Here is a 50,161-nt window from a genome sequence, read left to right as displayed (position 1 = left end):
AGCGGGAACGGCTGCCGCTGCACCGGCGGCGCCGGCCGTGATCGTGCTGCGGCCGATGCGCCCGCGTGAGGAACTGCTCGTGCTGCGGTCGGCCTGCGGCGCCGACGTCCGCACCATTTGCGGCGGCGTGCCCGCTGGCGGTGGACGGATCGTGCAGTGTCTTGCGACCAACGCCGCCCAGCTTTCGCCGGCATGCAAGGACGTTCTGTCCCAGTTCGCAGCGCGATAGGTCGCACGGCGATGGCTGTCCGCGATTGATCGGCCCCAGGCGAGCATCCAAGCCTTTCGATGCTCGGCTATTGCTGGCAGAGAACGCGCGACCCAGCAACAGGTGCAGCTGAGCCCACGTCGCCTCCATCGAAGGTCCGGTCAAGCCGGAGCTGTCGCGGAGCGCACAACCGTTCGCGGATAGAACCGGCGGGGCTGAACAGGGGCTATTGGCGCCAGGTCCTGGTGCAGTCGGAACCGGGCCCAAGCCCGGGCTCTAGTGATTTTTCTGTAGCGCAAATTTCCGGCGCGGATTAGTCTCCGGCCCAAATTAATCAGTATACTGTCGATTGGGAGGAAGACGTGCGTATCGCCGTCATCGGCGGAGGCCCCGGCGGCCTCTACTTCGCCTATCTGTGGAAGCGGCGTCATCCGGACGCGCATATCGACCTGTTCGAACAGAACCCGGAAGGCGCGACCTGGGGGTTCGGCGTGGTGTTTTCCGAACAGGCGCTGGAATTTCTGCGCGCCGACGATCCCGAAACGGTCGACGCCATCACGCCGCGAATGGAGAGCTGGAAGAACATCACGCTCAATCTGCATGACCAAAGCGTCGAGATCGACGGCATCGGCTTCTCCTCGATCGGCCGGCTCGAACTGCTGACCATCCTGCAGCAACGCGTGCGCGCGGCAGGTGTCACGGCGCGGTATGACACCACGATCCAGTCGATCGACGAACTCAGGGGATATGACCTCATCGTCGCCGCCGACGGGCTGAACTCGCTGGTGCGCCGCGACTTCGAGAAGGAATTCGGCGCCACGGTTTCGCACTCGACCAACAAGTTCGCCTGGTATGGCACCAGCAAACGTTTTGCCACCCTGTCGCAGACTTTCGTGAAGACCGCTCTGGGGTCGTTCAACGCGCACCACTACCGCTACTCGCCCTCGATGAGCACGTTCCTGGTCGAATGCGATGCGGCGACCTGGCAGGCCTACGGCTTCGAGCACAAGTCGATCGAGCAGTCGCAGGCGATCTGCGAGGAGATATTCGCAAGCACGCTCGACGGCCATTCGCTGCTGTCGAACAAATCGGTGTGGCGCAATTTTCCCTGGATCTGGAACGAGAACTGGTCGCACGGCAACATGGTACTGATCGGCGACGCCCTGCATACCGCGCATTTCTCGATCGGCTCGGGAACACGGCTCGCCATCGAAGACGCGATCGCGTTGACCAAGGCGCTGGAGGCGGAGACGGAGATTCCGGCAGGCCTTGCCCGCTACCAGGCCGAACGCAAGCCGATTGTGCAGAAGCTGGTGACGGCGGCGCGCACCAGCGCCGACTGGTACGAACACTTCCCCGAGCACATGAAGCTCGACCTGATGGACTTTGCCTACAGCTATATCACCCGCTCGGGGCGGATCGCTGACGCCCGGCTGCGCGCGATGTCGCCGGAATTCATGGCACGCTACGAGGCGACGAAGAAAATCGGGAGCCAGGCATGACTTCAGAAATTTCTGATTTAGTTCCCCGCGACAATCCGGGTGCGCGCGAGATCGGTTTTTCGATTCCGGAAAGCTATAATGCCAGCCGAATCCTGTTCGACAATCTCGCGGAGGGTCGCGGCGACCGGTTGGCGCTGACCGGCCCTGGCGGCACGCGGACTTACGCAGAGCTTTGCGCCGAGGCCGCGCAATGGGGACACGGCTTTCAGTCGCTGGGCTTGAAGCGTGGCGACCGCATCCTGATGTTCCTCGACGACACGCCGGCCTATCCTGCGGCGTTTTTCGGCGCGGTGCGGTCCGGCTTCGTGCCGCTATTGATCAACACGCTGACGCCGCCGGACCTGTTGCAGTTCTACCTCTCGGACGCCGGCGCGGCGGTGGCCGTGGCGGAAACCGAGTTTGCCTCGCGGTTCAACGCAGAGGCCTGCAAGGACACGCCGCTTAAAACCCTGGTCGTGGTCAATGGCGCAGCGGGCGAACACGCCGTGCCGAAAACCTTCGTTGCGCAACAATGGCTGCAGGGATTCCCGACCGATCTGCCGGAAGCCGACACCAGGCGCGACGACATGGCGTTCTGGATGTATTCATCCGGCTCGACCGGACGTCCCAAGGGCATCGTGCATCTGCAACACGACATGGCCTATAGCGAGCAGGCGTTCGCACGCAACGTGCTCAAGCTTACGCCCGATGATATCTGCTTCTCGGTGCCGAAGATTTTCTTCGCCTACGGCTTTGGCAACGCCATCACCTTTCCCTTCTCGGTCGGTGCGGCGACGCTGCTGCTGCCCGGCCAGCCGAAACCGGCCGCGATCTTCGAGGCGATCGAAAAATATCGGCCGTCGGTATTCTACGGATTGCCGACGCTCTACACCTCGCTGACCAAGGCCGAGGGTGCGGCCGCAACCGACTTCTCGTCGCTGCGGATGGCGCTGTCGGCCGCCGAGGTGCTGTCGGCGGAAGTCTTCAACGGCTGGAAGGCGCTGACGGGCCTTGAGATCATCGAGGGCCTCGGCTCGACCGAAGTGCTGCATATCTATCTCTCCAACCGCCCCGAGAAGAAAAAGCTCGGCGCCGCGGGCCTGCGCGTTCCCGGCTACGAAATCCTGCTCAGGGACAAGGACGGCCGCGAGGTCGGCGACAATGAGGAAGGCATTTTGTGGGTGCGCGGCGACTCCAACACGCCGCTGTACTGGAATCGGCCCGACAAATCGGCGGAAACCATTCGCGAGGAGGGGTGGATCTACACCGGCGACCGTTTCCTGCGCGACAGCGATGGATTCCATTTCTTCCGCGGCCGCGCCGATGACCTGATCAAGATTTCGGGGCAATGGGTCTACCCGCTCGAAGTCGAACTGTGCCTGGCCGAGCATCCCGACATCAGGGAATGCGCGGTGTTCGCGGCCGAGCTGCCCGATAGACGCATGACGCTGAAGGCGGTGGTGGTGATGAACGAGGGCGAGTTCGAACCCACGGACGCTACGAAAAAACTACAGGACTACGTCAAGGCAAGGCTGCTGCCTTACAAGTATCCGCGCGAGATCAGGTTCATCGCGGAATTGCCGAAGACCGGCACCGGCAAGATCGACCGCCAGGCGTTGATGAAGATGTAGCGGAGCTACAAACTCGATGTCGTCCCTGCGAACGCAGGGACCCATAACCACAGGGAGCTGTTGTTTCGCAAAGTCATCGAAGAGCATTTACCAAAACGATAGGCCGCGGCGTATGGGTCCCTGCGTTCGCAGGGACGACGGGCGGAGTTCTTGGCGTTAATTCCCCGCCCCAGCCCCCTCACCCCGCCTTTCCCAGATGCTCCAACGCGTCCTCAGCGCGCAGCGGCACCCGCGAGGCTTCGTTGTTGAGATCGACGAGCTGAGTCAATAGGCCCAACAGCGTCTTGCGATCGGCCGGCTTCAGCGGCTGCAGCATCCGCAACTGCGCGCGCTCCACCGAGGGCATGATGTCGCGCAGCACCGTCGCGCCCGATTTGCTGAGATAGAGCAGCTTGACGCGCTTGTCCTCCCGCGAGGGCTTGCGCTCGATCAGCGCCTTGCTCTCCAGCCGCTCGATCACGTTGCCGAGCGTGGAACGGTCGAAGGCGATCACCGCCGACAGCCGGGTGGCGTCAATGCCGGGATGGGTATGGATCGCCACCAGCGCCGCATATTGCACCGGCGTCAGGTCGAACGCGCTGCATTCCTCGACGAAGATCGAGACCGCGATCTGTTGCATCCGGCGAAACAAGTAGCCGGGCGCGGTGTAGACCGCGTCCATCGTGATGGGCGATGGCTTACTCGGCATCGGGCTGCCTGTCCGGTGCGGCATCGGTGAACGCCCTCATTTGCTTTGCCGCGGCTTCTGCCTCGAGCAGGCGGGGAAAGGCTGCGACGTCGACGCCGAACCGCCGCGCGTTCGCAAGCTGCGGCACCAGGCAGAGGTCGGCGATCGTAGGCTTGTCGCCAAAACAGAACGGCCCCTGCTCGCCCCTGACCAGGGCTTCGCAGGCCGACAGGCCCTCGCGATTGGCCCAGGCCGCCCATTCCGTCACTTTTTCCTCAGCCACGCCGAGCTGACGCAGCCGGGCCAAAACCTTCAAATTCTGCACCGGATGAATGTCGCAGGCGATCGCGAGCGCGAAGGCGCGCACCTTGGCGCGGCGCAGCGGATCCTTTGGCAGCAGCGGCGGGTTGGGGTGGGTCTCGTCCAGCCATTCGATGATGGCGAGCGACTGGGTCAGCGCCGCGCCGTTGTCATCCTCCAGCGTCGGCACCAGCCCCTGCGGGTTGATCGCGAGATAGGTGGGCGCGCACTGTTCGCCCTTGCGAAGGTGGTGCGGCAGGTGCTGGACCGTAAGCCCCTTGAGGTTGAGCCCGATCCTGACCCGGTATGCCGCGCTGCTGCGGAAATAGCCATGCAGCTTCATCGGAACCTCCCTGATTCTTCTGCTTTGTTCGGGTGTACCACATTGACGGTACCCATATTGTAAGTATACTGTCAATCTAGACAAAAAATGACGGGAGGCTTGCCATGGAAGCCGTGCAGAAGACCCCGGAACGCGAAGCGTTCTACAAGAAGATCGACGGCGAGAATCTCTCCGCGCTGTGGAACGTGCTGGGCGATCTCGTCACGCCGGAGCCGCGAAGCGCCTGCCGGCCTCATCTGTGGAAATTCGATTCCATCCGCGACTACATGACCGAGGCCGGCAAGCTGATCACCGCCAAGGAAGCCGAGCGGCGGGTGCTGGTGCTGGAAAATCCAGGCCTGCGCGGCCAGTCCAAGGTCACGACATCGCTGTTTGCCGGTGTGCAGATGGTGGTCCCGGGCGACGTCGCCCCGGCGCATCGCCACAGCCAGTCGGCGCTGCGCTTCGTGCTCGAAGGCAAGGGCGCCCATACCACCGTCGACGGCGAGCGCACCGCGATGGAGCCGGGCGATTTCGTCATCACGCCCTCGATGACCTGGCACGATCATTCCAACGAAACCTCGGAGCCGATGTTCTGGCTCGACGGGCTCGACATTCCGATGGTGCAGTTCTTCGACGCTTCCTTTGCCGAAGGGTCGAACGAAGACCAGCAGAAGATCTCTAAGCCGGCCGGCGACAGCTTTGCGCGCTACGGGCACAATCTGCTGCCGGTCGACGAGAAGCGCAAATCCAAGACCTCGCCGATCTTCAACTATCCCTACAGCTACACCCGCGAGGCGCTGGAGCGGGCCAAGACGCGTAACGAATGGGACGCCTGTCACGGGCTCAAGCTGAAATTCTCCAATCCCGAGACTGGCGACTTCGCGATGCCGACGATCGGCACCTTCATCCAGCTATTGCCGAAGGGTTTCAAGACCGCGCGCTACCGCTCGACCGACGCCACCGTGTTCGCCGCGATCGAGGGCAAGGGCCGCACGCGGATCGGCGACCAGACGTTCGAGTGGGGCGCGCGCGACCTGTTCGTGGTGCCGAGCTGGCACTGGGTCACGCACGAGGCCGATACCGACTCGGTGCTGTTCTCGTTCTCCGACCGCCCGGTGCAGCAGAAGCTGGACTTGTTCCGCGAAAATCGCGGGAATGCGTGAAGTGTTTCGTCGTCCCTGCGAAAGCAGGGACCCATAACCACCGTCGCCCGTTATTGCGACGGGCGTCGACCAGAATGCCTTATCGATAGATCACGCGGTTGGGTCCCGGCGCAAGGCCGGGACGACGGGGCTACCGCCAGTGCAGAAGCTTTGCTTCCAGCACGTTGATCGCCTTGCCCACCGCCAGCCCGAACAGCGACAGGATCACGACACCGGCCAAAAGCTGATCAGTCTGCATGAGATTGCCGGCCTGCAGCACGAAGGCGCCGATGCCGAACTGGGCTCCAATCATTTCCGCGCTGACGACGAGCAGCAGCGCCACCGAAGCGGTGATGCGGAAACCGGCGAGGATCGAAGGCAGCGCGCCCGGCCAGATCACACGGCGGACGATGGCATGGAACGGCACATTAAAACTCTGCGCCATCCGGATCAGGTTGCGCGGCACCGCGTCGACGCCGCTATAGACCGAGATGGCGGTGGAGAAGAACACGCCGAGCGCAATGGTCGCGATCTTCGGCTCCTCGCCGATCCCGAGCCAGAGAATCAACAGCGGCAATAGCGCGATCTTCGGGATCGGAAACAGCGCGGAAATGAAGGTGATGCCGACGCCGCGCGCCAGCGTCGACAGCCCGATCGCAAATCCGACGATCACGCCGGCCACGGTGCCGAGCAGCCAGCCTGAGCCGATGCGAACAACCGAAGCCGAAACGTGCTGCCAGAGCGCGCCTGACATGGCGAGCTTGTAGATCGCGACCGCAATCGCTGACGGCGCAGGCAGGAACAGCGGGTTAACCCAGCCCGCGCTACCGGCGAATTGCCACAGCGCAATCACCAGCACCAGCGCGATCCAGCCGGACAAGCGCCCACCGCTCGGCATAAAGCCCGCGCCGCGGAAGGTGACCGGCCGCGGCCTGCTCCCATCTCCCAGCGTTTGCTGCGGTGCGCGCTCAAGCATGCTGCACCTCGCGCTCGGCGTCGATCGCCTCCTCGCGGATCAGCGACCACAGGTCGTTCTGCAGCGCCAGCAACTTGCCACGCGCATCGATCGCACCGCGCTCGGCGCGCGTCACCGGGATTTCGACGATCTCCCTGACGCGACCGGGGCGGCGCGACAGCACCACGATACGATCGGCGAGCCGCACTGCCTCCTCCAGATTATGCGTGACATAAACCACGCCCATCGCGCCGGCGGCGAGCAGGCGGATGAAATCCTCCATCAGCAGTTCGCGGGTCTGCGAATCCAGCGCCGACAATGGCTCATCCATCAGGAGAATCGCCGGCCGCACTGCGAGCGCCCGCGCAATGCCGACGCGCTGGCGCATGCCGCCGGAGAGTTGTTTTGGATAAGCGCTCCGAAAATCCGACAGGCCGGTGCGGCGCAGCGCGTCATCGACGACAGCTTTGCGCGCGGCAGCATCGAGCGCGGTGTGAGCCAGCGGAAATTCGACGTTCGCTTCCACCGTGCACCACGGCAGCAGCGCAAAATCCTGAAACACGAAAGTCAGCGGATTGAGGCTGCCGGCCGGCGGTGCACCGCGCAATTGTGCCTGGCCTTCGCTTGGCTGAAGCAAGCCACCCAGGATCGACAGCAGCGTGCTCTTGCCGCAGCCGGAAGGCCCGACGATTGCGACTACCTCGCCAGAGGCGACAGCGAACGATACGTTATCGAGCACGTCTAACCCGCCGAAGCGGTGGCTGATATGGTCGGCGATCAGGTCCATATAGTCTCTTTGCTCCGAAGTCGCGGCATCACGCGGGCCGCATGGTTCGAGACGCGCGGCGGGCCGCGCTCCTCACCATGAGGGGAGAGGTCAGTCCCCGCGGCCCCAAGCTATCCCCTCATCCTGAGGAGCGGCCTCTTGGCCGCGTCTCGAAGGATGAGGCCCCGCTCTTTCAATCCGCCTTCACATATTCCTTCGCGATGATCGCATCCGCTGCAAACCCCTTGTCGACAAAGCCCTGCTCCTGCAGCCAGCTAATCTGGTTACCGACATTCTTGACGTCGAGCTTGCCGTCGGGATCGATATAGGCGCAATTGCCGATCACCTGTTCGACCGGCAGGTTGGTGTATTTGGCGATGATCTCGAGCAGCGGCTTGGTCTTGTCGTTGATCTCGGCCTTGCCGTCCTTCACCGAGGCCAGGATCACATCGTGATATTCGCGATCGGCGCGCGCCAGCGCGGCCAACAGCTTGGTCACCAGCGCCTTGTTCGTCAGCGTCTTCGGCGAGGCGAACACGGCGCCGAGTTGCCAGGGCGTCTCGTCACCGACCCAGCCGAGGAGTTTGGCGCCACCGGAATCCACCAGCGACCGCGCGGTCGAGATCGGCAGCAAAGCGGCATCGACGGTTTCGCCCTTGAGCGCTGCGGCGGCATTCGACAGCGACTGCAGCGGCAGCACCTTTACGTCCGCCAGCTTGAAGCCGTATTTGTCGGCGAGCAGGCCGAGCGAATAATGGAAGCTGGAGCCGACTTGAGTGACCGCGATGCGCTTGCCGGCAAGATCCTTCGGCGTCTTCAGTCCAGCCGCATAGGCGTTGTTGCTGGCGAAATAGCCGATCAGCGGGTAGCCCGCCTTCTCGCGGCTCATGCCGCCGATCACCTTCAGCGTGCCCTTGCCGGCGAGATTGTAGAGCCCGGCGGTAAACGCCGTGATGCCGAAATCGACATCGCCAGACGTGGTCGCCACCGCAATCGGCTGCGCCGCGTCGAAGAATTTCAGTTCGATATCGAGGCCGGCCTCGCGAAAATAGCCCTTGTCCTGCGCGATGAACACCGGCGCCGAGGAGGACAGCCGGAGCACGCCGACTTTGGCTTTCTGCGCATCGTCGGCGCGCGCGATCCCGCCCGCGGCCATCGCCAACAGACCCGCCAGCGCGAGCCGTGCAAATTTCGTCATCCGGTCTCCTCCGCCTTTTCTTGTCGTAGCCGGTCTACATGGTCGTCCCTGCGAACGCAGGGACCCATAACCACAGGACCTTGTAATAGCCAAAGCCGTCTACCCAAATGCCACAAGAAAGGCCGCGGCGTATGGGTCCCTGCGTTCGCAGGGACGACGTTACATACTTCATCCTCGCGAACACACAGTTCTATAGCCCCTCGGGCACGCTCTGGTCCCGCCCGATGAACGCGCCCTGTTGTTTCAGGCTTTGTTGCAACTTTTCAACCGCAATGTCGCGCGGAATCGTATTCCCCGACAGCGCCAATGCCGCGGCGGAGCCTGCCGCCTCCCCCATCGCAAAACAGGCGCCGGAGACCCGCGCCGCCGACTGGCCGTCATGCGTCATCGAAGCGCAGCGGCCGGCCATCAGGAGGTTGTCGATACCCTCGGGCACCAGCATGCGATAGGGCAATTCGTTGAAGCCGCGCGATTCCGGGATCGGGGGGAACTCGAAAACGACGTCGCCGGCGACATGCTGCTCCATCGGCCAGCCGTTGACGCCGATGGAATCCTCGAACGAGGCGCAGCCCAGCACATCCTCGCCTGACAGCATGTAGCCGCCGATCACGCGGCGCGTCTCGCGGATGCCGAGCTGCGGCGGCAGGTCGACGATGTAGGATTTTTCGAAGCCGGGCACCGTGCGCAGGAATTCGAATGCCTGGACGGCCTGCCGCCGCCCCTCGATTTCGCCGCGCGTCATCTGGTCGGGATCGATCCCGCTGACCGCGGTGCCGTCCTCGCGCGCGAGCTGGGTAAAATTCACCCGCCATTCGATGCCGGAGCGCTGCGGCCGAACGATCGCAGTCTTGCGGGGAAAGCGATGCGTGCCCGCGGCTTCCGCCTTTTCCATCAGCGCCGGAATGGTCCGCCAGGCGTCGCCGGCCGTCTCGGGATCGATACCGTTGAGGCGGAACATCATCGAGGGGTAGAGCATGCTGCCGGCGTTGTCGCCGACCTCGAAGGGCGCGCCCGCCCAGGCCGCGAGATCGCCGTCGCCCGAGCAATCGATGAAGATGCCGGCGCGCACCGCCTGACGACCCGCCTTGGTCTCCACCATCAGCGCACGGATGCGTTTCTCGTCATCCATCACCACGCCGGCACCCAGCGCATGAAAGAGGATGTCGACCTTGTGCGCCGCCAGCAGGTCATCCGCCGCGATCTTGTAGGCGGCGGTGTCGTAAGCCTGCGCAAAAATCTTGCCGAGGATCAGATGCGGCGCGTTGAGTCCGTCGAGCCGGTCGATCCGCGCAAGCAGCTCCGTGGCGATGCCCTGCACCACCCGATGCATCTCGCCATGGACGTTGGCATGCAGCCCGCAGAAATTCGTCACGCCGGCGGCCGTGCCCATGCCGCCAAGAAAGCCGTAACGCTCGATCAGCAGCGTACGGCGGCCGGTGCGCGCCGCGGCAACGGCCGCCGCGATGCCGGCAGGACCGCCGCCCAACACGGCGACCTCATATTCGCCGTAGATCGGGATCTGGCGCGCGGGTTCTTCGATTGTCCTGGCCGTCACTGGTCGCTTCCGTTCCCTCTTGAGCTCGTTTGGGACACTATGAATTGACGCGCAATGCACTACAATCCACCAAATTGCGCGATCAGCTTTCTCGAATCGTAAAAAGTGGATGGATACGCTCACGAACCTTCAGGCCTTTTTGGCCTCCGCCGACGCTGGCGGATTTTCCGCCGCTGCTCGCAAGCTGAATGTCTCGACATCGGTGGTATCTAAGCGGGTCACGCAACTCGAAGCCCAGATTGGTATCGCGCTGTTCCGTCGCTCGACCCGCCAGTTGCGATTGACCGAGGCAGGCCAGCAATATCTGCATCGCGCCCGCGGCGTGGTGGCCGATGTCGGCGACCTTCTCGCACGCATGGGCGAGAAAGACCGCGATCTCGTCGATCACCTCCGCATCAAGGCGCCCACCTCGCTCACCATCGCCCGGCTTGCCGACGCGTTCAGCGCCTTCCAGACGCAAAACCCGCGGCTGAAACTTGAGATCGTGCTGATTGATCGGCCGGTGGATCCGGTGACGGAAGGATTCGACATCGCTATCGGCGCCTTTCCGCATTCATTCGGTGGCGTGGTTGACGAACCGCTGTGCTCGCTCAAGCTCAAGCGGCTACTGTGCGCTTCGCCCGCTTACCTTGCAGCGTATGGCGTGCCGCAGCATCCGCGCGATCTGGTTGAGCATCGTTGCTTGAGTTTTCTTCCCACTGGATCGGAATGGGTGTTCGACGGGCCACGTGGCCGAACCAGCATTCAGGTGCGCCCGCTCCTGAGCTCGAACGAAGGCCATGTGCTCGTGAAGAGTGCGATCGCAGGCAACGGCATTGCCTTCATCTCGCACTATCTCGCGGCCGATGCGCTGAGCAGCGGCACGCTGCAGGCGGTACTGCCGGATTTCCAGATCCCCGAACTATGGGTGAAGGCCACCATTCCGGAGCGACGGGTCAACGCCGCTGCGGTGCAGGCGCTGCTGCAGCAATTGAGACGTTCGCTCTCTCCGGCACTGTAAAACGCAGGATCTACGTTCCGACCTGCAGCGGCGAGGTGAGCTTGCGCAGCGCCGCGATCACCGAGAGCGCGGTGATGCGGCCCGTCTTCGGATTCTCCGACGGGACGTTCTCGATCGACATCGCAAACGAGGCCGAGTCGGATTCGACCCTGATCTGGTGACAGTTCCGCATCACGGCCGGATCGGCCCAGATTTCGATCGTCGTTCGATCGGGCCCGATGCCAGCGAGCGAAAGCGCCGCAACGACATTGACGTTGGCGGGAAAGGCCGCGGCCGCATCCCGCGCCGAGCCCTTGAAAACGCATAGCGCAGACTTCAGACCTTCCATGGAAATGCCGTTCTCCACGAGATAGGGCGCGCCGGCGAGGCCTCCGGGCGGCTTGCGCGTGACCATCTGCACGGAATGAATCGTGCCTTCGGCAGCAGCCGAAACCGCGTCGAAGCCTATCAGCGCACCGGTCGGCACGATGATCTGACCACCATGCGCCCGGGCAAGGTCGACGAGATCGGGACGCGGCAGCAGGGCGCTGGCGCTCAGCACCATGACCTGCTTGCCGGCGCTCAGCATCGGCCGACAGATCTGGTCGAGGATATCAGCCGGTGCGCACTCGACGGCAAGGTCGGCGTGATCAGGCAGTTCATCGAGCGAAACCAGCGGGCAGGAAATGCTTTGGCGATCGAGCCATGCTTTCGCCTTTGCCTGGTCCCTTGCCGTAATCGCCGCTAGCGAGAGGCCCGGCAACCCCAGCGCCAGCTTGCGCGCCACGGTTCGGCCGATCTCGCCCAGCCCGGCAATGGCGATGCGTTTGGATGGCAAGTTCGATACTCCTGCAACGGACATCATGTGGCGCAGCAGAGCCTGACGCTTATGCCTTGTGATCCCAATTCGCCGCCCGCTTTTCCGCAAACGACGCCAATCCTTCGGACGCCTCCCTGGTCTGCCGCCGCGCCGAGTGCATTTTCACCAGTCGCGCGTAAGCCTCGTCGTCGACACTCATGCCACCGAACGAGCTTTCCATCGCCAGCCGCTTGGTCTCGGCCAGGGCTTCCGGACCGTTGGCAAGCAGTTGCTCGACCACCTTCGAGCCTGCCGCCTCCAGCTCGGCCAGCGGCACCACCTCATGCACCAGCCCAATACGCCGCGCCTCCTCCGCGCCGAACCGTTCGCCGGTCAGCGCGTAGCGGCGGACCTGACGGACGCCGACGGCGTCGCAGAGCTGCGGGATGATGATCGCAGCCGTCAGGCCCCAGCGCACTTCGGTGATTGAGAACAGCGCGTTGTCGGCGGCGATCACGACGTCGCACGCCGAGATCACGCCGGTGCCGCCGCCGAAGCAGCCGCCCTGCACCAGCGCGACCGTGGGGATCGGCAGCGTATTGAGCCGCTGCACGGCCTCGAACGTCGCGCGCGACACGGCCTCGTTCTCGTCAGCCGATTTCGGCCGCACGCCGTTGATCCACCTCAGGTCGGCGCCGGCCTGGAAATGCTTGCCATTGCCCTTGAGCACGACGACGCGAAGGCTCGGCTTCTTGCCGAGTTCGTCCATCGCCGCGAGCACGCCGTTGATGAGCCCGGCGTCATAGGCGTTGTTCACCTCGGGACGGTTCAACGTGACCGTGGCGACGCCGCGCCCGTCGAGATTCCACAAAACCGGATTGGCATTCATTCGGCGGCCCCTTTTTGTTCGGCATCTTGTTATGCCGGACAATAGGCCGGGATCGCAGCTCTTGTCACCGCCGCCGACCTATCGGCGGCCGCGGCGCTGCATCATATCTGACCTGTCGGCAAAGGAGGTCCGCCTTGGGCCGATCGCCTCGAATTGAGCCTTCTGCTCGTCGCTCAACATCACATAGAAATCATCGAGCGCCGTACGCACGAGTTTGACCGACGCCAGCATGACGTCGAGCCGCTTGCCGACGGCAGCGAGCCGCGCCGGCGGCGTGGCCGCTTCGTCGATCCGGCACGATGTGGCCAGCATGTCGGCCGCCTTTGCGCTGGCGTTCTGCAGGGCGGTAAGGCCGGTGCGCTGCGTATCGGTCGGATGCAGCCTTGCCTCGATCTCCTCGGCCGGCCATTGCAAGCTCGATGATTGCGTGATGTCACAGGGCCGCGCAACCGACCTCGACCTGCTACGGCGCCGCTCGGTCTTTCTCTCCTGATCTTCCGCGATCGCGTTCAGCCGCGCTTTCTGCTCGTCGTTCAGGAGGCCGTAGAACTTGTCCAGCGGCGGCTGCACGGTCGCGACGCCTGATATCATCGCCTCGATGCGCTGCTGCATCGATGCAAGCCGGCCGGACGCCGTCAACGCGATCGAGGTCGGGCACGCCGCCTTGATCTTCTGCGCCGCAGTCACCGACGCATTGGCGAGATCGTCAAGGGCCGCGCGCTGTACCTCGGTCGGTTCGATCGTCTGCGCGATCAGGTCGATCGGTAGCCCGGCGATTTCGCGGCTGTCCTCACCGCACAATAGCGCAAGCCGGTCTGGGCCGGTGCTGGAGGAACCGCGCGGCGGCAGGTAGCCCGTAAGACCCTGATAGTCGTAGGGCCCGAACAGGCCGGCATAAATGTCGTCGTAGCCATAGTACCAGAACGGCGCGCCGACATTGGGTCCCCACAGCGTGTAGTCGTAGACGTCGTGATAAGCGAACGGCCAGAACAGCGGGCCGACCCAGCCGTACCCGCCGTTGCCGTGTCGCCACCAGCCGCCGCCTCTGGACCGTCCGTATTGCCATCCCGCAAGCGCGGCGCCAGCGGTGACGCTGGCCCGCATCGCCGGACTACGCAGCGCAGCGGTGTGGCGATAGCTGCGGGCGAGCGCGCGCGAGTTCAGCGCGCGGCCGCTTCCGGCAAAATTCATGCGGTGCGCGGAGTATGAACGATGGGCGGATCTGGCATGAAAACGGTGTGCGGATCTGGCATGAAAATGGCCGCCGCCATGATGCCGGCCGCCGAAATGATGGCCGTGACCATGTCCGCCGCCACGATGGCCGCCACCATGATGACCGCCACCTCGACCGCCGCCGTGGCCGCCTCCATGACCGCCTTTCGCGATCGCAAAGTCCGCCACGGATAACGCCATGGAGAAAACAATAGCGGCAATTCCCAGTGCGATTTTTGACATGGTACGTCCCCTCATCGTCGCACGTCCCATTGTCGCTATGCCGCAAGCCTGACGGCACGCGGATGAACGCCGACTGAACGGCACCGGTTCCCACGCCACCAAGGCCGCGCGCTCCGCAACCCGCCCTGTGCGGCGGGCCGGTTGCGTCCGATCAAGGCTTGTGAAAACTAGCAAGCGACCCATCCCTTCCCGGCAGGATTTCCACCCATGCGGATTTGTGTTTTCGGTGCAGGCGCCGTCGGCAGTCATTTTGCCGTGCGGCTCGCGCTGGCAGGCCATGATGTCTCCTGCGTGATGCGTGGCCCCCATCTGGATGCAGTAAAATCAAACGGGCTGACGCTGCGTGTCGGAAATGGCGAGTTCAAGGCGAAGGTAAGAGCATCGAGCGATCCCGCCGCGCTGGGCCGGCAGGACGCCGTGATCTGCACGCTGAAAGCAACGGGCCTCGCCAACCTCGCCGGCGCTCTGCAGCCGCTGCTCAGCGACGATACCGCCGTGGTGTTCGCGCAGAACGGCATTCCCTGGTGGTACGATATCGGGCTCTCGCCAACGCATCCGCCGGTGCCGAACCTGGCCTTCCTCGATCCCGGCGGCCGCCTGCGTGCGGCCATCCCGAAAGAGCTTATCGTCGGCGGTGTGGTGTTTTCGTCCAACGAAGTCGTCGCCCCCGGCGTGGTCGCGAACCTTTCGCCCGAGCGCAACCGGCTCCTGATCGGCGAATGCGACGACCGCCAAAGCGAGCGAGCGGCGAAGCTGCGTGCAGCGCTGAACGAAGCTTCGATCGATTCGCCCGAGGTCGCGCAGATCAGGGAAACGATCTGGTCAAAACTCCTGACCAACATGTCGATGTCAGTGCTGTGCCTGTTGACCGGGCAGACCGCGCGCGCCGTGCGCGACGATGCTGATCTCGCCGATATCGTGCCGCGCCTGCTCGATGAAGCCAACGCCGTCGCGCAGAGCTGCTTCCCCGAGGTCAAGCGCGTGACGCGCTCCGGCCCCGCGCCGGACCACAAGCCTTCGATCCTGCAGGATTATGAACTCGGCCGCGCCATGGAGATCGACGTGCTGGTCCGCGCGCCCGCTGCGTTCGCGCACGCTGCCGGACTTTCGACGCCGATGCTCGACATGATGGCAGCGCTCGCCATCCGTCAGGCGCGCGACAAGGGACTGTATCCGGGCTAACCGACCCGCTTGATGCGGAGCCGATCAGATGGCCTGCAATCCCAGCCGCTGGAACAGCTTCCGGTCGGCCTCGTCCTCCGGATTGCCAGCCGTCAGCAAGGTGTCGCCGACGAAGATCGAATTCGCTCCTGCAAAAAAGCAAAGCGCCTGCATTTCATCGGTCATGGCTGAGCGGCCCGCCGACAGGCGGACGTATGATTTCGGCATCATGATGCGCGCGAGTGCAACGATCCGGACAAACTCGATTGGCGCGATCGGCGCCGCCTCGGCGAGCGGCGTACCGGCGATCGGAATCAGCATGTTGATCGGAACGCTTTCCGGCGGCTCGGCCAGGTTCGCAAGCGTGACCAGCATTTCGACGCGGTCGGTTTCTTCCTCGCCCATGCCGAGGATGCCGCCGCAACATACTTTCATGCCGGATTGCCGGACATTCTCCAGCGTGTCGAGACGATCGGCAAAATTGCGCGTCGAGGTCACCTGCGGGTAATAGCGCGCCGACGTATCGATATTGTGGTTGTAGTAGTCGAGCCCCGCGGCGCTGAGGCGGTCCGACTGATCGCGATCCAGCATTCCCAGCGTCATGCAGGTTTCGAGCTCGAGCGCTTTCACCGCGCCGACCATTTCAACGATGGCATCCATGTCTCTCGGCTTCGGATTGCGCCACGCCGCGCCCATGCAGTAGCGCGTTGCGCCGCCGGCTTTGGCTTTGCGCGCCTCGGCGACGACCTTTTCGACGTCCATCAGCTTCGAGGCGGCAAGACCCGTCGAATGATGCGAGGACTGGCTGCAATAGCCGCAATCTTCCGGGCAGCCGCCGGTCTTGATGTTGAGCAGCTTGCTGAGCTGCACGCGGTTGGGATCGAAATGCCGTCGGTGAATGGATTGCGCCTTGAACAAGAGATCGTTGAACGGCAGCCGGTAGAGCGACCAGGCGGTCTCGCTCGTCCACTCCACAGCGTCCGCAAGCGGCGCCGTCACAGCCAATTCATCCCGCACTTCGAGCATCCTTCGATTCTCCCGATCCTGATTGCCGTCTGGCCGTCATCGCACGCTGGCGAAGCTGACACCAGCGGCGCGCGCCGTGCTTGTAAAAAATTGATCGCCGGCGCAAACCGGCATTGACCGCGCAGCAGAGGTCGTATCACTCTCGAGCGCATTCAAGAAAAAGAAGCAAGCGGGAACCGAACATGGACGTCAAGGGCAAGGTCTGTGTCGTCACGGGAGCCGCGAGCGGTATCGGCGAAGCGGTCGCGCGTGCCTATGCAACGGCCGGTGCGCGCGGTGTCGTCATCGCCGACCTCAAGACATCGCGCGACAGACTGGCGAAGGTGGCGGGCGACATCGACGGCTTGCCGATCACGGCCGACGTTGGACTGGAGGAAGACATCAAGGCGCTGATCGCTGCGGCCGAAGACAAGTATGGGCCCGTCGACGTGTTCTTTTCCAACGCCGGCCTCTCGCGCAAGGGACAGGAGACCGCCTCCGATGCCGATTGGGACGTGAGCTGGCGCGTGCATGTCATGAGCCATGTGTTCGCAGCGCGAGCGCTGGTGCCCGGCATGCTCGCGCGCGGATCCGGCTATCTCCTCAACACCGCTTCCGCGGCAGGCCTGTTGGCTTCGCTGAACTCGATGCCTTATGGCGTCACCAAGAACGCAGCAGTAGCGCTCGCCGAGCATCTCGCCATCCAATATGGCGACCGCGGCATCCGCGTCTCCGTGCTGTGCCCGCAATCGGTGCAAACCGGCATGACGACGCCGGGTCCGAGCGCAGCAAGAGTCGACGGCGTGCTGCAGCCGCCGGAAGTGGCGCGCATGGTGATCGAGGCGATGGAGGAAGAGCGCTTCCTCATTTTATCGCACCCGCAGGTCGCCGAATACATGCTGCGCAAGGCTTCGAATCGCGACCGCTGGCTCGCCGGCATGCGTCGGCTGCGTTACAAGATCTACGGCGCTCCGGCGTCGGTGTGACCACCGTCATTGCCTGCGACAAACGCGAAGCGTTTGCGCAAGGGAGCGCAGCGAAGCGAAGCAATCCATTCTTCCTTGCGGCACTATGGATTGCTTCGGCGGAGCCTGTCATCGGGCGGGCATTCGCCCGACCCGGTGGCTCGCAATGACGGGTCGAGCGGCGCGAATTGTTCCAAGAGCCCCGTGTACCGCTTCACGCCAGGCGAGGCATACGAACCGCGCCTGGACGTCGTGAGCTTCAGGCCGGCCAGCGCCTCGGCCTGCTTTACCGCGGCCGCCACGCCATCGACGACGGGCACGCCGAATTTATGCGAAAGCTTCTGCACAAGGTCGGCCATGCCGGCACAGCCCAGCACGATCGCTTCCGCGCCCTTGTCGAGCGCGCGGGAAATCTCGGCTTCAAGCTTCGCTTCCGCGCCTGAGCCGGGCTTGTCGAGATCGAGCACCGCGACGTCGCAGGCGGTGACCTGCACCCTCTCGGCGAAACCATAGCGGCGCACCAGTTCTTCGAGCGGCACGATCGAGCGCGGCAGCGTGGTGACCACGGCGATGCGCTTTGCGATCTGGCCGGCCGTCACCAGCGCCGCCTCGCAGATGCCTACCACCGGAAAACGCGCGGCGGTGCGGGCGGCGTCGAGCCCGGTGTCGTCGAAACATGCGACAATCGCCGCATCGGCGTCCGGCGCATTCATGAGCGCCTGGATCAGGCCGGGCACGGCGAACGCCTCGTCGTAATATCCCTCGATCGAGACCGGCCCCATCGACGACGTGACCGCGGATATTTCGGTGCCGGGGCTAGCGACGGCGCGCGCGGCGGCGCCGATCGTTTCGGTCATCGAGGCGGTCGTGTTCGGATTGACGATCAGGATTTTTGTCATGGGCGTATCGTAATGGGTATGACGCGCAGCGCAACTCAATCATCCGTCGTCCCTGCAAACGCAGGGACCCATACGCCGCGGCCCATCAACAGGACGATGGGGCCAATTGCCTTTGCTGCCACACGCAGCGGTGGTTATGGGTCCCTGCGTTCGCAGGGACGACAGCGGAATGCTTAGCCTACGATCCCATCCACCCACGCTGCAAACGCATCCAGCGCCTCGTCCATCACCTCGCGATCATTTCGTCCCGAACTTTTCAGCACATGGAACGAATGATCGGCGCCATCCAGCAAATGCAGCGTCGCCCGCGATCCCAGGCCATTCATGACTGGCTCGAGCAGGCGTAGCTCCGCCAGCGTATCGCGCGTGCCCTGCAGGAACAGCATCGGGATTTTGACATCGGCGAGATGCTTGGCACGATCGCTGGAAGGCTTTCCGGCCGGATGCAGGGGAAAGCCGAGAAACGCCAGGCCTCGCACGCCGGGCAAGGGTGAAAGCGCCTGCGCCTGCGAGGTCATTCGCCCGCCGAACGATCGGCCGCCCGCGATCAGCGGCAGCGAGGCAAAGCTTCGCCCGGCTTCCGCCACCGCAGCACGAACGGCGGCATGCGCAACCGTGGGCGGATCGGGCCGCTTGCTGCCCTTTTCCATATAGGGAAATTGATAGCGCAGCGTCGCAATGCCGCGCTTGGCGAGATCAGCCGCAACCGTTTCCATCGAGGCATGGGTCATACCCGCGCCTGCCCCGTGCGCGAACACGTAACACGCGCGGGGCTGCAGCGGCTGCATTACCAGCCCGGAGACCGCCTCATTGGGCCCGATTTCAATTCGGAGCGATTGCGCCTCGGCTGCCTTCATGTGATCTGACTGACATTCAACTGCACGATCGAGACTTTATACTGGAAAAACCCTGCGAGAGATGGACCGGTCAAAATCATACCCTATCCTGAGGAATCGGATTTATGGACAGACCTTTAGCGCCACTATAGGATGGCATCATATTCAACCGCACGCCGAGGGTGATTCGCCTTGCGGCGTTTTTTGATAACAGACGGATATTGCGCGCCACTGGCGCGGTTTTGGGGAAGGGGCAGGCCATGCGTGGCAAGAGAATTGCGACAATTGTGATCGTGCTGGCGATCGTCGGCATCGGTTATGTCGCCGTCAAGGACGATATCGCCAAGCTCTGGCAAGATTTGCATGTGAAGATCGTGGAGCGTCCCGCGCCGAAGAAAACCGTCTGGCTCGACCAGGGCATCGCTAAGGACAAACTGAGCTGGTTCTATCACGCCGACCAGGGAACGCGGACTTTCGGCTTCCCCTATGAGTGGTTCATGGCGCTAGAGCAGCCGACGATTTCGTGGCTGCCGTTCACCAAGGTCGGTCTCTTCAGCGACACCGCCTATCTCGACCGCTATGGCTTCATCCCGGATACCATCATTCCCGGCAAGGAGGAGCTTCCGATCGGATTCGCGAGGGGCACCCCGATGCTCGACCCGACGGGCGCGGTATGGCGCAACCCGCGCACCAAGAAGGAGATGATCGGTGTCGGCCTGACCTGCGCGGCCTGCCACACCGGCAGCTTCACCTACAAGGACACTGCCGTCGTCATCGACGGCGGACCGGCGCTCACCAATCTTTTGGCCATGAAGCAGGGCATGGGCATCTCGCTCTTGCTGACGCGCTACTGGCCCGGCCGGTTCGACCGCTTCGCCGAGCGCATCCTGGGGCCGGACTCCACCATCGACGACCGCGAAACGCTGAAGAACCAGCTCGACCAGGTTCTCAATCAGTACAAGCAGGTCAAGAACCTGGAAGGGCGCGTCGCCTCGCAGAGCATCCTGGAAGGTTACGGACGGCTCGACGCGCTCAACCGGATCGGCAACCAGGTGTTTTCAATCGACCTGAAGAAGCCGGAAAACTACGCCGGCTCCTCCGCGCCGGTGCACTACCCGCGGATCTGGAACACGCCATGGTTCGACTGGGTTCAGTATAACGGCTCCATCATGCAGCCGATGGTGCGCAACGCCGGCGAGTCGCTCGGCGTATCGGCGGAGCTCAATCTGACCGAGCCGTCGAAGGGACTGTATAAATCGAGCGTGGACGTGGATAAGCTGTTCGAGATGGAGCAGATGATCAAGGGCGATACGCAGCCGAACGCCAAGACGGGTTTTCCGGGCTTGAGATCTCCGCGATGGCCGGCCGATATTCTCTCACCGATCGACCAGAAATTGGCCGACAAGGGCGCCGAACTCTACAAGACCCATTGCCAGGAATGCCACCGCCCGCCGGTGACGAGCGAGGCGTTCTGGGATTTCAACAACAAGGACTGGTGGACCAGGAACCAGGCCGGCGAGCCGATCCTCAAGGTCGAGAATGTTCCGATCTCGCACATCGGAACCGATCCCGCGCAGGCGGCAGACATGCGGGCCCGAACGGTCGCGGTGCCGGAAAATCTCGGGATCAAGAGCAGCAGTTTTGCGTTCGCGCTGGGCGAAGTGGTCGAGAAGACCGTCAACACCATCTTCGACCAGAAGAAGCCGCCCGTCAGCCCCGCGGAGCGGAAGCGGATAGATGGATATATGCCGAACGAACTCCGGGGTGAGCTTGCCTACAAGGTGGGTCCGCTGAACGGCGTCTGGGCGACGCCGCCCTATCTGCACAACGGTTCGGTCCCGACGATCGACGATCTGCTCGGGGACCCCGACAAAAGGCCGCCGACATTCTATCTCGGCAGCCGCGAGTACGACCCCGTGAAGCTTGGTTACAAGACCGACCCGATCACAAACGGGTTCAAATTCGACACCTCCATTCGCGGAAACTCGAACCGGGGCCACGAATTCAGGAAGGATTACAACAAGGACAAGGAAATCCCAGGCGTGATCGGGCCGGAGCTATCGACCGACGATCGGAAGGCGCTGATCGAATATCTCAAGACGCTTTAATATCTCAAGACGCTTTGAAGTCAGTCACACGCACGCCGCTACGACCGGGCTTGGCCCGGTCGTAGTTTTTTCCGACGCGGCTAGCGCAGAGGCGGATCAGGCGGCGCGCCTTACCGGCTGGCAACCAGCCGCAAATGCGGCTTGATCGTCTCTTCGAGTTCGACCTTGAGCTGGTGCACGCGCGGGTCGCCCGACCGCGCCGCGCACACCGAATATTGGTTGACCGAGCACGCCAGCGCGCGCCGCTCTTCGGCGGTCCGCGTCACGTCCGGGCTGGACAGCCGCAGCACCATCCCGCCGAGCTGCACCAGCATTTCGTCGAGCGCCCGATCCACTCCGGCAAGTTGATCCATCGCACCACTCCCTCTGAAAGGAGTAATGAGCAGCCTGCCCGCACGTTCCCGGCACGCGCTTGGTTACGGATAATGAGAAGTTAACGAGGCGCTACTCTGTCAGCGCGCCGCGCGTCCAACTGAGGGAATCCTTAATCAATCAAAGTAAATCGGCTGGTCTGCGCCGGCCCCATGCAGCGATTGCGGCAGCCGCGCCCGTTACCTATGCTGCCGCCTTGTTCCACGCGAGACCCGGCATGACTATCCCGCTCGATCCCGTCGTCGCCCAGATCATTCCGCTACTGCCGCTGCGCGATCCCACGACGATGACACCGCAGAGCGCACGCGATGCGCTGCGCGCACTGGCGGCCTCGCGCGCGGCGGTTCCGCCGCCACCGGTGATGAGCGCGGAAGACATCAAGATGAAGGGTGCGGCCGGATTCCTGAGCGCCCGGGCCTATCGGAACTCGAACGACAAATCGCCGACGGTGGTGTTCTTCCATGGCGGCGGCTGGGTGGCCGGCGATCTCGACACCCATGACCGGCAGGCGCGCTGGCTCGCGATCGAGACCGGCGCGGTCGTCATCTCCATCGACTATCGCCGCCCGCCCGAGGTGCGGTTTCCCGGCGCGTTCGAAGATGCCTTCGCGGCCACCGAGGATGTCATCGCGCGCATTGCCGAGTTCGGTGGCGGTGCGGCACGCGTCGGCGTCGCCGGAGACAGCGCCGGCGGCAATCTGGCGGCCACGACCGCGATCGCCTGCCGCGATGCCGGCATCAAACTATCGGCGCAACTGCTGGTCTATCCCGTCACCGACGTCGCCGGAAATTTCGCCGATGCAACGGAGAACGCGCGCTTTCCCTCGCGCAGCGAAAACGCGGAGGGCTATTTCCTCACCCGCGCCACCATGGAATGGTTTTGCGGCCACTACCTCGAAGACAGCGCCCACGGCACCGACTGGCGCGTGTCGCCGCTACGCGCCAAAAACCTCGCCGGCGTGCCGACCCAATATTATGATGGCTTGGGCCTGATCCACGGCTATTTCGGCCTCGGCGAGGCGTCGGAAACTGCCAAGCGCGAGGCGCAGCGCGCGCGGGCGGATTTCAGGGCGTTGCTCGAAGCCGGCGCGTAACAAGCCGCCATCCGGCCCACCGACAGGCCACATAGTGGACCCAACGTGCTGGCGATCCCGGGAAGACTCGAACTTCCGACCTACGGTTTAGGAAACCGTCGCTCTATCCGGCTGAGCTACGGGACCGCGAACCCGCGTGGCAAGGCGGGCGCTTGGGACGCTTCATAGCAAAGCGAGACCGGTATCGCCAGCCCTCTGGAACAGCCCCTTTGGAAGCATCCTGCTTCGGGGGTCCTAAGATGATGACGGGGAACAGCGGCGTCACGGTGCCGGATACCCAGGCGTACTCCGAAACTTCTCCGAGACGTCGAGGAACATTGGCTCGCGCGCCCTGTTTTAGAAAAACCGATCAGCCTTCCGAGGAGGATATGATGCAGAAACTTTTAGCTGCGGCTCTCTTGAGCGCCGCCGTCTTCAGTGCTCCCGCCTATGCGCAGACCGCGCAGACGGCTCAACCCGCAGATCAGGCCGCCCCTGCTGCCGGCTCGCAGGAAAAGATGATGCTCAAGGGCAACTGGCGTGCGTCCAAGCTCATGGGCCTCGACGTCTATAACGACGCCAATGAGAAACTCGGCGAAGTCAATGAACTGATCCTGGACAAGAACGGCAAGGTCAGTGCCGTGGTCATCGGTGTCGGCGGCTTCCTGGGCATGGGCGAACACGACATCGCCGTTTCCATGGACAAGCTCAAATTCATGGAAGAGCCAATCCGCACCAGCTCGACGGCGACGACAACGCGCGAGACAACGACCGGCGCGGCCACGAGCACGACCGGACGTAGCGCCGATGCGAATGACTGGATGCCCGACCACGCCGTGATGAGCGGCACCAAGGAGCAGCTCAAGGCGATGCCGCAGTTCAAGTACTCAGATTACAACTGAGGTGTCTGATATTTCGGCTGAAAAAGGCCCCACTCTCGTGGGGCCTTTTTCATGAGCCCGACGTAAGCCTGAGCGCGAGGCGCAACCAAGCGTGTCGCGCAGCGCTACGCCTTGATATTGTTCTCGCGCACGACCTGGCCCCAGATGCTGACCTGCTTGGCGAAGAACGTCGAGAACTCCTTGCCGTCGGCAAGCAGGAGGGTCATTTGCTGCGTCTCGCGCAATTGGGCGGCCACGGCCGGCTCGCTCAGAATCTCCTTCACCGATTTCGCCATGTCGGCGATGACATCGGGCGGCGTGCCCTTGGGCGCGAAAATACCCCACCAGGCTAGCGTCTCGAAATCGGGGAAGCCTGCCTCGATCGCGGTCTGCGTGTCCTTCAGCGCGGTCATCCGCTCGCGGCCCAATTGCAGGATGGGCCGCAGCCTGTTGGTCCCAAGTTGCGCCGTGATCAGCGCGGCCGAGCCGATGATCATATCGACATGACCGCCGAGCACGTCGTTCATGGCCGGGCCGCCGCCGCGATAAGGCACATGCGTGATCTCGACGCCGGCCTTCTTGGCGAGCACCGTCATCGCGAGATGGCCAAGCGTGCCGATGCCGACGGAGGCGTATTTCACCGCGCCGGGATTTGCCTTGCAGGCCGCGATCACGTCGGCAAAGGTCTTGTACGGCCGCTCGGCGTTCGCGGCGACGACGTAAGGCGCGGTGCCGACCAGGAACACCGGTACCAGATCCTTCTCGACATCCAGTCCCGGCTTTTCGAGGATCGAGGGAATGACCGCGTGCGAGTCGAAGGTCACGAGAAACGTCGCGCCGTCAGGAGCGCTCTTGGCGACCTGTATGGCGCCAAGCGAGCCGGCCGCACCCGACTTGTTTTCCACCAGCACGGTCCGGCCGAGCTTGGTCTGCAAATGAGACTGCAGCAACCGCGCCAGCGCGTCGGTGGAGCCACCCGGCGGAAACGGCACCACCAGCGTCATATTCTTGGTAGACTGCGCCAGCGCCGGTGTCACCGCGAACGCGGCTGATGCCGCAAGCAAGTTGCGTCTTGTAATCTTCACCAGAACTCTCCTCCCATTAATGTCTGCGATTTCTTTTGTTTTTGTTCGCAGACTTGAGTTACGTGCCGAAGCCGGACCCGGCTTTCTTGTATTCGGGCCGCGGCGGGCTGAAGATGTCAAGCACGCGCGCGCCCTCTGGTCCAGCCCGCATCGTGTGCGGCACGTTACCTGGCGTGCGCCAGAAATCGCCCTTCTTGACTGGAATTTCCTCATTCCCCTGGATGCGGATGGCCGAGCCATCGAGCAGCACACCCCATTGCTCCTCGGGATGATGATGCAGGGTGCCTTGCGCGTGCGGCGCCAGCGTCACCACCGACAGCATCGCCTGCTCGCCAGAGAAGATTCGCGTCGTGACCCCGGACGCGAGTTCGCGAAACAGCCCGTCATGCGGATTGTCCAGATTGTGAAATTCGTCCTTCTGACTCATCGTTCCTCCCTCAAGCGCCTGTGACGTATCGATCAAGAGTTACCCGTCAAGACTCACCATCAAGGCTTGCCGTAGCTGCCCTGGTAGCGGCCTTCCCGGATCGCGAGGAGCGTATCCTCCTCGCGCGCGACCTGGGCGCGGACCGCCTCCAGCAATGAGGCAGCCGTTGCGGCGGGAAACGACACCACGCCGTCCTCGTCGCCGACCACGATGTCGCCGGGCGCAATCACCGAGCCGCCAATCGAAACCGGTACGTTGATCTCACCGGGTCCGCTCTTGTAGGGCCCACGGTGGATCGCCGTACGGGCAAAGCATGGAAAGTCCGATGCGGCAAACGCCGCGACGTCGCGGATGGCGCCGTCGATCACATAACCCGCAGCGCCCCTGTACTCAGCAATGTTCTTCATGATCTCGCCGACCAGAGCCCTCGTCTCGTCGCCGCCGCCATCGACCACGATGACGTCGCCCGGCCCGACCAGCTCCAGCGCCCGGTGGATCGCAAGATTATCGCCGGGCCGCGTGCGCACCGTGAAGGCGGTCCCGACCAGCCGGCCGGCGCGGTGAAACGGCCGCAGGCCGACGGCGCCCGGCAGCCGAGCGAGATTGTCGCTAATGATGGAGGTCGGCGCATGCCTGAACGCCTCGATCAGGTCAGGCGCGGGCTTCGGCACGCTCGTCATGGCCGTAGTGATGCTCATGTAGACTGTTTCCCCTTGCGGTTAGGCCGTTTTCTTCTGCCATTTCGCCTGCCAGCGCAACGTGGGCAGTCAGCGCCGCAGTGAGCGAAACTGCGCGCTGAACCGACGGGCCCCGGTTCACCGCATCGCACGGCAGCATGAAGTCTCCGGTTGCGGCAAAACAATTAGCATTCCACATGACCAGCTATAATGGATTTGCAACACGTCGCGCAGGATCTAGGGCCGGCGGCCCGATCGTCAGCCTCGCCGCCGGCTAGGCTCTTCGAATCCCTTCGGCAGTTTTGCGGCAAGAGAGTTTACTGAGTCAGCTCGGGAAGTGCGTTCCCTCCCCCCTTGCGGGGCAGGGCTAGGGAGAGGGGTGGCGGCAATGGCGGTGCCTGTTGTTCAACCGGAAGCATGCCGGTCTAGAGTGTCGGCAATCTGTCGGGTCCGTGCCCGCGGCTTACCCCTCTCCCCAGCCCACGAGCGAGCTTCGCTCGTCTCGGACCCCGCAAGGGGGGAGGGAGCGCACCGTTCGTGCGGCGAGAGCCCGCAGCGCAATGCAGGTGACATGAAATCGCACTTGCGCGGCCACACTTGTTAACATCAGTTTAACCAAACCCGTTCGACGTTAAGATCCGAATCCGAAGATTCGCGCCAGTTGGCTCACATGCTGTTTCAGAACCTTTCGCCTTCGCCGGCACTTTCGATCGTCCAGTTTTCCGACATCGACGCCTTCCGGCCGGTCGAGTTTGTCGCCGACGCGCGCAGCGTCCCGCTGAACCTCGCGAATTTCCACACCGCGCGCGCGACGGTGCAGTTGCCGGGCTGCCAGATCAACCTGCTCACCTCGTTTCCCCGCATTCTCGATGTCAGCTACCGCGCAGCGCACGGCGTCGTCATATTCCAGATCGAGGACGCCTACGAAGTCTCCGTCAACGGCCTGTCCGTGAACCGGCCGGCCTTTGTCGGCATGCGCGGCAATGTGGATCTGCAGTTCGTCGAGCCCCGCGGATCGCTGCACGTGATCATCACCCTTGGAGCCGGCCTGCGGGATCGAGAATGGTTCGATACGCCGGACGAGCTATGCCCGTTCACGCCGGACGCGGATGCTCTAGCGACGGTCAGATCGGTCACGTCTGGTATTCTGCAGACGGCTTCCGCCAGATCGGATCTGTTGCAGGAGCCGCGCTCGGCGCTTGCCATCCAGGAAGACCTGCTGCTCGCCATCGACGAGATGTTCCGCCGCAGCAGGGCGCCGGAATTGGCGGGCAGGCTTGCAAGCAGGAGCTATTGCCGCCTCGTTCGCGTGATCGACGAATATGTCGCCTTTCATCCCGCCTCGGCGATCTACAGCGCCGACCTCGCCGAACAATGCGGCGTGTCGGTCAGAACGCTGGGTACGGCGGTGGCGAGCGTTCGCGGCATGAGCCTGCATCGCTATTTGCGTCTCAAGCAGCTCTGGTCGGCCCGCGCACAACTCGTGAAAGGGTCCGACGCAATAACCGTGACGTCGTGCGCCCGGGCCAACGGGTTCCATCACATGGGCGAATTTGCCAAGCTTTATCGCGCAACGTTCCAGGAAACGGCGTCGCGCACATTGGCCCGCGCGCGAGGCGCTGACTGATTCTCGCCACAATGTGGCGTGCTTATCCGTTCGCTCTCAGATGGCGCATTTAGAATCGCTGCAATATCATGCGCGCACGCGAGCTTTGATGTTGAATTTCTTCAATAATTTCGACGACATAGCACTGTGTTCCATCGGTCACATCCATCGGATAAGCTCACAACGCCAGCGGGAACATCGAGCAGTTTCGGCGTGACAGCGCTGCCAAAATGATGACAATCGACTCAATCAAAGTTCCCAAGAATTCGACTGGAGAGTAACGTCCGTGATCGCCTCACGTGCATCTTCGTTTGTTGTTGCCGCGATCGGGAGCCTCGTCGTGCTGGCGCCCGTGCGCTGCGACGCGCAGTGGTGGCGTAGCGCGCCTGTCGATTTCGAATCCTGCGCCGATGTCGCCGAGAAGGCGAGCACCAAGGAAGAAAAGACGGCGAAACTCGCTGAGTGCAACGCGAAATTCGCCGGCCGACGCAAGCCCGGTGGCGGCTACACCTACTATGATTTCATGCAGGACCGGACCTTCGACATCGCAGGCCCCAACCCGACGCCGGAAGAGCAGAGGAAAATCGACGAGCAATACACCGCCTATCTCGAGCGCGAGCGGCGCAATCACCTCGCCGCGGCACAGGCGGCCAAGCAGCAACAGCAGGAACAGGCGCAGGGAATACAGCAGGTCTCGCTCCGCACCGAACAGCCCCCTCCTCCGCCAGTAGAAACAGAAAAGGTGCCGATACCGGTGGCAAGCCCGGTCAAGCAGGCGGCGCGCATCAAGGCTGCCCAATGCGCCAAGAACCAATTCTCATGTGAATGGCCGCGGCTTTCAGAGAGCATCAACGGACTGAAAAGGCTGCTCAACCCACAACAGCAGCAGGCGCAAACTAAGCAGAAGAAAAGCTGACGCTCTGTCGTCCCTGCGAAAGCAGGGACCCATAGCCACCGAATGCAGTTGTCCTGAGATAACGCCTGCCGTTCGCCTTATGGATGGATCACGCGGTATGGGTCCCTGCGTTCGCAGGGACGACGTAGGCCGGCGACACGGGCCTCAATGCGCCCGCGTCCGCTTGACGCGACGCGGCTTGACGGCAGGCGGGAGAGGCGTGCGCTGCGCCGCCCGCTGCTCCTGCAGCCGCGCTTCATAGCCCGGCGACGGCGTCGCCGTCGGCGGCACGGCGTGGGCAGGGGTAGGCGACGCCCACCCGGCAAGGCCCACCGCAATCAGCGCCAGACAGGTCCACTTCATTCGCATCTCCCTCGCCTCCATTCTAGTGGATTGAATCGGACGCTTGGTACCCGCCCGTCCTCCCAGATCGGGGAAGAGCGGGGCGGCCTGCCCGTTTGCAGACGTTCGGAAGGCCGCGGGAGGGTGGCGAGCCGATGTTTAACACGAACGCCCGGAACATCCGCTTTGTCGACATTTGCGACGTTGGCCCAACTGACACCTACGACCCTTTGCGGACCTTAGACGCGGCGTCGGCTCGGTGGTGATGACTGCATCTAAGCTTGTTCCTGAGTGGCATTCAGCCAGCCAATCTTCTGAAGAATGAGCCCTGCAAGTTCCGCCGGCCCTTTGCCGTCCGTCGGTAGAACGACCATGCCTTCGGCGTCTTCGCTCGCCATGCGCCTTGCTTGCCGAAGCGAGCGCTGCATCTGCTCGTCCGCACCGGAACCTATCTCGCGCTGCGCAAGACGAGCCAACAGTGTGGGCTCACTAGCCAACATGCGAACCGCCGTGATCCGCGCCTCGGGTATGGCAGCAAGTATCCACCGCTTATCGAAATCCAAGTGCATCATGACTCCCGACATGATCAGACGTGTGTGCCCCAAGGCCCTGTATGTTGACCAGATCGCAGCCAAGTTGATGCTGCTAACGTCAGTCGTGCCGGGCTGAATTCTATCGAGCTCTTCAACACTGGGACGCGGAAATACCCTGTCGAGCTCATCGGTCTCGATAACCGCGTGAGTAACTTGAGCAGCGGCGAGTTGCGCGCTCACTTCCCAACTCAGCGTGGATTTGCCTATGCCGGCTGGCCCGGTAATCAGCAACAGTTGCATGCTATCGTCATCTTCCAATTCGGTGCCGAGACGGCTCGGTGCACTAGCCGGATTTGCAAGTCCAGCACTTTCTGAAGGTCCGCTTCCCAACCCTGCGGTTGCCCGGACAGATGGGATGGACGACTGCTTCGTGCTCAATCGAGCCGTTCGTCATGCTTGTCGTAGACGGCCGCAACGGGTCGAAATTCCCCGTTGGCTGCTTTCCGGAGAGTGGACATTCGGCGCGGACCGCCTTGGCGGCGAACTTCGGATCGTTGGAAAGCTTGAAGGCGCGGATGCGGTGCGGCGCCAGGCCATGAGCCTTCCAGATGCGCTGAACCGAGGTCAGGCCAACGCCCGCCACCTTGGCCATCAGCCGCCCGGTCCAGTGCGTCCTCTCGCCGGGAGGATCGCAGAGCGTCAGGGCCACGACCCGCTCGGCCACATCCAGCGGCAGGCGGGGCGTACCGGGCGGCCGGGTCTTGTCGCGCAGCAAGCCCTCGACGCCTTCGGCCATGAACCGCGCCTGCCAGCGCCAGACAGCGGTCTTGCTGACCCCCGCCGTCTGCATGATCTCCTCTGTGCCCACGCCATCGACCGTGGCCAGCACGATCCGGGCGCGCCAAACATGCTTCCGCAGGCTGTTGCGGTCGTCAACGATCGACCGCAGTCGCTTACGATCTGTTGGGCTCAGATGGACGCCAGTACGCATCCCGCAGACTCGCACGACGCCGCGCCGCGCGGAATCCCAATCCGGACTCTTTTGTCCCGATCAATCCACTAGGGTCCCGCCGGACCGGCGGCAATTCAAGGCAAGCACATCCGCTCAGCCCGCGCGAATCTGCTCGGGAGTCAGGCCGGGGGAGCCCTTGGCATCACGCTCGGCCTGCCGAATCAATTCCACGATCCGGCGCGACAGCGGCACCTGCAGCCCGCGACGCTCGGCGATTTCGGTGATGACGCCCTGCAGATAATCGATCTCGGTGCGGCGGCCGCGCTGCAGATCTTCCCACATCGACGAGCGCGCCTCGGGATCGATCTTCATGGTCCGCCCCAGCAACGCTTCGAAGATCGGGTCCGGCAGGCGCAACAGCGACGGCATCCAGGCGGGCGGAATCGGCGTCGGCGAGACGGGCTTGATGCCCTCGGCCCGGATCGCCGCCAGACCCTCGGCGACCTGGTCGGCAAACAATCGCCGCCATGGCCGTGAGCTGAGTTGCCGGCGCAGCGGCAGATCGGCCAGCGCATTGAGCGCGTTGTTGAGATTGAGCAGCAGCTTGCCCCATTGCACGCCGTCGATGTTGCCGGTCGGCCGCATTTTCAGGCCCGGCACCGACAGCTTCTCCGCCGTGCGCGCCTCGTCCTGCTCGATGACGATGTCGCCGGAAGTGGCGCGATGAAACCGCCCCGCGCCGAGCGCAATCACGTTGAACGGCACCATGCCGCCAAGCACGCGCCGTCCCGGCAGGCGCTGGCGAAGGACCGCCGTATTACCGACGCCGTTTTGCAGGCTGACGATGACGGCATCCGATGGTGCGTGCCGCGCGATGACGTCCGCCATGGCGGCCGTATCCGCACTCTTGACCGTGACCAGCACAACGCCGGCGTCCTCAAAAACAGAAGGATTTTCCGACAATGCGAACTGATCGCGCGTGATGGTCTGGTCAAAACCTTCAAAACTCGTCGGCCGCAGCCCGCCTGCGTCGATTTCAGCAATCACGCGCGGACGCGCCAGCAGCGCAATGCGGCGGCCGCCGGCCGCCAGCATGCCGCCGACGAAGCAGCCGATGCTGCCCGCCCCTGCAATCCCGATCGTCTGGCCCGAAACCATTTCGCACTCACCGCGTTGCACCCGGCTTCGAATAGCAGAGCGCGCGGACTGTGCCTACCAGAGGTAGTGGCCGGGGGCCGCGCCTTGTAACCGTCATGGGCCACCGCTATCTTTTGCGCGGGGCGACGCGGAGGAAACGATCATGGGCTTACTCGACGTACTCAACGGCATGATGAACGGCCCGCGCGGTCCCAGCGGCCGCGGCGAGCAGCGCGACAGCGGCGGCGGAATGTCGCCGCTGACCATGGCGATTCTGGCGCTGCTGGCCTGGAAAGGCATCAAGCATTTCGGCGGCAGTCAGACCGGCTCTGCCCCGCAACCGGCGCCCGCGCCCGGCAATGTCAATGCCGGTCTGCCCGGCGGCGGCATGGCCGGTGGCGGACTGAGCGACATGCTGAAGGGCGGATTGGGCGGACTGCTCGCAGGTGGCGCAGCCGGCACTATCCTGAGCGGCGGCCTTGGCGACCTCCTGACTCAGTTGCAGCAGAAAGGCCTTGGCGATCAGGCCGACTCGTGGGTCAGCAACGGGCCCAACAAGCAGGTCTCGCCCGGCGATCTCGCCAACGCGCTCGGCGCCGACGAGATCGATCAGCTAACGTCGCAAACCGGAATGTCGCGTGACGATTTGCTGCAAGGCCTCAGCCAGTATCTGCCTGACGTCGTCAATCATCTGACGCCAGACGGACGACTGCCGAACGATAACGAATTGTCGGAACGGATTTGATGCCGTTTAAGCGGCGCGGTCCGCGCCGCTCTGCTTCATCATCCACGCATCGGAGAGGGACAGCCATGAGCGGCATTATCTGGATCATCGTCGTCGGCTTTGTCGCCGGCATTATCGCGCGGATCCTTTCGCCGGGACAGAACAACCCGACCGGCTTCATCCTGACCACGGTGCTCGGCATCGCCGGCGCGTTTCTGGCAACCTTCATCGGCCAGGCGATCGGCCATTACGGCCCCGAACAGGGCGCCGGCTTCATCACCGCCACCATCGGCGCACTGGTGGTGCTGTTCATCTGGAACAGGCTGGTGGCGCGCGGCGTGATATCGGATCTTGGGAATAGGTGAGGCGGCGCTCTCTCTCCGCCGTCATTGCGAGCGAAGCGAAGCAATCCATAGCGCCGCAAGTGGCGAGGTGGATTGCTTCGTCGCTTGCGCTCCTCGCAATGACGAGATCACAACACCAGATGCATCCCGGCATCCATCCGCACGAACTCGCCGGTCATGTTGCTCGACGCGGGCGACGCCAGGAAGCACACGAGCTGCGCGATATCCTCCGCCGTCGAAGCGACCTTCAGCGGCACTTTCGCCATCACGGCGTCGCGCACCGCCTTGGCGCCGGCCTCGCCGCGGCCCTTGGTGAACCAGGGCGTATCGATATAGCCGGGGCACACCGTATTGACGCGGATCAGCGGCGCCAGCGCGCGCGCCAGTGATTGCGTCATGGTGTTGAGCGCGCCCTTGCTCGCGGCATAGGCGACGGAAGAACCGCCGCCGGAAATGCCGGCGACCGACGACACGTTGACCACGGCGGACGGCAGGCCGGAGGCTTTCGCGCCGGCCTCGAGCAGCGCGCGCGCCGCGCGGATCATCTGGAACGGGCCGATCGTGTTGACGGCGTAGATGCGCTGGAAGTCTTCGGCCGAAAGCCCGTCGAGATCATGATGCGGCACATGCTTGGTGGTGCCGGCATTGTTGACCAGCACATCGATACGGCCCCAGGGCGCTGCGGCAGCGGCGATCTTCCTGCAGTCTTCATCGCGCGACACATCGCCCTGCACGACTATGATTTCGGCGCCGGCGCTGCGGCAGAGATCGGCCGTGGCTTCAGCTTCTGCCTTGCTGTTGGAATAATTGACGACGATGCGCGCGCCGCCCTTTGCCAGCATGCCGGCGGTTGCGGCCCCAAGACCCGAGGCAGACCCGGTGACAATCGCGCACAAACCATCCTTCGACATCCGCATTTCCTTCTGTATCTTTTGGCTGGGTTTCGAACCGCCCGTTCGTAGGTCGAGGCCTACCATATCGCGCGGCAAATGGCGTGCAAACTCGGGAAGTCCGCTCAGCGGAATTTATTCTTTGCCGCGCGATCATCATGCCGCCGTCGCAGGCCGCCCTGCGGACAGCGCTTGTCACGGCTATGGCTTTTGCCCATCATAAAGCGCAAGAAAAAGACCGCAGCCGACCCCGGCATAACCGTTGGGATTGGCATGCCAATCTCAAATCGGGGAACGCTGTGGCGGAGAGTGAGAACATCGTTGCCGAGACCGCGGAAAAAATCTTCGCCGATCTTGCCGACGCCCAAACCATCAATCGCGACAAGAATGGCGAGTGGAAAGCGCCGCTCTGGCAGGCGCTGACGGACGCCGGCCTGCCGCTGGCCTGGGTGCCGGAAGATTGCGGCGGCTCTGGCGCTTCGCTCGCTGAAGGTTTCAGCGTGCTCAGCGCCGCCGGACGCTTTGCGGTCGCGGTGCCGCTCACTGAGACCATGCTGGCAGGCTGGCTGCTGGCGCAGGCCAGGATCGCTTCACCCGGCGGCGAGATGACGGTGGTACCCGCGAGCCCGAAGGACCGGATTACCGTCAACGCCGACGGCAGCCTGTCGGGCAGGGCCCGCGGCGTGCCGTTTGCCAAAGCCGCAAAGCACTTCGCGGTGCTCGCAAGCGATGCGAAGGGTGGCCTCTCGATCGCGCTGGTCGATGCAGCCAAGTGCCGGATCGAGACCGGCCTCAATCTCGGCGGCGACCCGTCGGATGTCGTGACGCTGGACAAGGTGCAGCCGGTCGCGATCAAGCCCGCGCCCAAAGGCTTCGACCAGATCCGGCTGATGCTGATGGGCGGCGTCGCGCGATCCCTGCAGATCGCGGGCGCGCTGGAATCGATGCTGGAAATTTCCGTGCGCTATTCCAACGAGCGCGTCGCCTTCGAAAAGAAGATTTCGAAATTCCAGGCGGTGCAGCACAATCTGGCGCGGCTCGCCGGCGAGTCGGCGGCGGCGCTTGCCGCGGCGACCTCGGCCGCAGACGCCATCGCCAATGCAACCTCCTTCAACGACGAAGTGTTTCTCGAGGCGGTGGCGGCAAAGATCCGCTGCGCGGAAGCGGCGGAAAAAGGCGGCGGCATCGCCCATCAGGTGCATGGCGCGATCGGCTTCACCATCGAGCACATCCTGCATCGCTATTCGCTGCGCGCGCTGGCTTGGCGCGACGATTTCGGTTCCGAAAGCTATTGGGCGGTCGAACTCGGCAAGCTCGTAGCCGCCCGCGGCGCCGATGAATTGTGGCCGCTGGTCGCCTCGCGCTGACATCAACACCGATTTGCCTGGCTTTAGAAGTCGAGACCAACAATGACCGCAGCCCTCCGTTTCGATCCGATCCGCCTGCCGTCCGAATGCGAGCAGTTGCGCAAGGAAGTGCGCGCCTTCCTCGCCGAGGAAATCGCCGCCGGCACCTTCGATCCGCACCAGCCGAACCGCGAAGACACCGACGTGCCGGAGTTCTCCCGCAAGGTCGGCGCGCGCGGCTGGCTCGGCATGACCTGGCCGAAGAAATATGGCGGCCACGAGCGCTCGTTCCTCGAGCGCTATGTGGTGACCGAGGAAATGCGCGTCGCGAACGCGCCGACGCGACGCTTCTTCGTCGCCGACCGGCAGAGCGGCCCGGTGCTGCTGAAATACGCGCCGGAAAATATCAAGATGGACATCCTGCCGCGCATCTGTCGCGGCGAGATCTGCTTTGCGATCGGCATGAGCGAGCCGAACTCCGGCTCCGACCTGTTCGCGGCGAAGACGCGCGCGACCAAGACCGACGGCGGCTATCTGATCAATGGCACCAAGATATGGACCTCCTCGGCCCATATCGCCGACTACATGATCGCGATCTTCCGCACCTCCCCGCCGACGAAAGAGAACCGCCGCCACGGCCTGACGCAATTTCTCGTCAAGATGAAGCAGCCGGGCATTCAGGTGAACCCGATCGGCCAGATCACCGGGCAGTATGAATTCAACGAGGTTGTTTTCACCGACCATTTCATTCCCGACGATCACGTACTCGGCGAAGTCGACGGCGCCTGGAAGCAGGCGACCTCGGAGCTCGCCTATGAACGTTCCGGCCCCGAGCGCTTCCTTGAAACCTATTACGTGCTGACCGAACTGGTCCGCGCCGTCGGCAACAAGCCGGACACCCGCAGCGCCGAGGGCATCGGCCGCCTGGTAGCGCAGGTCCACACCATGCGGCGCATGTCGGTGTCAGTGGCGGGCATGCTGCAGGCCGGCAAGGAGCCGGTGGTCGAGGCGTCGATCGTGAAAGACATCGGCACCATCTGGGAGCAGCAATTGCCCCATCGCGTGCGCGAGCTTGCCGCCTTTGTCGAGGAAACTGCCACCAACCGCGAGACGCTGGAAAAGCAGCTCGACTTCGCCATCAAGACCGCGCCCAAGCTGACGATCCAGGGCGGCACCACCGAAGTGCTGCGCGGCATCATCGCCCGCGGGCTTGGTTTGCGCTAATTCAACGAGGAAACGTGATGAGCAAATACACTGATATCGGCGTCGAGAAGCATGGCCATGTCGGCCTGATCGAGATCCGCAAGCCACCCCTGAACTTCTTCGACGTCTCGCTGATCAACCAGATCGCGGACGCGCTGGAAGAGTTCGACAACGACATCGAAATCCGCGCCTCGGTGCTGGCAGCCCAAGGCAAGGCGTTCTGCGCCGGCGCCGACTTCTCCGATCCGAAGCGGCAGGAGCAGGAAGCGAGTGCGCAGAACGATCCGGCGGCCAATCTGCCGATCAACCATCTCTATGTTCAGGCGGTGCGCATCTTCCGCAACAAGAAGCCGGTCGTCGCGGCCGTCCACGGCGCCGCCATCGGCGGTGGGCTGGGGCTAGCGGTATCGGCCGATTTCCGCGTCACCTGCCCCGAAGCACGCTTCGCCGCCAACTTCACCAAGCTCGGTTTTCATCCGGGTTTTGGCCTGACCACGACGCTTCCCGAACTGGTCGGCAAGAACAATGCGGAACTGATCTTCTACACCAGCCGCCGCGTCACCGGCGAGGAAGCCACAAGGATGGGCCTCGCCAATCTCTGCGTGCCGCAGGATCAGGTGCGTACAGAAGCCATGAAGCTCGCCGCAGAGATCGCCGAATGCTCGCCGCTCGGCCTGATCTCGACCCGCGCCACCATGCGCGCTGGCCTCGCCGACCGCGTGATGGCCGCCACCAACCACGAACTCGCCGAACAGACCAAGCTGCGCGCGACGGAGGATTTCAAGGAAGGCGTGAAGGCCACGGCAGAGCGCCGCGCCGCGAATTTCAAGGGGCGGTGATTTAGCACGAGCCTCTCAACACGTCGTCCCTGCGAACGCAGGGACCCATACGCCGCGGCCTTAGGAAAAGGCAGGCTGGCAGACACCTTGCTACACTGCGAGCACCTGTGGTTATGGGTCCCTGCGTTCGCAGGGACGACCCGTTGATGGATCTCACTACGCCACAAGCCTAAACGTTACCCCGCAAAGATCGAACGCATCGCCGGACGCCTTGCAGCCTCTTGCCTTCGCGGCATCGCGCACTTTCGCGATATTGGCCACCCTGAACGTCAGCCCGCTCATCAGATCGCTGTCTTCCTTAATGAAGCGGAAGCTGGCGTTGGGCAATTTCAGCTCCGGCTCACCTACCGCCCCTGTGCTGACGGCAGTGCCCAAAATCTTCCCCCAATGCTCCGCGAGCCCTTGCGGATCCGGGCTCTGCATCTCGACTTCCTTCAGCGCCAGCGTCACATCCTTGCGGATCGCCTTCTGCCAGTCCGGCCCCGCCGGCGGATAGGGCCCCAGCATATCATCGCTGCCGTCGGTGTGATTGAACTCGATGAACGCAGCGCGGCAATCGCGCGGGTGCAGTTGCACGCCGTGGTAGGGCGCGTGCGTGATCACGTTGGCGGTGCGCACGCCGATCTCGTTGGCGCGCTTGCCGCGCGCGTCGGGATCGTCGCAGCAGAAGATCGCCATGTAGCCGCCGCGGCCGCCGGTCTTGTCGAGAAAGCGCCCCGCCGCGGTGCCCGGCTGGGTCGGCGCCACCACCTCCAGCAAAATGGTGTCGACCGGCAGCAGCGCATTCTCCAGCCCGTATTTCGTGACGTTGCCGTCGCGGTAGCAGACGTTGAGGCCCATGATCCCTGATATATCCGAGATCACCGGCTCCAGATGCGGCGCCACCAGGCAGATCTGCCGCAGCCTGAGATATTCGGCCATATCAATGTCCCTGAAAGATGGGCTTGCGCTTCTCGACAAAGGCTTTTGCCGCTTCCTTGTGGTCGGCCGTGTCGCCGGAGCGCGAGTGGTGGATGGCTTCGGCGTCGAAGCAGGCTTCCAGCGACATCGTCTCGGCGTTGTTGATGTTGCGCTTGATGTAGCCCAGCGTCACCGACGGTCCTTGCGCCAGCGACATCGCAAGATCGTGCGCCTCGGCGTCGATGTCGGCGTCGGGCACTACCTTGGTCACCATGCCGAGGTTGTAGGCCTCCTGCGCCGACAGCACCGGCGACATCAGATAAAGCTCGCGCGCCTTGGCGCCGCCGAGCATCTGGGTCAGGAAATAGGTGCCGCCGTAATCGCCTGACAATCCGACCTTGGCGAAAGCTGTGGTGATCTTGCAGGAGGCGCTGGCGATGCGCATGTCGCAGGACAGCGCGATCGAGAGCCCGGCGCCAGCGGCGGCGCCATCGAGCTGCGCCACCACCGGCTTCGGCATCTGGTGCAGGATGCGGGAAACTTCCATGCCGCGGCGCAGATTGGCCATCTTGGCCTCGAAGCCGAGCGGCGCCCTGCCCTCCGCCATAGATTTGACGTCGCCGCCGACACAGAACGTGCCGCCCGCGCCCTTGATCAGCACCGCCCGCACCTCGTGATCCTCAGCCGCGCGCCGCGCCGCCTCCACCAGTCCGCGCGTCATGTCCGGGTTGAGCGCATTGCGGCGGTCGGGGCGGTTCATGGTGATGGTGAGCAAGCCCTGTTCGAGCTTCTGGAGGACCATTTCGTTTGCGCTCATGTGTCGTGCTTTCGTTGTTGTTGGTTGGTTACTCCGTCATTCCGGGGCGATGCGAAGCATCGAACCCGGAATCTCGAGATTCCGGGTCTGGTCCTTCGGACCATCCCGGAATGACGGTGTTTATTTCTTCACCAGCGGACAGCGCGAGGCTTCCAGCGGCTGGAACGACTCGCTGCCGGGGATGGTGGCCAGGAGCTTGTAATAGTCCCAGCGCGCCTTCGATTCAGACGGCTTCTTGACCTCGAACAGATACATGTCGTGCACCATGCGGCCGTCCTCGCGGATCTTGCCGTTTTTGGCGAACATGTCGTTGACCGGCGTCTCCTTCATGACCTTCATGACCACGGCCGCATCCGTGGTGCCCGCGGCCTTGACAGCTTTCAGGTAATGCAGGACCGACGAATAGACACTGGCCTGCGCCGCGGTCGGCGGCCGCTTGACGCGCTCCATGAAGCGTTTTGAGAACGCGCGGGTGTCGTCGTTAAGGTCCCAATAGAAGGCTTCGGCAAGCAGGAGACCCTGCGCCGTCTCCAACCCGACGCTGTCGATATCGGTAACGAAGGCGAGCAGCGGCGAGAGCTTTTGGCCGCCGCTCCTGGTCAGACCAAATTCCGCCGCCTGCTTGATCGCGTTAATGGTGTCGCCGCCGGCATTGGCAAGGCCGACGACCTTCGCCTTCGAACTCTGCGCCTGCAGCAGGAACGAGGAGAAGTCCGAGGTGTTGAGCGGATGCTTGACGCTGCCGAGCACCTTGCCGCCGGCCTTTGCCACCACGTTGGTGGTATCCTTTTCAAGGTCCTGGCCGAAGGCATAATCGGCGGTGAGGAAGAACCAGGTCTCAAAACCTGATTTGACGGTGGCGAGCCCGGTGACGTTGGCCTGCGCAAAGGTGTCGTAGGAGTAATGCACGGTGTAGGGGCCGCAGGCCTCGTTGCTGAGGCGGATCGAGGCCGGGCCGCTATACATCACGATCTTGTTGCGCGCTTTCGCAATCTCGCCGGCGGCAAGCGCGGTCGCGGACGCCGCCACGTCGTACAGCATCTCGACACCCTGATTGTCGAGCATGTCGCGCGCGATGCTGGCGGCAAGGTCGGCCTTGTTGAGATGATCCGCCGCAACGATCTCGACCTTGCGTCCCAGCACCTCGCCGCCAAAATCCTCCACCGCCATCTTCGCCGCGGTCTCGCTGCCCGGTCCGGTGATATCAGCGTAAAGCCCGGACATGTCGAGGATGCCGCCAAGCTTGAGCGGCGGCTTGCCCTGCGCCAGCGCCGCACTCGCCGACATCGCCAGTACCACAGCGACAATGCCCGTTGCTGCTCTCTTCACGGAAGCCTCCCTGTTCACGCGCCACATTGCCTGCGGCTTTGAATTCTGCTCGCCGCGATCATGCCGCATGGGTTCAACAGCGGCAAGGCGCAGACGTTTTCCGTTAAACGGAATGATCCGGTAGGATGGGTGAGCGCAGCGATACCCATCAATCGCCGCCTGTAGGAGCGATGGGTATCGCTTCGCTCAACCCATCCTACACACTCATCAGGTGCCGGGCCGTGCCACTTGTCCACGCTTGAGCAAGGTTTCCGCCTCTTCGATTTCGGGCAGATCTCGCTCCGTGTCGAAATCAACAAGAACTGGTGCAAGCACCTCGGGTATTGCCTCGGCTCGCCCGTTTGCACAGTAGAGGCGCGCAAGTCCAACTGCGCTGCGTAGCTCAAAAGTCTTCGTCCGTTGGATTCGGGCGATTTCCAGGGCTCTGCTGAAGGCGTCTTCGGCCATCGAAACGCCCGGTGGGTCGACACGCAACAGGAGCTCGCCCTGGCTGCGATGCAGCTCGGCATCGAGCCAATGCTGGCCGGATTGCTCCGTCCACGCGATCAACTCCTGCAAAATTTCCAACCCGCTCTCAGCTTGCCCGGCCTCCGCATTCGCCACCGCAACCTGCATCCCCCAAAACGGTTCACAGAGGTAGCAGTCATTCTCGTGAAGTAATGTCCAGCCCCGTTGCATTTCCGAAAGCCCACCTATCCGGTCGCCGGCGCGCCACTTTGCCAGGCCGTTCAGGTAGCTGCCGGCGGCTATATACAACGGCATCGTGTGCTCGCGCGCGAGGCCGAGAGCCAGTATAGTCTCTGTTTCCTGCAACATGCCCCCGCATAGGCCATCGAAGACCGCCTTGTGAACGAGGGCATTGGCTTGAGAAAGCGCCGGCCTATTTGCGGTGGCGCGTACCGCTTCGGCAGCGAGCCGGCGCGATCGATCAATCGTGCCGAGCGGCCAAAGCACCAGGGCAAGAAACCTCTTGATGACGAAAGGCAGGTCCAGCGCCGATGCCTTGAAGGTCGCTGGATCAGGCTCAGCCTCATAGATCGCAAGCGCGCGCTCGAGATGCAGTCGCGCGTTGAGGTAATCGCCGCCGAACCAGCAGGTTACCCCGGCTGTAGAGTGTGCGACGACCGCGGCCACCGGCGATTCCGGTCGCTGCCTGGCGACGCCCATGACTGCCTCCGTCAACTCCCGCATCGGCGCGATCTCGCCATGCGTCAGGCAGGCGTTGAACAGGCCCGCATGGATCGGCGCCAGTTCGACCGGATCATTGATGTCGGCTGCGAACTGTCGGGCGCGCTTCCAGGCTGCAACCGTTTCGGGAGCGCTGTGACCAAGGCTGCCCCGCAGCGCGCGGCCATAGGCGATTTGAAGATGGAGCCGGTTCATGGTCCGGCCCGGCTCATCGGGCAAGCCATCGGCGAGCGCAACCGCCTTGCCGAGATGTGCGATTGCTTCTGTGTATGCCGAGCGCTTCAGCGCCTGCTGACCCGCCTTGCGCCACCACTCGAGGGCTATTCTGCTCAGCCCCGCTTCCGTGAAGTGATATGCCAGCAGTTCCGGCTCGATCTCAGCGATGCTCGGAAACGTCTCACGCAGGACATCGCCGATTTGCCGGTGGAGCAGTTGCCGGCGGCTCTTGAGCAGACTCTCGTAAGCTGCTTCCTGAACGAGCGCATGCTTGAAGCTGTAGTTCGCTTCCGGCGGCGTGCCGCGGCGCAATAGCAGTTCCGCCTCTTCAAGCTGCGTCAGCGCGGCGCACAGCGTCAGATCATCGCGCCCCGCTACACATCGCAGCAGCGTGTATGAGAAGTCGCGGCCGATGGCAGCGCCTATCTGTGCCACTTCCTTGACCGGCGCCAGCCGGTCAAGCCGCGCCATCAGCGAGTCCTGCAGCGTCGCGGGAATGGCAAGCGGCGGCAGCGGACTATCGAGGCGATAGCGCCCGGCATTTTGCACCAGCAACCCGGACTCCAGCACCATCTTGGTCAATTCTTCCACGAATAGCGGGACACCATCCGTCCTGTCGATGATTTGCGCCATCATTTCGCGAGGCAGTTGTCGACCGGCGGTCACCTGCTCGACCAACGCGCGCGTGTCCTGCCGGTCAAGCCGATCGAGCTGCAGCAGACTGACGTTGGCAAGACCCGCCCAAGGCGGCTCGAACTCAGGCCGGAAGGTCATGAGCACGAGTATCGGCAGTCCCCTGATCCGGTCGACGGTAAGATCGAACAGTTCAAGCGACGTGGCATCAGCCCAATGCATGTCCTCGCAGACAATCAACACAGGTTGCTGCCGCGCCAAACCCTCAAGCTGGTCGAGAAGGGCAGCAAAGGTCTGTCGCCGCTGTTGCACCGGACTCAAGCCGAGCGGCGGATAGCGCTCGCCGGTTGGAATCGAAAGCAGCGCGGCGATGAGCGGTGTCGCATTAGCGACCTGGTCCGTTCCAAGCGCGAGCATTGCCTCAAGCTTGTCGAGCTTTTGCTCGGATGTATCCTGTGACCCGATGCCGGCAGCGCGCTCGAGCTGGGCGACAAAGGGATGGAGCGCGCTGTTGGTGTGGTAGGGCGAGCACTGATACCGTATCCGGCGGTGCGTCCCCAACGCCAAGCTCTCGGAGAGCGTTGCAACAATGCGCGATTTGCCGATCCCGGCCTCGCCGGAAATCAGCACCAATTGGCCCTGACCCTGCCACGCCAATTGCTGGCGCGAGAGCGCGAATTCGATCTCTGCCTTGCGGCCGACAAAGCCCATCGAGCGCGCGGTACGCACCGCCTCGAAGCGGCTCTCCGATGCAGCTCCACCTTCGACCGCCCAGACCGCGATGGGTTCGGCGATGCCCTTGACCTCCCGGAAGCCGAGGTTGCGAAAAATGAATAGATCGCCAAGCAGCTCGCGCGTCGAAGCAGCAACGACGACCGCCCCCGGCTCCGCGAGGCCCTGGAGCCGGGCAGCGACGTTCGGAGTATCGCCGACCATTGCCTGTTGCTCCGACGCGCCTCCGCTGATGAGGTCGCCCACCACCACCAGCCCGGTCGCGATCGCGATCCGCACCTTGACCCGTTCCGAGCGCGTTTCAAGCGGTCCTACCGCGGCGATGATGTCGAGCCCCGCTCGCACGGCGCGCTCCGCGTCATCCTCGTGGGCGCGGGGATAGCCGAAATAGGCGAGTATCCCGTCGCCAACAAACCTTGCGAGACTGCCGTCGTAAGTGGCAATCACCCTCGCGCAGGCGGCCCGATAGGCGCGGATCACCTCCCACATGTCCTCGGGATCGAGGCGAGCCGAGAGCGCAGTCGAGCCTACCAGATCGCAGAACATGACGGTGAGGTGGCGTCGCTCGGCATCATGCCGAAGCGCCGGCTCGGCGACCAGTTCGCCTTGATTGAGTTCGGCGATCGCGCGCAGCATTTTACGTCGATGGCCGAGCAGAACCCCGAGCCTGTCGAAGTCCTGGTCCGTCAGTTCGGGAAGGACACTAAGATCGATCCCGTTCTCGGCAAAACGTAGCGCGTATTGTTCAAGCCCAAGCTTCTCGAGCCAGTTTGAAATCTGCTGCATTGGCTCCACCGGAATGTGTGGTTGACAGCAGGCCGAATGTTGGGCCACGGCGACGAAAACTTATCCCAATGTCCCTCAGATGGCACACCTTGATGCAGCAGTTTGACTGCGATTAGCTCTCTATTTCTTGCGCAAGCGGTGCTCGGCTACGGTGCTCGCTACCAAGCAGCGCATGACATGATGACGACAACTGGATCTTGATGCGCGCGCGATTTGCAGCGAGCAGCGTTGCACAACCAGTGTGTAGGATGGGTGGAGCGAAGCGATACCCATCAATTGCCGTTTGTGAGAGCGATGGGTATCGCTTCGCTCCACCCATCCTACACACTGCGTGAACTACCCCAACAATCCCTTCCCCGGCACATGATTGAGCTCGAGCCTTATGCCATCGGGATCCTCGAACAGGATCGAGTAATATCCCGGCGCCCACTGGTCCTCGCGCGGCGCGCGGATAATCTTGGCGCCGAGCGTCTGGAGGAAACCGTGCAGCTCATCGACGTCGGCGCGCTCGCGGGCGCGGAAGCAGAGGTGATGCAGGCCGACGCGCTTCTGCTCGAACGCCGCGCCTTCATGCTCGGCCGATGGCGCGCTGATACCGACCGCGGTGCGGCCGCCGACGCAGTAGTAGGTCGTATCTGTATCGATGACCGGCTTCAGGCCGAGAAACGGCAGCAGCTTGCGATAAAAATCGCGGGAGCGTTCGTAATTCGAGGCGGTGAGAAAAATATGTGCAATGCCGTTGACTTCCATGGTCTCCCCCTGCGCGGCAATCTCTGGTAGCAATGGCGTTGCTATCGAGCATACAGGAACAAGCGGGGCAGAGAGCAGCGTTATGACCCGTCCGGCATGGCGTTGCCGCGCTTCGCTTCCGGCATGCGCCGCATCACTTCTGGTGCTGGCCTCCATGGGGTGGGCCGACGCCGCCGATTGCGTGCTTGAGCCGCAGGGCGAAGGGCGTGTCGTCGCGGTGGCCGATGTGCACAGCTTTCGCCTCGAGGACGGCCGCGAAGTGCGCCTCGCCGGCATCGAGCGCGCTGGAACCGATGGGGTAAGTGGCAGAGCAGCATTGTCCGCTATCGCCGGCGGGCGCGACGTGACGCTGCATGGCGAAGCCGACATGCCGGATCGCTATGGCCGCCAGGCCGCCTTTGTGTTCGTGACAGGATCGGAACACTCGGTGCAAAGCGAGTTGCTGCGCCGCGGCGAAGTATTGGTTTCGACCGATATAGCCGACAAAAATTGCGCTGCGGCACTGGCGGCGGCCGAGGCGACCGCACGGCAGGGCAAATTGGGCATTTGGGGTGAAACCACCGCCATAAAAAACGCGGAAAGTCCGGGCGATATTCTGGCCGCGATTGGGCAGTTTACGTTGGTCGAGGGCAGAGTGCTGTCCGTTCGGCAGGCGGGGGCAACCACCTACCTGAATTTCGGTCGGAACTGGACACAGGACTTTGCTGCGACTATTTCAAGGCGCGTCATACCGGCGTTCGAGAACGCCGGCCTTGGACCTAAGTCGCTCGAAAATCGACGGATTCGTGTCCGCGGCGTCGTCTCGTCACGGGGAGGACCACGGATCGAGTTGTTCCGGGTGGGGCAGATCGAGGTGCTGGGCGGGAAATAGTGCTTGATCCGAAGACTGGGCACCGGTTTTCGCTGGATCAAGTGCAAAAAGAGGGATGAGATCACGATCCAAATCGGATCGTGATCCAGTGGCTGATTTGACGCATCGTGCACAACGGCGCGAGGGGAACACGGGCTGCCGCCTTCTGGCTGCGCCGGCGCTTTTGTGCGCCGCGCTCACGCTTTCTTCCTGTGGAAATCTCGGAAAGCTCGAGACCCCCGCGCCGACGGTTGCGGCGCCGAAGCCGAGCCGCATCGTCGCGCAGACGCCCGCGAGCGAACGCGAACATGAGCGCATTCTCGCCTCTTATGGCGGCGCCTATGACGATCCGAAGCTCGCCACCCTGATCGGCAAGACCGTCGACCGGCTGGTCGCGGCCTCCGACCGGCCTGACCAGGCCTACCGGGTGACCATCCTCAATTCCGGCGCGGTGAACGCCTTCGCACTGCCGACCGGCCAGCTCTATGTGACGCGCGGGCTGGTGGCGCTTGCCAGCGACACCTCGGAATTGTCCTCGGTGCTGAGCCATGAAATGGCGCATGTGCTGGCCAAGCATGCCTCGATCCGGGAGGACCAGGCGCGGCAGGCGGCCGTGGTGACCCGTGTCGTCACCGACATGAGCAACGACCCCGATCTGACGGCGCTGGCGCTGGCGAAAACGAAGCTGACGATGGCGAGCTTCTCGCGCGCGCAGGAATTCGAAGCCGACGGCATCGGCGTCGGCATTGCGGCCCGCGCGCGTTTCGATCCCTATGGCGCGGCGCGATTCCTCGCCGCGATGGAACGCAACGCGGCGCTGAAAGCCGGCAAAACCTCGCTCGATCCGCGCGCGCAGGATTTCCTGTCCTCGCATCCGGCAACGCCCGAGCGCGTGCAGAACGCGCAAGCCAGCGCCCGGCAATACACCTCTCCGCAGAACGGCGAGCGCGACCGCGAGACCTACCTCGCCGCGATCGATAACATTGTCTACGGCGAGGACCCCAGCGAAGGTTTCGTGCGCGGCCGGCGGTTCCTGCATCCCAAGCTCGGCTTCACCTTTGCAGCGCCCGAAACGTTCACGCTGGATAACACCGCGCAGGCCGTGATCGGCGTGCGCGACGGCGGCACGCAGGCGATGCGCTTCGACGTGGTGCGCGTGCCGGCCGAACAGTCGCTTGCCGATTATCTCAATTCCGGCTGGATGGAAGGCGTCGACAAGGGCTCGACCGAAGACCTCATGATCAACGGTTTCCCAGTGGCTTCGGCTTCTGCGAACGGCGACCAGTGGCAGTTCAAGGTCTTTGCGTTGCGTTACGGCAGCGACGTCTACCGCTTCATCTTCGCCGCCAAGCAGCGCAACACCGAAAGCGAGCGCAATGCGCGCGAGACCGTCAACTCGTTCCGCCGCCTGACGCTCGACGAAATCCAGGCCGCGCGCCCGCTGCGCATCAAGGTCATCACGGTGCAGCCCGGCGATACCGTGGAATCCCTCTCCCATCGCATGACCGGCGTCGACCGCCCGGCCGAACGCTTCCGCATCCTCAACGGCCTCGACCAGCACGCCCAGGTCAAGCCGCGCGATCGCGTGAAGATCGTGGTGGATTGAGGCGCGGACACTCGCTACCTCGTCATTGCGAGCGCAAGCGAAGCAATCCACGGCCGAGCAAACGGTGTGGATTGCTTCGTCGCTTCAGCGCAAAATTGCTTTGCAATTTTGTCGCGAGCTCCCTTGCGCAAACGCTTCGCGTTTGTCGTAGGCAATGACGTGGAGAGAGCGACATAGCCACCGCGTCGTCCTCGCCTAAGCAGGCGACGACGTGTTGAGAAAGTTCGTACAATCTAAATCTACTCGGTAATCACGCGCGCGCGCCAACGCGCCTCGAAACTATTGGCCTCGAAACTATTGGCATCGTCGAGCAGCCGCGCCTGTGCATCCATGGGGTCGCTACGTATGTCCGTGGCGGCGACGACGGGCACCGCGACGACTTTGGCTTGCGCGGGCGCTGCATCGGCTTTCGCTTGCGCCGGCGCCTTCGCAGGCCACTGCAACAATGATTTCGAGATCACGGTCTTGCCGGCGTACCAGCATTTTCGGCCGTCGATCAGGCGCCAGGACCAATGCCCTTGCGCTTTCGCCGGCCGCGCGACACTGCATTCCATGGCCTTTGCGTTTGCAGCGCCAACCGGCGCGAAAGCAGCCATGCAAGCGACGACAAGGACTGGCGGAATTTGTCTGTTCATTGAACACCCCTGCGGTTCAATTAGACGCGGACGGGAGCCTCTCTTTTAATTTTGGTCACAAATGGCCGAAAATTTGGCCACATTCCGGGCGAACGGCGGCACGATGGGTTGAGGCAAGGTACCACCACTCGAGTGCGAGCGACTTGTCAGCTTCGCTGAAGGCGGAAGCAATCCAACGTCCCGCAAATCAGGGTGGATGGCTTCGGCGCGGAGCCGTTTATCGGAGGCGCGATCGCGCGACCGAATGGCGTAAAGCGACACGTTATTCAGGAACATATCCAGATGATCGCTGCCGCAATCGGGACGCCCAAGCCAAGTGCGCCGACAATTGCCAGGGCGAACTCGGAAAGCAGATTTGCTTGGGGTCGTGCATCAGGAAACGACATGGCGTTACTCCCTGGAGCCCCTGCGAGCCTTGGCTCGCCCCCCGGATGAACCATCAACCGCCCTCGGGCCGAGGCCTTGGCGACTGATCCGAGATGCTGAGCCGGTATGGTTAACAAAAGGCTAACAGGCGGCGTGAACTGTCCGCGGCCTCTTTGCAGGTTATGGCGCGCGTCCGGAGGAAGTGCTCGCTTGCGGGCGCAACCCAGCAAAAAGCCCGGTCTGGCGACCGGGCTTTTCGTTTCAATCCCTGGAATTGGGATCCTTTCAGGCAGCCTCATCCGCCACGGCAGCGTCATCACCGTCGGCTTCGACATCAGCCTCGTCGGCTTCGCCGTCAGCCCCGGTTGCCTCGGCCTTGGCGCCGCGGCGCGGGCTCTTGGCGAGCTGGCTCTCGATTTCCTTGACCGCTTCGGTCTCCGTCGAATGCTGGACCACGGCGATTTCGCGCGACAGCCGATCGAGCGCGGCTTCATAGAGCTGGCGTTCGCTGTAGGACTGTTCGGGCTGCGATTCCGAACGGTAGAGATCGCGGACCACTTCGGCGATCGCGACGATGTCGCCCGAATTGATCTTCGCTTCGTATTCCTGCGCCCGGCGCGACCACATCGTGCGCTTGACGCGCGCGCGGCCCTTGAGGGTTTCCAGCGCCTTCTTGACCAGCGCCGGCTCGGACAGCTTGCGCATGCCGACATTGGCGACCTTGGCGGTCGGCACGCGGAGCGTCATCTTGTCCTTCATGAAATTGATCACGAACAGCTCGAGCTTGGCGCCCGCGATCTCCTGCTCCTCGATGGCCAGGATCTGGCCAACGCCGTGGGCGGGATAGACCACGAATTCATTGGCCTTGAAGCCCTGACGCTGGGTCACGACCTTCTTCGGCTCCTCGACGCGCGGCGCGGCGGCGGCCGGCTTGACGGGAGCCTTCGGCGCAACGGCGGCTTTCGGGGGCGCAGCCTTCACAGGGGCCTTCACTGGAGCTTTGGCAGCAACTTTCGACGCAGTGGTCTTCGAACCCGTCGCTTTCGCGGCAGTCTTGGCAGTCTTTTCTGGCATTGCGCTTCTTTTGTTCTTTGAGGACTTTGTGGCCGCAACCTTCCTGGCGACCTTTACGGTTGCCTTGGCACGGCCTTTGGTTGCGCTGCGGCTGGCCGGAGCGGCTTTTTTCGTGGTCTTGGAAGCACTCTTTTTACGCGTTTTCTGTGACACAGCCTGCGCGCGGAACTGCCACGCCCCTGTTCGATGTTTTTACGGGTAACCCACCGGGGCCAAATGGTACGCATGGCCAGGTTCGGCTTGTAATGTGCCCAATATAGCACATTTTCCGCAAAAATCAATGATTTACGCCCGGTTCCGGACCTTTACGGGGCCGTTTCCGTCATAAGACCGCTAACAGGGTTAAATCCGCGAGGCTGATTCGGTTCAGATTGGGGCGGAAAACAGGCTCAATGAGCCCTTAACTTATCCACAGGCTAATCGCCGGTGCCGGGTTCCTTGGAAAAATATTTCTCGAACTTGCCTTCCACACCTTCGAATTCTTTCGCGTCGGTCGGCGCTTCCTTCTTCTGGGTGATGTTGGGCCAGCTCTTGGCGTACTCGGTGTTGACCTCGAGCCACTTCTCCAGGCCGGGCTCGGTGTCCGGCTTGATGGCGTCGGCGGGACATTCGGGTTCGCAGACGCCGCAGTCGATGCATTCGTCGGGATGGATGACCAGCATGTTCTCGCCCTCGTAGAAGCAGTCGACGGGGCAGACTTCAACGCAGTCGGTATATTTGCATTTGATGCAGGCTTCAGTGACGACGTAAGTCATCCAGGGCTCCGAACAAGGCTCCGAAACGGATCAGTTTTCCGGGGTTGGCGTAGCGCATGCGGTGCGCTGCCGCAAGGGAAGCGGCGGGCCTCTAGCGGCCGTTTTTCAGGCGTCCCTGCGAGCCAAATGCAGATAGTTATTGTTTGACGTTCTGCAAATCATCGTAGAGCACGCGCGCGGCCGCAGCATCGCCCCGCCGCTCGGAAAATCCCACCACTTTGAGAATGCGCACGCTGCGATCGAGCCCGATCGTCAAGACGTCGCCGATCTTCACCGAGTGGCCGGGCGCCGTTTCGCGCACGCCGTTGATGCGCACATGACCGGCTTCGACGAGGGCGGCAGCCGAGGTGCGGGCCTTCACCACCCGCGCGTGCCACAGCCATTTATCGAGACGCTGGCGCTCCAACGACCTTCCCGTAGTCTATTTTTGACGCGTCTTCTTGAACGCGAACCGGTACCCCCCCGGATCAAGTCCGGGGCAGGCTTTCGCTCGAAAACGCTTACTCCTTGCGGTTGCCCGCAAGCTGTTCCTTCAGCGCCGCCAGTTTTGCAAATGGCGAATTGGGATCGACCGGACGATCGCGATCGCGCGGGCTCGCACTGGTTGCCCATTGACGGTGCGAGGGGCCGCTCTCGCGTTTGTCGCGGCCGCCCTTGTCGCGGCCGCCGAAATCACGGCCGCCACGCTCGCCCTTGTCGCGACCACCACCCTTGTTGCGGTCGCCCTTGTTGCGATCGAACTTGTCGCGGCGGTTGTCATTGTCGCGGCCTTTGCCCGCGAAGCGCTCGCGGCCGGGACGATCCTGACGCGTCTCCTGGCGCGCCTCAGCCGCCGGTGCGCCCTCTGCCGCCGGCGCCGCGGTGGCCTCCGCCGG

The 50,161-nt window shown here is 63.3% G+C and carries 49 protein-coding genes, 1 tRNA gene and 2 pseudogenes; 19 read left to right on the top strand and 33 right to left on the bottom strand.

Translation table 11 applies throughout. From position 1 onward, the window contains the following. The 3 genes from CP49_RS40180 to CP49_RS40170 form a co-directional block, all read left to right on the top strand. Positions 1-229: cysteine rich repeat-containing protein (locus CP49_RS40180; protein WP_245311104.1), on the top strand; the 229-nt coding region annotated here is incomplete at its 5' end. 341 nt (positions 230-570) lie between these two features. Further along, positions 571-1,710 carry an FAD-dependent monooxygenase gene (locus CP49_RS40175; protein ID WP_057855605.1) on the top strand — a complete coding sequence of 380 codons (1,140 nt, stop codon included), beginning with the start codon at positions 571-573 and terminating at the stop codon, positions 1,708-1,710. Further along, entirely contained in the window at positions 1,707-3,320 is a 1,614-nt protein-coding gene (locus tag CP49_RS40170; protein ID WP_057855604.1) for a benzoate-CoA ligase family protein, read from the top strand. The genes CP49_RS40175 and CP49_RS40170 overlap by 4 nt, the downstream gene beginning before the upstream one ends. A gap of 178 nt (positions 3,321-3,498) precedes the next feature. On the opposite strand, the gene CP49_RS40165 is transcribed toward CP49_RS40170, so the two are convergent. Both CP49_RS40165 and maiA read right to left on the bottom strand, forming a co-directional pair. Beyond that, entirely contained in the window at positions 3,499-4,008 is a 510-nt protein-coding gene (locus CP49_RS40165; RefSeq protein WP_057855612.1) for a MarR family winged helix-turn-helix transcriptional regulator, read from the bottom strand. Beyond that, positions 3,998-4,630 carry a maleylacetoacetate isomerase gene (gene maiA / locus CP49_RS40160; protein WP_057855603.1) on the bottom strand — a complete coding sequence of 211 codons (633 nt, stop codon included), beginning with the start codon at positions 4,628-4,630 and terminating at the stop codon, positions 3,998-4,000. The genes CP49_RS40165 and maiA overlap by 11 nt, the downstream gene beginning before the upstream one ends. Before the next feature lie 104 nt (positions 4,631-4,734). On the opposite strand from maiA, the gene gtdA reads away from it, so the two are divergent. Beyond that, the gene (gene gtdA, locus CP49_RS40155) at positions 4,735-5,775 is read left to right on the top strand and encodes a gentisate 1,2-dioxygenase (protein ID WP_057855602.1); all 1,041 of its coding nucleotides are present in this window, start codon (positions 4,735-4,737) and stop codon (positions 5,773-5,775) included. Between the two features lie 130 nt (positions 5,776-5,905). Here gtdA and CP49_RS40150 read toward each other — a convergent pair whose 3' ends face one another. The 4 genes from CP49_RS40150 to CP49_RS40135 form a co-directional block, all read right to left on the bottom strand. Beyond that, entirely contained in the window at positions 5,906-6,730 is an 825-nt protein-coding gene (locus tag CP49_RS40150; RefSeq protein WP_057855601.1) for an ABC transporter permease, read from the bottom strand. Continuing rightward, positions 6,723-7,496: an ABC transporter ATP-binding protein gene (locus tag CP49_RS40145; protein WP_057855600.1), complete on the bottom strand. Its 774-nt coding sequence runs from the start codon at positions 7,494-7,496 to the stop codon at positions 6,723-6,725. Before CP49_RS40145 ends, CP49_RS40150 begins: the two co-directional genes overlap by 8 nt. 172 nt (positions 7,497-7,668) lie before the next feature. After that, positions 7,669-8,673, bottom strand: a complete 1,005-nt coding sequence (locus tag CP49_RS40140) for an ABC transporter substrate-binding protein (protein WP_057855599.1) — start codon at positions 8,671-8,673, stop codon at positions 7,669-7,671. Positions 8,674-8,863: 190 nt separating this feature from the next. Further along, positions 8,864-10,228 (bottom strand): FAD-dependent oxidoreductase, encoded by a 1,365-nt coding sequence (locus CP49_RS40135; RefSeq protein WP_057855598.1) that lies wholly within the window; start codon positions 10,226-10,228, stop codon positions 8,864-8,866. Positions 10,229-10,337: 109 nt separating this feature from the next. Here CP49_RS40135 and CP49_RS40130 point away from each other — a divergent pair, with 109 nt between their 5' ends. Then, positions 10,338-11,228, top strand: a complete 891-nt coding sequence (locus CP49_RS40130; RefSeq protein WP_057855597.1) for a LysR family transcriptional regulator — start codon at positions 10,338-10,340, stop codon at positions 11,226-11,228. A 10-nt stretch (positions 11,229-11,238) separates the two neighbouring features. Here CP49_RS40130 and CP49_RS40125 read toward each other — a convergent pair whose 3' ends face one another. From CP49_RS40125 to CP49_RS48445, 4 genes are all read right to left on the bottom strand, one after another. Next, positions 11,239-12,069, bottom strand: a complete 831-nt coding sequence (locus tag CP49_RS40125) for an aspartate dehydrogenase (RefSeq protein WP_082646476.1) — start codon at positions 12,067-12,069, stop codon at positions 11,239-11,241. Positions 12,070-12,094: 25 nt separating this feature from the next. Beyond that, positions 12,095-12,895: an enoyl-CoA hydratase-related protein gene (locus CP49_RS40120; RefSeq protein ID WP_057855595.1), complete on the bottom strand. Its 801-nt coding sequence runs from the start codon at positions 12,893-12,895 to the stop codon at positions 12,095-12,097. Positions 12,896-12,973: 78 nt separating this feature from the next. Further along, positions 12,974-14,086 carry a Spy/CpxP family protein refolding chaperone gene (locus tag CP49_RS40115; protein ID WP_245311103.1) on the bottom strand — a complete coding sequence of 371 codons (1,113 nt, stop codon included), beginning with the start codon at positions 14,084-14,086 and terminating at the stop codon, positions 12,974-12,976. Next, positions 14,083-14,265 carry a hypothetical protein gene (locus CP49_RS48445; RefSeq protein ID WP_245311102.1) on the bottom strand — a complete coding sequence of 61 codons (183 nt, stop codon included), beginning with the start codon at positions 14,263-14,265 and terminating at the stop codon, positions 14,083-14,085. The genes CP49_RS40115 and CP49_RS48445 overlap by 4 nt, the downstream gene beginning before the upstream one ends. Positions 14,266-14,557: 292 nt before the next feature. On the opposite strand from CP49_RS48445, the gene CP49_RS40110 reads away from it, so the two are divergent. Further along, the gene (locus CP49_RS40110) at positions 14,558-15,532 is read left to right on the top strand and encodes a ketopantoate reductase family protein (RefSeq protein WP_057855593.1); all 975 of its coding nucleotides are present in this window, start codon (positions 14,558-14,560) and stop codon (positions 15,530-15,532) included. 24 nt (positions 15,533-15,556) lie between these two features. Here the strand turns inward: CP49_RS40110 and bioB are convergent, their stop codons facing one another. Then, positions 15,557-16,537, bottom strand: a complete 981-nt coding sequence (bioB, locus tag CP49_RS40105) for a biotin synthase BioB (RefSeq protein WP_057855592.1) — start codon at positions 16,535-16,537, stop codon at positions 15,557-15,559. Positions 16,538-16,719: 182 nt separating this feature from the next. Here bioB and CP49_RS40100 point away from each other — a divergent pair, with 182 nt between their 5' ends. Beyond that, positions 16,720-17,502, top strand: a complete 783-nt coding sequence (locus CP49_RS40100; RefSeq protein ID WP_057855591.1) for an SDR family oxidoreductase — start codon at positions 16,720-16,722, stop codon at positions 17,500-17,502. An 83-nt stretch (positions 17,503-17,585) separates the two neighbouring features. Here CP49_RS40100 and CP49_RS40095 read toward each other — a convergent pair whose 3' ends face one another. Continuing rightward, positions 17,586-18,380 (bottom strand): aspartate/glutamate racemase family protein, encoded by a 795-nt coding sequence (locus CP49_RS40095; protein WP_057855590.1) that lies wholly within the window; start codon positions 18,378-18,380, stop codon positions 17,586-17,588. Between the two features lie 173 nt (positions 18,381-18,553). Beyond that, the gene (locus tag CP49_RS40090; RefSeq protein ID WP_057855589.1) at positions 18,554-19,237 is read right to left on the bottom strand and encodes an alpha/beta hydrolase family protein; all 684 of its coding nucleotides are present in this window, start codon (positions 19,235-19,237) and stop codon (positions 18,554-18,556) included. A gap of 239 nt (positions 19,238-19,476) precedes the next feature. On the opposite strand from CP49_RS40090, the gene CP49_RS40085 reads away from it, so the two are divergent. Beyond that, positions 19,477-21,324, top strand: a complete 1,848-nt coding sequence (locus CP49_RS40085; protein WP_057855588.1) for a di-heme-cytochrome C peroxidase — start codon at positions 19,477-19,479, stop codon at positions 21,322-21,324. Between the two features lie 110 nt (positions 21,325-21,434). Here CP49_RS40085 and CP49_RS40080 read toward each other — a convergent pair whose 3' ends face one another. Next, entirely contained in the window at positions 21,435-21,677 is a 243-nt protein-coding gene (locus tag CP49_RS40080) for a hypothetical protein (protein ID WP_057855587.1), read from the bottom strand. A gap of 236 nt (positions 21,678-21,913) precedes the next feature. Between CP49_RS40080 and CP49_RS40075 the strand changes: the two genes are divergently transcribed. After that, complete coding sequence (locus CP49_RS40075) at positions 21,914-22,789, top strand: alpha/beta hydrolase (protein WP_057855611.1); 876 nt, start codon at positions 21,914-21,916, stop codon at positions 22,787-22,789. Positions 22,790-22,838: 49 nt separating this feature from the next. Here CP49_RS40075 and CP49_RS40070 read toward each other — a convergent pair. Continuing rightward, positions 22,839-22,915 (bottom strand) — tRNA-Arg (locus CP49_RS40070). Positions 22,916-23,157: 242 nt separating this feature from the next. On the opposite strand from CP49_RS40070, the gene CP49_RS40065 reads away from it, so the two are divergent. Continuing rightward, complete coding sequence (locus tag CP49_RS40065) at positions 23,158-23,670, top strand: PRC-barrel domain-containing protein (RefSeq protein ID WP_057855586.1); 513 nt, start codon at positions 23,158-23,160, stop codon at positions 23,668-23,670. Positions 23,671-23,774: 104 nt separating this feature from the next. Here CP49_RS40065 and CP49_RS40060 read toward each other — a convergent pair whose 3' ends face one another. Genes CP49_RS40060 through CP49_RS40050 form a run of 3 tightly spaced genes read right to left on the bottom strand, consistent with a single transcriptional unit; the run spans position 23,775 to position 25,859 of the window. Then, positions 23,775-24,734 (bottom strand): Bug family tripartite tricarboxylate transporter substrate binding protein, encoded by a 960-nt coding sequence (locus tag CP49_RS40060; RefSeq protein ID WP_057855585.1) that lies wholly within the window; start codon positions 24,732-24,734, stop codon positions 23,775-23,777. A gap of 58 nt (positions 24,735-24,792) precedes the next feature. After that, a complete protein-coding gene (locus CP49_RS40055) occupies positions 24,793-25,161 on the bottom strand; it encodes a dimethylsulfonioproprionate lyase family protein (protein WP_057855584.1) in 369 nt (122 codons plus the stop codon). A gap of 59 nt (positions 25,162-25,220) precedes the next feature. After that, positions 25,221-25,859 carry an RraA family protein gene (locus tag CP49_RS40050; protein ID WP_057855583.1) on the bottom strand — a complete coding sequence of 213 codons (639 nt, stop codon included), beginning with the start codon at positions 25,857-25,859 and terminating at the stop codon, positions 25,221-25,223. A 649-nt stretch (positions 25,860-26,508) separates the two neighbouring features. Here CP49_RS40050 and CP49_RS40045 point away from each other — a divergent pair. Both CP49_RS40045 and CP49_RS40040 read left to right on the top strand, forming a co-directional pair. Continuing rightward, on the top strand, positions 26,509-27,465 hold the full coding sequence (locus CP49_RS40045; protein ID WP_063791846.1) for a helix-turn-helix domain-containing protein: 957 nt from the start codon (positions 26,509-26,511) through the stop codon (positions 27,463-27,465). A 265-nt stretch (positions 27,466-27,730) separates the two neighbouring features. Continuing rightward, the gene (locus CP49_RS40040; RefSeq protein WP_057855582.1) at positions 27,731-28,360 is read left to right on the top strand and encodes a hypothetical protein; all 630 of its coding nucleotides are present in this window, start codon (positions 27,731-27,733) and stop codon (positions 28,358-28,360) included. A gap of 144 nt (positions 28,361-28,504) precedes the next feature. On the opposite strand, the gene CP49_RS40035 is transcribed toward CP49_RS40040, so the two are convergent. From CP49_RS40035 to CP49_RS40020, 4 genes and pseudogenes are all read right to left on the bottom strand, one after another. Next, positions 28,505-28,702 carry a hypothetical protein gene (locus CP49_RS40035; RefSeq protein ID WP_057855581.1) on the bottom strand — a complete coding sequence of 66 codons (198 nt, stop codon included), beginning with the start codon at positions 28,700-28,702 and terminating at the stop codon, positions 28,505-28,507. Between the two features lie 254 nt (positions 28,703-28,956). Further along, on the bottom strand, positions 28,957-29,514 hold the full coding sequence (locus CP49_RS40030; protein ID WP_063791847.1) for an AAA family ATPase: 558 nt from the start codon (positions 29,512-29,514) through the stop codon (positions 28,957-28,959). Positions 29,515-29,746: 232 nt separating this feature from the next. Then, positions 29,747-30,205, bottom strand: a pseudogene (locus tag CP49_RS40025) (helix-turn-helix domain-containing protein); the annotation flags it as partial. Positions 30,206-30,319: 114 nt separating this feature from the next. Beyond that, positions 30,320-31,324, bottom strand: coding sequence for a 2-dehydropantoate 2-reductase (locus tag CP49_RS40020; RefSeq protein ID WP_057855579.1), 1,005 nt, complete (start codon positions 31,322-31,324; stop codon positions 30,320-30,322). Between the two features lie 142 nt (positions 31,325-31,466). Between CP49_RS40020 and CP49_RS40015 the strand changes: the two genes are divergently transcribed. Together CP49_RS40015 and CP49_RS40010 are read left to right on the top strand one after the other, a co-directional pair. Continuing rightward, entirely contained in the window at positions 31,467-32,048 is a 582-nt protein-coding gene (locus tag CP49_RS40015) for a YidB family protein (RefSeq protein ID WP_057855578.1), read from the top strand. A gap of 65 nt (positions 32,049-32,113) precedes the next feature. Then, entirely contained in the window at positions 32,114-32,392 is a 279-nt protein-coding gene (locus CP49_RS40010; RefSeq protein WP_057855577.1) for a GlsB/YeaQ/YmgE family stress response membrane protein, read from the top strand. A 107-nt stretch (positions 32,393-32,499) separates the two neighbouring features. Here CP49_RS40010 and CP49_RS40005 read toward each other — a convergent pair whose 3' ends face one another. Then, complete coding sequence (locus CP49_RS40005; RefSeq protein WP_057855576.1) at positions 32,500-33,282, bottom strand: SDR family NAD(P)-dependent oxidoreductase; 783 nt, start codon at positions 33,280-33,282, stop codon at positions 32,500-32,502. A gap of 278 nt (positions 33,283-33,560) precedes the next feature. On the opposite strand from CP49_RS40005, the gene CP49_RS40000 reads away from it, so the two are divergent. From CP49_RS40000 to CP49_RS39990, 3 genes are read left to right on the top strand one after another with little or no spacing between them, the layout of a single operon-like run. Next, positions 33,561-34,628 carry an acyl-CoA dehydrogenase family protein gene (locus CP49_RS40000; RefSeq protein ID WP_057855609.1) on the top strand — a complete coding sequence of 356 codons (1,068 nt, stop codon included), beginning with the start codon at positions 33,561-33,563 and terminating at the stop codon, positions 34,626-34,628. A 42-nt stretch (positions 34,629-34,670) separates the two neighbouring features. Then, on the top strand, positions 34,671-35,831 hold the full coding sequence (locus CP49_RS39995; protein WP_057855575.1) for an acyl-CoA dehydrogenase family protein: 1,161 nt from the start codon (positions 34,671-34,673) through the stop codon (positions 35,829-35,831). A 17-nt stretch (positions 35,832-35,848) separates the two neighbouring features. Continuing rightward, on the top strand, positions 35,849-36,649 hold the full coding sequence (locus CP49_RS39990; RefSeq protein ID WP_057855574.1) for an enoyl-CoA hydratase/isomerase family protein: 801 nt from the start codon (positions 35,849-35,851) through the stop codon (positions 36,647-36,649). Positions 36,650-36,805: 156 nt separating this feature from the next. On the opposite strand, the gene CP49_RS39985 is transcribed toward CP49_RS39990, so the two are convergent. The 5 genes from CP49_RS39985 to CP49_RS39965 form a co-directional block, all read right to left on the bottom strand. After that, entirely contained in the window at positions 36,806-37,570 is a 765-nt protein-coding gene (locus CP49_RS39985) for a VOC family protein (protein WP_057855573.1), read from the bottom strand. Between the two features lies 1 nt (position 37,571). After that, positions 37,572-38,366 carry an enoyl-CoA hydratase gene (locus CP49_RS39980; RefSeq protein ID WP_057855572.1) on the bottom strand — a complete coding sequence of 265 codons (795 nt, stop codon included), beginning with the start codon at positions 38,364-38,366 and terminating at the stop codon, positions 37,572-37,574. 120 nt (positions 38,367-38,486) lie between these two features. Beyond that, positions 38,487-39,653 carry an ABC transporter substrate-binding protein gene (locus tag CP49_RS39975; protein ID WP_420807692.1) on the bottom strand — a complete coding sequence of 389 codons (1,167 nt, stop codon included), beginning with the start codon at positions 39,651-39,653 and terminating at the stop codon, positions 38,487-38,489. A 249-nt stretch (positions 39,654-39,902) separates the two neighbouring features. Further along, complete coding sequence (locus CP49_RS39970) at positions 39,903-43,250, bottom strand: adenylate/guanylate cyclase domain-containing protein (RefSeq protein WP_057855571.1); 3,348 nt, start codon at positions 43,248-43,250, stop codon at positions 39,903-39,905. Between the two features lie 336 nt (positions 43,251-43,586). After that, complete coding sequence (locus CP49_RS39965) at positions 43,587-44,000, bottom strand: VOC family protein (protein WP_057855570.1); 414 nt, start codon at positions 43,998-44,000, stop codon at positions 43,587-43,589. 82 nt (positions 44,001-44,082) lie between these two features. Here CP49_RS39965 and CP49_RS39960 point away from each other — a divergent pair, with 82 nt between their 5' ends. Both CP49_RS39960 and CP49_RS39955 read left to right on the top strand, forming a co-directional pair. Then, a complete protein-coding gene (locus CP49_RS39960; protein WP_197423366.1) occupies positions 44,083-44,871 on the top strand; it encodes a thermonuclease family protein in 789 nt (262 codons plus the stop codon). Positions 44,872-44,968: 97 nt separating this feature from the next. Continuing rightward, entirely contained in the window at positions 44,969-46,456 is a 1,488-nt protein-coding gene (locus CP49_RS39955) for a M48 family metalloprotease (protein WP_245311105.1), read from the top strand. A 239-nt stretch (positions 46,457-46,695) separates the two neighbouring features. On the opposite strand, the gene CP49_RS39950 is transcribed toward CP49_RS39955, so the two are convergent. From CP49_RS39950 to CP49_RS46570, 5 genes and pseudogenes are all read right to left on the bottom strand, one after another. Next, the gene (locus tag CP49_RS39950) at positions 46,696-47,010 is read right to left on the bottom strand and encodes a hypothetical protein (RefSeq protein ID WP_156438909.1); all 315 of its coding nucleotides are present in this window, start codon (positions 47,008-47,010) and stop codon (positions 46,696-46,698) included. A 732-nt stretch (positions 47,011-47,742) separates the two neighbouring features. Beyond that, on the bottom strand, positions 47,743-48,531 hold the full coding sequence (locus tag CP49_RS39945; RefSeq protein ID WP_082646475.1) for a CarD family transcriptional regulator: 789 nt from the start codon (positions 48,529-48,531) through the stop codon (positions 47,743-47,745). Between the two features lie 416 nt (positions 48,532-48,947). Continuing rightward, the gene (gene fdxA / locus CP49_RS39940) at positions 48,948-49,286 is read right to left on the bottom strand and encodes a ferredoxin FdxA (protein ID WP_057855567.1); all 339 of its coding nucleotides are present in this window, start codon (positions 49,284-49,286) and stop codon (positions 48,948-48,950) included. A 136-nt stretch (positions 49,287-49,422) separates the two neighbouring features. Continuing rightward, positions 49,423-49,692, bottom strand: coding sequence for an RNA-binding S4 domain-containing protein (locus CP49_RS39935; RefSeq protein ID WP_057855566.1), 270 nt, complete (start codon positions 49,690-49,692; stop codon positions 49,423-49,425). A 94-nt stretch (positions 49,693-49,786) separates the two neighbouring features. Then, positions 49,787-50,161: pseudogene (locus CP49_RS46570) on the bottom strand (helicase-related protein); the annotation flags it as partial.

Source organism: Bradyrhizobium valentinum, from assembly GCF_001440405.1.
GTDB lineage: Bacteria > Pseudomonadota > Alphaproteobacteria > Rhizobiales > Xanthobacteraceae > Bradyrhizobium > Bradyrhizobium valentinum.
This window is presented reverse-complemented; position numbering and strand designations above follow the sequence as displayed.

Bases quoted from the DNA above. Each gene is read 5' to 3' on its own strand.
- CP49_RS40170 (WP_057855604.1), top strand. From the start codon at position 1,707: ATGACTTCAGAAATTTCTGATTTAGTTCCCCGCGACAATCCGGGTGCG.
- CP49_RS40165 (WP_057855612.1), bottom strand. From the start codon at position 4,008: ATGCCGAGTAAGCCATCGCCCATCACGATGGACGCGGTCTACACCGCG.
- maiA (WP_057855603.1), bottom strand. From the start codon at position 4,630: ATGAAGCTGCATGGCTATTTCCGCAGCAGCGCGGCATACCGGGTCAGG.
- gtdA (WP_057855602.1), top strand. From the start codon at position 4,735: ATGGAAGCCGTGCAGAAGACCCCGGAACGCGAAGCGTTCTACAAGAAG.
- CP49_RS40150 (WP_057855601.1), bottom strand. From the start codon at position 6,730: ATGCTTGAGCGCGCACCGCAGCAAACGCTGGGAGATGGGAGCAGGCCG.
- CP49_RS40145 (WP_057855600.1), bottom strand. From the start codon at position 7,496: ATGGACCTGATCGCCGACCATATCAGCCACCGCTTCGGCGGGTTAGAC.
- CP49_RS40140 (WP_057855599.1), bottom strand. From the start codon at position 8,673: ATGACGAAATTTGCACGGCTCGCGCTGGCGGGTCTGTTGGCGATGGCC.
- CP49_RS40130 (WP_057855597.1), top strand. From the start codon at position 10,338: ATGGATACGCTCACGAACCTTCAGGCCTTTTTGGCCTCCGCCGACGCT.
- CP49_RS40125 (WP_082646476.1), bottom strand. From the start codon at position 12,069: ATGTCCGTTGCAGGAGTATCGAACTTGCCATCCAAACGCATCGCCATT.
- CP49_RS40120 (WP_057855595.1), bottom strand. From the start codon at position 12,895: ATGAATGCCAATCCGGTTTTGTGGAATCTCGACGGGCGCGGCGTCGCC.
- CP49_RS40115 (WP_245311103.1), bottom strand. From the start codon at position 14,086: ATGAATTTTGCCGGAAGCGGCCGCGCGCTGAACTCGCGCGCGCTCGCC.
- CP49_RS48445 (WP_245311102.1), bottom strand. From the start codon at position 14,265: ATGGAGGCGGCCACGGCGGCGGTCGAGGTGGCGGTCATCATGGTGGCG.
- CP49_RS40110 (WP_057855593.1), top strand. From the start codon at position 14,558: ATGCGGATTTGTGTTTTCGGTGCAGGCGCCGTCGGCAGTCATTTTGCC.
- bioB (WP_057855592.1), bottom strand. From the start codon at position 16,537: ATGCTCGAAGTGCGGGATGAATTGGCTGTGACGGCGCCGCTTGCGGAC.
- CP49_RS40100 (WP_057855591.1), top strand. From the start codon at position 16,720: ATGGACGTCAAGGGCAAGGTCTGTGTCGTCACGGGAGCCGCGAGCGGT.
- CP49_RS40095 (WP_057855590.1), bottom strand. From the start codon at position 18,380: ATGACAAAAATCCTGATCGTCAATCCGAACACGACCGCCTCGATGACC.
- CP49_RS40090 (WP_057855589.1), bottom strand. From the start codon at position 19,237: ATGAAGGCAGCCGAGGCGCAATCGCTCCGAATTGAAATCGGGCCCAAT.
- CP49_RS40085 (WP_057855588.1), top strand. From the start codon at position 19,477: ATGCGTGGCAAGAGAATTGCGACAATTGTGATCGTGCTGGCGATCGTC.
- CP49_RS40080 (WP_057855587.1), bottom strand. From the start codon at position 21,677: ATGGATCAACTTGCCGGAGTGGATCGGGCGCTCGACGAAATGCTGGTG.
- CP49_RS40075 (WP_057855611.1), top strand. From the start codon at position 21,914: ATGACTATCCCGCTCGATCCCGTCGTCGCCCAGATCATTCCGCTACTG.
- CP49_RS40065 (WP_057855586.1), top strand. From the start codon at position 23,158: ATGATGCAGAAACTTTTAGCTGCGGCTCTCTTGAGCGCCGCCGTCTTC.
- CP49_RS40055 (WP_057855584.1), bottom strand. From the start codon at position 25,161: ATGAGTCAGAAGGACGAATTTCACAATCTGGACAATCCGCATGACGGG.
- CP49_RS40050 (WP_057855583.1), bottom strand. From the start codon at position 25,859: ATGAGCATCACTACGGCCATGACGAGCGTGCCGAAGCCCGCGCCTGAC.
- CP49_RS40045 (WP_063791846.1), top strand. From the start codon at position 26,509: ATGCTGTTTCAGAACCTTTCGCCTTCGCCGGCACTTTCGATCGTCCAG.
- CP49_RS40035 (WP_057855581.1), bottom strand. From the start codon at position 28,702: ATGAAGTGGACCTGTCTGGCGCTGATTGCGGTGGGCCTTGCCGGGTGG.
- CP49_RS40030 (WP_063791847.1), bottom strand. From the start codon at position 29,514: ATGCAACTGTTGCTGATTACCGGGCCAGCCGGCATAGGCAAATCCACG.
- CP49_RS40020 (WP_057855579.1), bottom strand. From the start codon at position 31,324: ATGGTTTCGGGCCAGACGATCGGGATTGCAGGGGCGGGCAGCATCGGC.
- CP49_RS40015 (WP_057855578.1), top strand. From the start codon at position 31,467: ATGGGCTTACTCGACGTACTCAACGGCATGATGAACGGCCCGCGCGGT.
- CP49_RS40010 (WP_057855577.1), top strand. From the start codon at position 32,114: ATGAGCGGCATTATCTGGATCATCGTCGTCGGCTTTGTCGCCGGCATT.
- CP49_RS40005 (WP_057855576.1), bottom strand. From the start codon at position 33,282: ATGTCGAAGGATGGTTTGTGCGCGATTGTCACCGGGTCTGCCTCGGGT.
- CP49_RS39995 (WP_057855575.1), top strand. From the start codon at position 34,671: ATGACCGCAGCCCTCCGTTTCGATCCGATCCGCCTGCCGTCCGAATGC.
- CP49_RS39990 (WP_057855574.1), top strand. From the start codon at position 35,849: ATGAGCAAATACACTGATATCGGCGTCGAGAAGCATGGCCATGTCGGC.
- CP49_RS39985 (WP_057855573.1), bottom strand. From the start codon at position 37,570: ATGGCCGAATATCTCAGGCTGCGGCAGATCTGCCTGGTGGCGCCGCAT.
- CP49_RS39980 (WP_057855572.1), bottom strand. From the start codon at position 38,366: ATGAGCGCAAACGAAATGGTCCTCCAGAAGCTCGAACAGGGCTTGCTC.
- CP49_RS39975 (WP_420807692.1), bottom strand. From the start codon at position 39,653: ATGTCGGCGAGTGCGGCGCTGGCGCAGGGCAAGCCGCCGCTCAAGCTT.
- CP49_RS39970 (WP_057855571.1), bottom strand. From the start codon at position 43,250: ATGCAGCAGATTTCAAACTGGCTCGAGAAGCTTGGGCTTGAACAATAC.
- CP49_RS39965 (WP_057855570.1), bottom strand. From the start codon at position 44,000: ATGGAAGTCAACGGCATTGCACATATTTTTCTCACCGCCTCGAATTAC.
- CP49_RS39960 (WP_197423366.1), top strand. From the start codon at position 44,083: ATGACCCGTCCGGCATGGCGTTGCCGCGCTTCGCTTCCGGCATGCGCC.
- CP49_RS39950 (WP_156438909.1), bottom strand. From the start codon at position 47,010: ATGGAATGCAGTGTCGCGCGGCCGGCGAAAGCGCAAGGGCATTGGTCC.
- CP49_RS39945 (WP_082646475.1), bottom strand. From the start codon at position 48,531: ATGCCAGAAAAGACTGCCAAGACTGCCGCGAAAGCGACGGGTTCGAAG.
- fdxA (WP_057855567.1), bottom strand. From the start codon at position 49,286: ATGACTTACGTCGTCACTGAAGCCTGCATCAAATGCAAATATACCGAC.